The 57671-nt window shown below is 56.0% G+C and carries 50 protein-coding genes and 1 pseudogene (2 of these 51 only partly in view); 46 read left to right on the top strand and 5 right to left on the bottom strand.

Annotated features, from left to right (window positions below; all coding sequences use genetic code 11):
* A protein-coding gene (locus H2515_RS12720) for an outer membrane protein assembly factor BamD (RefSeq protein WP_198660301.1) crosses the window boundary here: on the bottom strand, window positions 1-154 show its 5' portion. Its footprint begins 599 nt before the window's first position; 154 of the gene's 753 nt are visible here — the first part of the coding sequence; it begins with the start codon at window positions 152-154; its stop codon lies beyond the left edge, outside the window.
* 28 nt (window positions 155-182) lie between these two features.
* Here H2515_RS12720 and rluD point away from each other — a divergent pair, with 28 nt between their 5' ends.
* The 26 genes from rluD (at window position 183) to H2515_RS12585 (ending at window position 23707) form a co-directional block, all read left to right on the top strand.
* Window positions 183-1142, top strand: a complete 960-nt coding sequence (rluD, locus tag H2515_RS12715; protein WP_014028105.1) for a 23S rRNA pseudouridine(1911/1915/1917) synthase RluD — start codon at window positions 183-185, stop codon at window positions 1140-1142.
* Window positions 1123-1884 (top strand): peptidoglycan editing factor PgeF, encoded by a 762-nt coding sequence (pgeF, locus tag H2515_RS12710; protein WP_408626789.1) that lies wholly within the window; start codon window positions 1123-1125, stop codon window positions 1882-1884. Before rluD ends, pgeF begins: the two co-directional genes overlap by 20 nt.
* A 1-nt stretch (window position 1885) precedes the next feature.
* On the top strand, window positions 1886-2434 hold the full coding sequence (locus H2515_RS12705; protein WP_065414239.1) for a cupin domain-containing protein: 549 nt from the start codon (window positions 1886-1888) through the stop codon (window positions 2432-2434).
* The gene (locus H2515_RS12700) at window positions 2431-3603 is read left to right on the top strand and encodes a RuBisCO large subunit C-terminal-like domain-containing protein (protein WP_198660300.1); all 1173 of its coding nucleotides are present in this window, start codon (window positions 2431-2433) and stop codon (window positions 3601-3603) included. Before H2515_RS12705 ends, H2515_RS12700 begins: the two co-directional genes overlap by 4 nt.
* Window positions 3603-4256, top strand: a complete 654-nt coding sequence (locus tag H2515_RS12695) for an HAD-IB family phosphatase (RefSeq protein WP_065414240.1) — start codon at window positions 3603-3605, stop codon at window positions 4254-4256. Before H2515_RS12700 ends, H2515_RS12695 begins: the two co-directional genes overlap by 1 nt.
* Window positions 4246-4866, top strand: a complete 621-nt coding sequence (gene mtnB, locus H2515_RS12690) for a methylthioribulose 1-phosphate dehydratase (RefSeq protein ID WP_035191871.1) — start codon at window positions 4246-4248, stop codon at window positions 4864-4866. The genes H2515_RS12695 and mtnB overlap by 11 nt, the downstream gene beginning before the upstream one ends.
* Window position 4867: 1 nt before the next feature.
* Window positions 4868-5389 (top strand): glycine cleavage system protein R, encoded by a 522-nt coding sequence (locus tag H2515_RS12685; RefSeq protein ID WP_014028111.1) that lies wholly within the window; start codon window positions 4868-4870, stop codon window positions 5387-5389.
* The gene (def, locus tag H2515_RS12680) at window positions 5389-5892 is read left to right on the top strand and encodes a peptide deformylase (protein WP_014028112.1); all 504 of its coding nucleotides are present in this window, start codon (window positions 5389-5391) and stop codon (window positions 5890-5892) included. The genes H2515_RS12685 and def overlap by 1 nt, the downstream gene beginning before the upstream one ends.
* Before the next feature lie 474 nt (window positions 5893-6366).
* Window positions 6367-7071 (top strand): MotA/TolQ/ExbB proton channel family protein, encoded by a 705-nt coding sequence (locus H2515_RS12670; RefSeq protein WP_081919300.1) that lies wholly within the window; start codon window positions 6367-6369, stop codon window positions 7069-7071.
* 48 nt (window positions 7072-7119) lie between these two features.
* Window positions 7120-7518 carry an ExbD/TolR family protein gene (locus H2515_RS12665; RefSeq protein WP_065414236.1) on the top strand — a complete coding sequence of 133 codons (399 nt, stop codon included), beginning with the start codon at window positions 7120-7122 and terminating at the stop codon, window positions 7516-7518.
* A gap of 90 nt (window positions 7519-7608) precedes the next feature.
* Window positions 7609-8361, top strand: a complete 753-nt coding sequence (locus H2515_RS12660) for an energy transducer TonB family protein (RefSeq protein WP_198660298.1) — start codon at window positions 7609-7611, stop codon at window positions 8359-8361.
* Between the two features lie 58 nt (window positions 8362-8419).
* Window positions 8420-9823: a cytosine permease gene (locus H2515_RS12655; protein ID WP_198660297.1), complete on the top strand. Its 1404-nt coding sequence runs from the start codon at window positions 8420-8422 to the stop codon at window positions 9821-9823.
* An 11-nt stretch (window positions 9824-9834) separates the two neighbouring features.
* Window positions 9835-11070, top strand: coding sequence for an amidohydrolase family protein (locus H2515_RS12650; protein WP_232821389.1), 1236 nt, complete (start codon window positions 9835-9837; stop codon window positions 11068-11070).
* A 57-nt stretch (window positions 11071-11127) separates the two neighbouring features.
* Entirely contained in the window at window positions 11128-12159 is a 1032-nt protein-coding gene (locus tag H2515_RS12645) for an adenosine deaminase (protein WP_232821388.1), read from the top strand.
* Window positions 12160-12185: 26 nt separating this feature from the next.
* Entirely contained in the window at window positions 12186-13187 is a 1002-nt protein-coding gene (locus tag H2515_RS12640) for a phosphorylase family protein (RefSeq protein WP_198661476.1), read from the top strand.
* Between the two features lie 70 nt (window positions 13188-13257).
* Window positions 13258-15510 carry a xanthine dehydrogenase family protein molybdopterin-binding subunit gene (locus H2515_RS12635; RefSeq protein ID WP_232821631.1) on the top strand — a complete coding sequence of 751 codons (2253 nt, stop codon included), beginning with the start codon at window positions 13258-13260 and terminating at the stop codon, window positions 15508-15510.
* Window positions 15507-15968 (top strand): (2Fe-2S)-binding protein, encoded by a 462-nt coding sequence (locus H2515_RS12630; RefSeq protein ID WP_014028121.1) that lies wholly within the window; start codon window positions 15507-15509, stop codon window positions 15966-15968. Before H2515_RS12635 ends, H2515_RS12630 begins: the two co-directional genes overlap by 4 nt.
* Entirely contained in the window at window positions 15961-16827 is an 867-nt protein-coding gene (locus tag H2515_RS12625) for an FAD binding domain-containing protein (protein ID WP_198660294.1), read from the top strand. The genes H2515_RS12630 and H2515_RS12625 overlap by 8 nt, the downstream gene beginning before the upstream one ends.
* A gap of 3 nt (window positions 16828-16830) precedes the next feature.
* Window positions 16831-17415: an ureidoglycolate lyase gene (locus H2515_RS12620; RefSeq protein ID WP_065412979.1), complete on the top strand. Its 585-nt coding sequence runs from the start codon at window positions 16831-16833 to the stop codon at window positions 17413-17415.
* An 18-nt stretch (window positions 17416-17433) separates the two neighbouring features.
* Complete coding sequence (atzD, locus tag H2515_RS12615; protein WP_035191862.1) at window positions 17434-18525, top strand: cyanuric acid amidohydrolase; 1092 nt, start codon at window positions 17434-17436, stop codon at window positions 18523-18525.
* Window positions 18522-19463: an XdhC family protein gene (locus H2515_RS12610; protein WP_035191861.1), complete on the top strand. Its 942-nt coding sequence runs from the start codon at window positions 18522-18524 to the stop codon at window positions 19461-19463. The genes atzD and H2515_RS12610 overlap by 4 nt, the downstream gene beginning before the upstream one ends.
* Before the next feature lie 61 nt (window positions 19464-19524).
* Window positions 19525-19680, top strand: coding sequence for a DUF4089 domain-containing protein (locus H2515_RS12605; protein ID WP_223306866.1), 156 nt, complete (start codon window positions 19525-19527; stop codon window positions 19678-19680).
* A complete protein-coding gene (locus H2515_RS12600) occupies window positions 19677-21074 on the top strand; it encodes an AtzE family amidohydrolase (protein WP_065412977.1) in 1398 nt (465 codons plus the stop codon). The genes H2515_RS12605 and H2515_RS12600 overlap by 4 nt, the downstream gene beginning before the upstream one ends.
* A gap of 13 nt (window positions 21075-21087) precedes the next feature.
* Window positions 21088-21474: an oxalurate catabolism protein HpxZ gene (gene hpxZ, locus H2515_RS12595; RefSeq protein WP_014028128.1), complete on the top strand. Its 387-nt coding sequence runs from the start codon at window positions 21088-21090 to the stop codon at window positions 21472-21474.
* A gap of 8 nt (window positions 21475-21482) precedes the next feature.
* On the top strand, window positions 21483-22091 hold the full coding sequence (locus H2515_RS12590) for a nucleotidyltransferase family protein (RefSeq protein WP_198660293.1): 609 nt from the start codon (window positions 21483-21485) through the stop codon (window positions 22089-22091).
* On the top strand, window positions 22088-23707 hold the full coding sequence (locus H2515_RS12585) for a gamma-glutamyltransferase family protein (protein WP_198660292.1): 1620 nt from the start codon (window positions 22088-22090) through the stop codon (window positions 23705-23707). The genes H2515_RS12590 and H2515_RS12585 overlap by 4 nt, the downstream gene beginning before the upstream one ends.
* A gap of 33 nt (window positions 23708-23740) precedes the next feature.
* Here H2515_RS12585 and H2515_RS12580 read toward each other — a convergent pair whose 3' ends face one another.
* On the bottom strand, window positions 23741-24661 hold the full coding sequence (locus H2515_RS12580; protein ID WP_035191856.1) for a LysR family transcriptional regulator: 921 nt from the start codon (window positions 24659-24661) through the stop codon (window positions 23741-23743).
* A gap of 273 nt (window positions 24662-24934) precedes the next feature.
* Here H2515_RS12580 and H2515_RS12575 point away from each other — a divergent pair, with 273 nt between their 5' ends.
* Entirely contained in the window at window positions 24935-27268 is a 2334-nt protein-coding gene (locus tag H2515_RS12575) for a TonB-dependent receptor (protein ID WP_065412974.1), read from the top strand.
* A gap of 74 nt (window positions 27269-27342) precedes the next feature.
* On the opposite strand, the gene H2515_RS12570 is transcribed toward H2515_RS12575, so the two are convergent.
* Complete coding sequence (locus H2515_RS12570; RefSeq protein ID WP_035191854.1) at window positions 27343-27900, bottom strand: cupin domain-containing protein; 558 nt, start codon at window positions 27898-27900, stop codon at window positions 27343-27345.
* 92 nt (window positions 27901-27992) lie between these two features.
* The gene (locus tag H2515_RS12565) at window positions 27993-29318 is read right to left on the bottom strand and encodes an aminotransferase class III-fold pyridoxal phosphate-dependent enzyme (protein WP_065412973.1); all 1326 of its coding nucleotides are present in this window, start codon (window positions 29316-29318) and stop codon (window positions 27993-27995) included.
* Between the two features lie 421 nt (window positions 29319-29739).
* On the opposite strand from H2515_RS12565, the gene H2515_RS12560 reads away from it, so the two are divergent.
* The 17 genes from H2515_RS12560 to H2515_RS12480 all read left to right on the top strand — a co-directional run bounded on the left by H2515_RS12560 (window position 29740) and on the right by H2515_RS12480 (window position 53854).
* Window positions 29740-30609: a nitrilase-related carbon-nitrogen hydrolase gene (locus tag H2515_RS12560; protein WP_198660291.1), complete on the top strand. Its 870-nt coding sequence runs from the start codon at window positions 29740-29742 to the stop codon at window positions 30607-30609.
* Between the two features lie 15 nt (window positions 30610-30624).
* Window positions 30625-31950: an FAD-dependent oxidoreductase gene (locus tag H2515_RS12555; protein WP_198660290.1), complete on the top strand. Its 1326-nt coding sequence runs from the start codon at window positions 30625-30627 to the stop codon at window positions 31948-31950.
* Window positions 31940-33262: an NAD-dependent dihydropyrimidine dehydrogenase subunit PreA gene (preA, locus tag H2515_RS12550; RefSeq protein WP_198660289.1), complete on the top strand. Its 1323-nt coding sequence runs from the start codon at window positions 31940-31942 to the stop codon at window positions 33260-33262. Before H2515_RS12555 ends, preA begins: the two co-directional genes overlap by 11 nt.
* Before the next feature lie 3 nt (window positions 33263-33265).
* On the top strand, window positions 33266-34720 hold the full coding sequence (gene hydA / locus H2515_RS12545) for a dihydropyrimidinase (RefSeq protein ID WP_198660288.1): 1455 nt from the start codon (window positions 33266-33268) through the stop codon (window positions 34718-34720).
* 1 nt (window position 34721) lies between these two features.
* Window positions 34722-36275 (top strand): NCS1 family nucleobase:cation symporter-1, encoded by a 1554-nt coding sequence (locus tag H2515_RS12540; protein ID WP_198660287.1) that lies wholly within the window; start codon window positions 34722-34724, stop codon window positions 36273-36275.
* Window positions 36268-37629: a purine-cytosine permease family protein gene (locus H2515_RS12535; RefSeq protein ID WP_065412968.1), complete on the top strand. Its 1362-nt coding sequence runs from the start codon at window positions 36268-36270 to the stop codon at window positions 37627-37629. Before H2515_RS12540 ends, H2515_RS12535 begins: the two co-directional genes overlap by 8 nt.
* Window positions 37626-38072, top strand: coding sequence for a cytidine deaminase (gene cdd, locus H2515_RS12530; protein WP_198660286.1), 447 nt, complete (start codon window positions 37626-37628; stop codon window positions 38070-38072). Before H2515_RS12535 ends, cdd begins: the two co-directional genes overlap by 4 nt.
* The gene (gene deoC, locus H2515_RS12525) at window positions 38069-38809 is read left to right on the top strand and encodes a deoxyribose-phosphate aldolase (protein WP_198660285.1); all 741 of its coding nucleotides are present in this window, start codon (window positions 38069-38071) and stop codon (window positions 38807-38809) included. The genes cdd and deoC overlap by 4 nt, the downstream gene beginning before the upstream one ends.
* The gene (udp, locus tag H2515_RS12520; protein ID WP_065412965.1) at window positions 38806-39600 is read left to right on the top strand and encodes a uridine phosphorylase; all 795 of its coding nucleotides are present in this window, start codon (window positions 38806-38808) and stop codon (window positions 39598-39600) included. The genes deoC and udp overlap by 4 nt, the downstream gene beginning before the upstream one ends.
* Complete coding sequence (locus H2515_RS12515) at window positions 39597-41006, top strand: phosphomannomutase/phosphoglucomutase (RefSeq protein ID WP_198660284.1); 1410 nt, start codon at window positions 39597-39599, stop codon at window positions 41004-41006. The genes udp and H2515_RS12515 overlap by 4 nt, the downstream gene beginning before the upstream one ends.
* 324 nt (window positions 41007-41330) lie before the next feature.
* Window positions 41331-42200: a phosphorylase family protein gene (locus H2515_RS12510; protein ID WP_198660283.1), complete on the top strand. Its 870-nt coding sequence runs from the start codon at window positions 41331-41333 to the stop codon at window positions 42198-42200.
* 234 nt (window positions 42201-42434) lie between these two features.
* Window positions 42435-44933 (top strand): TonB-dependent receptor, encoded by a 2499-nt coding sequence (locus H2515_RS12505; protein ID WP_232821386.1) that lies wholly within the window; start codon window positions 42435-42437, stop codon window positions 44931-44933.
* 20 nt (window positions 44934-44953) lie between these two features.
* On the top strand, window positions 44954-45157 hold the full coding sequence (locus tag H2515_RS12500; protein ID WP_198660282.1) for a hypothetical protein: 204 nt from the start codon (window positions 44954-44956) through the stop codon (window positions 45155-45157).
* Window positions 45154-47949 (top strand): bifunctional YncE family protein/alkaline phosphatase family protein, encoded by a 2796-nt coding sequence (locus H2515_RS12495; RefSeq protein ID WP_232821384.1) that lies wholly within the window; start codon window positions 45154-45156, stop codon window positions 47947-47949. The genes H2515_RS12500 and H2515_RS12495 overlap by 4 nt, the downstream gene beginning before the upstream one ends.
* Window positions 47950-48154: 205 nt before the next feature.
* Window positions 48155-49600 carry a TolC family protein gene (locus tag H2515_RS12490; protein ID WP_232821383.1) on the top strand — a complete coding sequence of 482 codons (1446 nt, stop codon included), beginning with the start codon at window positions 48155-48157 and terminating at the stop codon, window positions 49598-49600.
* On the top strand, window positions 49587-50771 hold the full coding sequence (locus H2515_RS12485) for an efflux RND transporter periplasmic adaptor subunit (RefSeq protein WP_198660280.1): 1185 nt from the start codon (window positions 49587-49589) through the stop codon (window positions 50769-50771). Before H2515_RS12490 ends, H2515_RS12485 begins: the two co-directional genes overlap by 14 nt.
* Window positions 50768-53854, top strand: a complete 3087-nt coding sequence (locus H2515_RS12480; RefSeq protein WP_198660279.1) for an efflux RND transporter permease subunit — start codon at window positions 50768-50770, stop codon at window positions 53852-53854. The genes H2515_RS12485 and H2515_RS12480 overlap by 4 nt, the downstream gene beginning before the upstream one ends.
* A 429-nt stretch (window positions 53855-54283) precedes the next feature.
* Here H2515_RS12480 and H2515_RS12475 read toward each other — a convergent pair.
* Window positions 54284-55255: pseudogene (locus H2515_RS12475) on the bottom strand (IS630 family transposase); the annotation flags it as partial.
* Between the two features lie 606 nt (window positions 55256-55861).
* On the opposite strand from H2515_RS12475, the gene H2515_RS12460 reads away from it, so the two are divergent.
* Window positions 55862-56872 carry a phosphorylase family protein gene (locus tag H2515_RS12460; protein ID WP_198660275.1) on the top strand — a complete coding sequence of 337 codons (1011 nt, stop codon included), beginning with the start codon at window positions 55862-55864 and terminating at the stop codon, window positions 56870-56872.
* Window positions 56873-57031: 159 nt separating this feature from the next.
* A protein-coding gene (locus H2515_RS12455; RefSeq protein ID WP_065413520.1) for a TonB-dependent receptor crosses the window boundary here: on the top strand, window positions 57032-57671 show its start. 1724 nt of this gene lie beyond the right edge of the window; 640 of the gene's 2364 nt are visible here — the first part of the coding sequence; it begins with the start codon at window positions 57032-57034; the stop codon falls past the right edge of the window.

Genomic DNA, 57671 nt, shown 5'->3' with positions numbered 1-57671 from the left:
TGTAGTCGCCGTGCTCCATGGCCTTTTGGGCGGGTTGGAACAGCGTCTCGGCAGACTCGTGGCGATCCGCAGAGCTTTCAGGTTTATTCGGGCTGCTGGCACAACCGGCGATCAGGGCGGTACAGCACAGGGACATCAGTATGCGTTTGCTCATGAAGGACAATAGTCTATAGTGGCGAACCATGAGCGACGATAGTACGGGTATTCCCATGATTTTGCCAGAGGAGCAGGCCGGCCAACGTCTTGATGCGGTGTTGAGCCAGTTGCTGCCGGAAACCAGCCGCAGTCGAATCCAGACCTTGGTGCGGGATGGCCGGGTTCTGGTGGATGGTGTGGTCGAAAAGCCCAGCGCACGGATTCGCGGTGGTGAACAGGTAGAAATCAACTGGCCGGAGATCGAGCCCAGCACCTGGCTGGCCCAGGATCTGCCTCTGCATATTTTGTATGAAGACGCGGAGATTCTCGTTGTGCACAAACCGGCAGGGCAGCTTACTCACCCCGGTGCCGGTCATGCCGACGGCACGCTGGTCAACGGTGTGCTGGCCCATGTGCCGGATAATGCCTACCTGCCCCGCGGCGGCATTGTCCATCGGCTGGACAAGGACACTACCGGCCTGCTGGTGGTGGCAAAAAGCGAGATGGCGCGCCAGTCGCTGATCGAGCAACTCGGTGACCATAGCATGCACCGCGAATATCTCGCGCTGGTGATGGGGGCGATGACTGGTGGTGGTCGGGTGGATGCGCCCATCGGTCGCCATGCCCACGATCGCCTGCGGATGACCGTGCGCGATGACGGCCGACCGGCGCAGACTGAATATCGGCTGGTGGAGCGTTTTCCTCGTCACAGCTACCTGCGCCTGCGCCTGGCGACGGGTCGTACCCATCAGATTCGCGTGCACATGACCCATATCGGCCACCCGCTGGTGGGCGATCCGGTCTATGCGGGGCGAATGATGGTTCCGCAAGGGTTGGATGAGGTCGCGCTGGCCCATTGGCGGCAGTTCCGCCGACAGGCTTTGCATGCCTGGCGTTTACGCCTCTACCATCCAGAAAGCGGGGCGCTGATGACGTGGGAAAGCCCGCTGCCTGAAGACATGACCGAATTGCTGACGCTGCTGCGCCATGCGCGTGATGGCGACTGAAGAGGCTGGTTATTGGGTGCCGGACTGGCCCGTGCCCTACGGGGTACGCAGTGCCATCACCGTGCGTAGCGGTGGTGTTAGTCAGGGGACCTATTCATCGCTCAATCTCGGCAATCACGTGGGCGATGCGCCGGAGGCGGTGGCACGAAATCGGGAACGGCTGCGGTCCGTGCTGAAATTGCCTGGGGAGCCCTGTTGGTTGCGGCAGGTGCATGGCACGGGAGTTGCCGCCCTGATGGCTGCGCCAGCGCGCGCTTTGGAAGCGGATGGTGCAGTCACCGCCATACCGGGCATGGTGCTGGCGGTGCTTACCGCTGATTGCCTGCCAGTACTGGCTTGCGGCGGGGACGGTCGCCATATCGGTGTTTTTCACGCCGGCTGGCGCGGCTTGCTGGCGGGCATCCTGGAACGCGGTGTGGCGGCCATGCCGGTGGCACCAGAGGATATTCTGATATACTTGGGACCCGCCATCGGGCCTGGGCATTTCGAGGTTGGGCCGGAAGTGCGGGCGGCTTTCCTGGCGGAGGATGCCGGGGCGGCAGCCGCCTTCCGCCCCGGACATGGGGACCGCTGGCTCGCGAATATTTATGCACTGGCGCGGCAGCGCTTGCAGCGGGCCGGCGTGCAGGCCATTTTTGGCGGTAATCTGTGTACGGTGGCTGACCCCGCGCGTTACTTTTCTTATCGGCGTGACGGTGTTACCGGGCGTATGGCTTCTCTGCTCTGGAAGGAGGACGTATAGCATGGCGACTTTGCAATATGCAGAATCGGCGCAGCGGGTCACGGATGCGGCGCAGATCGCCGCCATCCTGGCGGCCCTGGGTGTCACTTTGCAGGCGATTCCGTTGACCGGGGTGGGCGCAGCGGCGCTGCTGGCCCAGCCGCAACTGGATGCAGAGGCACAAGTGGCATTGCTGATGGCCCTGGACGATGTCTTCCAGCGTTTGCAGCGGGAAAAGGGTTATCAGGAGCGGGATCTGGTCGTGCTGTATCCCGAGCATCCACAGTTGCCGGAACTCAACGCCCGCTTTCATCGTATACACACCCATGATGATGAAGAGGTGCGCTATATTGTGGACGGGGAAGGGGTTTTTGGCTTCGTTCTGGAAGACGGTGCACAAGTCGAGTTGACCGTGCAGGCGGGGGATTATGTTCACATCCCGGCGGGCGTGGAACACTGGTTCCACTTGAACGATGCGCGGCGGATCAAAGCGGTGCGCTACTTCAGTGCGCGCGGTGGCTGGACCCCGCATTATACGGACCGCGCCCTGCAGCATTTCCCCAATCCATGACGGCTTTTATTGAGGTCGATTACCAGTTCCCCGCCGGGGTAGACGCCCGGCGGCAGGCGCAGGCTATCGCCATCGGCCAGACTGCCGGGAGCTGGGATGCACGCTTTCAGCACCGGGAGGCGCAGTTGCGTGGCCATCTGGGGGAGGTGATCGCCATTGCCGAACTGGCGATTGGGCGGCATCAGGCCACAGTGCGCTTCCCCGCCGCCAATGTGGATGGTCGTCTCGGCAGCCTGCTCACAATGATTTTCGGCAAATACTCCCTGGCGGGTCCCGCCAAGGTGATGGCCATCCGTCTGCCAGAGCGCTTTGGACAGACACCACGCTTCGGGCTGGATGGTATTCGTGAACGACTGGGGGTGCATGAACGACCCTTGGTCATGGCTATCTTCAAACCGGCGCTGGGGTTGACGGCGGCGGACCATGCCGCGATTCTGGCGGAAGTTGCCGTTGCCGGGCTGGATATTATCAAGGATGACGAAATCCTCCCGGACCTGCCGATGGCGGCGACCCTGGCGCGCTGGGAGGCGTGCGCGCCGGTGATCGAGGCACGGCGTGATCAGACGGGTCGTGATTTGCTCTATGCGGTGAATCTCTCGGGGGATGCCCACCAGGTGCAGACGCTGGCGCTGCAACTGGTGGCCGCCGGCGCCAACGCGCTGCTCCTGAATGTGCTGGCGTATGGTTTTCCGGTACTGGAGGCACTGGCCGCCGATCCCGACATCGACGTGCCGATTTTCACTCATCCCGCCCTGGCAGGTGCCTGGTGCGGCGCGCCGGATTACGGTTTTGCCTATGGGGCCTTGCTGGGTACGGTGATGGCCTATGGTGGCGCGGATGCGGTGCTCTATCCGGCCCATTATGGCAGTTTGCCCTTCGCCGCGGCGGACGAATGGGCCATCGTCGCCGCGCTGCGGGCGCGGGGCGTGGCGCCGGTACCTTCGGCGGGCGTGCATCCCGGCATGGTGGGGCGCATCCTCGATGACTATGGAACTGAAGTTATCCTCAATGCGGGGACCGGGATTATGGACCATCCCCAGGGTGCCGCGAGCGGGGTGCTGGCTTTTCACGAAGCCATCGAGCGTTGGCAGAATGCGGCGCCGCGCACTCTGGAAGATTTGCCCGCCGGACCCTTGCGGGCGGCGGTGGAGAAATGGGGGCAGGGCTGATGCAAAGAGCCATTTTTTGTGACTTCGACGGCACCATCACCGAGGCCGAAGTCTTCGTGGCCCTGATGCGCCATTTTGCGCCGGAGGCCGCCGCCCGGGTGTTGCCGGAAATCTATGCGCAGCGTCTGACCCTGCGTGATGGCCTGCCCCAGGTGCTCGGCACCATCCCCTCGCGGCACTGGCCGGAGCTGGAGGATTTTGTACGGGATACGGCACTGCGTCCGGGGCTGGTCGGCTTGCTGGCCCATGCCAAAAAGGCCGGTATCCCCTTTATTGTCGTTACCGGCGGCTTCACGCGCATGGCCGAGATCGTTCTCGCCCCTTATCGTCAGGAAATTTACGCCATCCATGGTCTTGAGGTGGATGGCACGGGCGAATGGCTGCGGGTGTTCTCGCCTTGGCAGGATGACCATGAACTGGTGGCCAAGGCCGCCGTGATCGCGCACTATCACCCCGAGGATGCCGTCTGCATTGGGGATTCCATCACCGATTTGCGAGTGGCCCGGCAGTGTCCCCTGGTCTGCGCACGGGATCGTCTCGCGGAATATCTGCGGGAGGAAGGGCGGACCTTCCTGCCCTTTGATGATCTCAGGGATGTGAGCGCGGCCCTTGCGCAACGTGGCTGGTGGCAGGAAGTGGTCCATGCACAATGATCCGCGCACCCATCTCGCCGCCGCAGCCCGCGATTTTTATGCGCGCGGCTGGATGCTGGGCACTGCGGGCAACCTGTCGGCACGCCGCGATGCGGACACTTTCTGGATTACCGCCAGCGGCCGCCCCAAGGATCAGTTGGGCGTCGGGGATTTTGTCCTGGTGGATCTGCGCGGTCAGGTGGTGCAGGCCCCGCCGGGACGTAAACCCTCTGCCGAAGTTGCCCTCCATGAGGTAGTCTACCGGCATGTGCCGGACGCCCGGGTCATTTTCCACGTCCACTCCATCGAGGCTAATCTCTGCGGGCACTTTGCGCAGCAGGGCCGGTTGCGCCTGCCAACTCTGGAAATGCTCAAAGGCCTGGGCGTGCCCGATGCCGAGCCGCAGGTGGACCTACCGGTCTTCGCCAATCATGTGAATGTCGCCCGGATTGCCGAAGATATGGACAGGGCCTTTGCCCAGGCGCGGCCCCGCGTTCCCGGTGTGCTGATTCATCAGCACGGGGTGACGGCCTGGGGTCCGGATTTCCTGGCGGCCAGGCATCATCTCGAATTGCTGGAATACTGTTTTCGTTATCTCGTACAGGCGAAAGCCCTCGCCATAGGAGTCTAGGATGAGTCAAGCCCTTCTCACCGTCATCGGCGAAGATCGCCCCGGTATCGTCGCCGCCGTCACCCAAGCCCTGTTCACTGCAGACTGCTCCATCGGTGATGCCTCGATGATGCGTCTCGGTGGTTACTTTACCATTATGCAGGTCATCGATTATCCGCGTGATCTGGGCTCCGTGGAAATGGCGCTGGACCCCGCCATCAAGCGCCTCAATCTGCGGGTGCATCTGGACCCTATCTCCAGCGTGGCGCTGACTGCGGACATGCCGAATACCCGGGTCACCGTCTACGGGGCCGATCATCCGGGCATTGTCGCGGGCATCACCGGGGCCCTGGCGGCTATCGGGTTCAATGTGATTGATCTGGAAAGCGAGAGTTCCGGCAGTGCCGAGCGGCCACTCTATGTGATGGTCATTCAGGGCTATGCGCCAGAAGGTGTGGAGAGTGTTCGCAAGGCCGTGCTGCCGTTGCGGGAGAGGGAAGGGGTGGAAATCGGTGTACATCCCATCGAGGCGGCGGTGTTCTGATGGCGGTACTTTCCATTCTGACCTATCCGGACCCCAGACTGCAGCGCAAGGCCGAGCCGGTCAGCGTGTTTGACGACGACCTGCACCATTTTGTCGATGATCTGACGGAGACCATGTATGCCGGTCCGGGGGGCGTGGGTATTGCGGCGCCGCAGGTGGACCGTCCACAGCGTATCGTGATTGTCGATGTGCGTCCTAAACTGGGGGACGACTGCCACGGGCGCATGATATTGATCAATCCCGAACTGGCGGCATGGGAGGGCATGGCGGTGGGTCGGGAAGGCTGCATGTCGGTGCCGGACTTTACCGGCAATGTCATCCGCGCTGAGCGCATACAAGTGCAGGCGCAGGATGTCTCGGGACGAGAGCGGAGTTATGAGTGTGCAGGCTTCGAGGCCCGTGCCGTCCAGCATGAAATGGATCATCTCGACGGTTTTCTTTTCCTGGACCGGCTGGTTTCGCGGAAGATTGATCTCTTCCGGCGGAAAAATTACAAGAAGTAGGCTGGCGTCGCTGACCGGACTACAGGTACCTGCGACACGCAATTTAGTCCGCTCGGACTGACAAATATAAGGCCCGAGAGGCCCACCCCATTTTCAGTTTTCCGACCATGCCCGTGGCTGGAAAATCGCGTCTAAAATATCTTCGCTTTTCCTGCGTGGCCATCGGTAGTTCCCGCAGCACGCCTCCGAAAGTTTCAGACCGTTGCATTTTTTGAATCTATATCACGCAAAAAAAGAACTTTATCGAATCCAATGATGTGTCCATCATGGGATGGAAGAGATTCGCGGGCGGATTCAAGTGGTCGCACTGTTATGGTGCAGAACTGCATTGCCTGCACTGAAAAAGAGATTGTTGGCCGGTTGGTTTTTGGTAACCCAATGATTTCAATGATGGGCACTTCCAACAACTACCAATGGCATATTTTCTGCTCAGTCTATGCTGGATAATTTTAATCATCTTGTGCTGGAGTTTATATGATATCGTTCAGTTATCTTGTACATCTTGCCAACTACTCAGATGGTGTTCTGTACATCTTGATGCTCCTTTTCGTGGTCGAGCTTGCGGTGATTTTCGATCGGAGCTGGTACCTGCGTAACGCTATCAGCAAAGGTAAGAAAATCCTTTGGGGAATATCCGTTCGCGGCAAGTTGCGGCGTCCTGATCTGGAAGAGTTGGTGGCTTTATCGAAGGGGCTTCCCGAAGAAGCTCTGCTGGGTGTGGCGCTCCGGCATTTCAATTTGATTCATCACTACGGCAGCGCTCGTGGCGAAGCCTTTGCGAACCGTTTGGATGAAGCTATTTTCCTGACGACGCCCAGTCTGGACAAACGCCTTTGGATTTTGGACACCATCGTCACCCTGGCGCCCCTTCTGGGTTTGTTCGGAACCATTCTCGGTATGTTCCACGCGTTTTCCATCCTTGCGGTGCCTGGTCATAATCCTACTTCCGTTACTGGCGGTGTTGCGGATGCGCTGATTGCCACCGCGTCTGGACTTTTTATTGCCATGATCGGCTTGCTGAGTTTTAACGCCTTCAACAATGCCATTGAAAAAACCATTTATCAGCTCGAGTCGTTGAAAGTGGTGCTCATGAATCGCTTGGATGGCGCGCCCGTGGTGTTAGAGGATACGGCAGCCAAGGCCCCGTCATCAGTTGCCGCGTCTGAAATGACCGCATGAGGTTTCAGAAGGTTTTTTTACTTTGCCAGGAAAAGTAAGGAGTAGAGAATGTTACCCCAACGCCGGCCCCGCAAAAAGGGGCGTGTCGAAATCATCCCGATGATTGACGTTATGCTGTTCCTGCTGGTCTTTTTCATCATGATTACCTTGCAGATGATTACGGATAAGGGATTAAAACTGGACTTGCCCACTTCCAGCGAAACAAAAGTGCTGCCGCATCCACATTTCGTGCTCAATATCGTGAAGGATGGCGGTGTGGTGGTGAAGGGCAAGAAAATGAGCCTGGATCAACTGCAGAGTTTTCTCGCGGGCGACGGCGATGCAAAACACACGCAGGTAACCATCGCGGCCGATAAAATGGTTCCTTTTAAGGATTTTGTGCAGGTGATGGATGCTTGTCAAAAATCGGGTGTAACCAGTATTGGTATTGCAGCGAAACCCGCGTGAGCATTTGCGTCTTTACTCGGGGTAAGGTGAGCGAATGCCAAACGTCCAGCAGGCGAGTGAGACAGTGTTCGAAAATGGGAATAAATTTATATGACTACCGTGATGCCTAGGACCACCAATTATTCACTCATGCCGGAGCCGAAGGAACGTCATTTCAAGTATGCCGTGGGCGGTGCCGTGATGGTTGAGGTCCTGCTCGTGCTTGGCTTGATCTGGTACGGAGACAATACGCCTCCGGTAAAGGCCAAACCCAAGGAGCACGTCATTGCGGTACAAATGGTGACTTTGCCGCAGCAGCCACCGCCACAAGTGGTACCCAAGCCTCTACCCAAACCGGTTCCTCCCAAGCCGGTGGTGCATCAGGTGACGCCGCCACCACCGCGTCCGCACCCGAAGGTGGTGATTCCGCCGAAACCGGCGCCAACACCACCCGCGCCGCCGGTCAGGACGGTTACTCCACCGATGCCGGTAACCAAACCGACGCCAGCCCCTAAGCCGGTGGTGACTCCACCGCCTGCCCCGCCGCCCATGTCGGCTCAGCAGACGGCGTCATTGATGGGACGTTATGTCGGGATGGTACGGCCGATAATTCAGCAGAGCTTGCGTGTTCCCGCTGAGTTGCGGGCGATGGGACTGAGTGGCAAAGCGACTGTGGAGTTTGAAATTTCTCCTTCGGGTCAATTGCTTTGGGCGAAAATCATCAAGCGGAGTCCTTTAGGTGCGGTAAATCATGCGGCCCTTGCAGCGGTAAAGGATGGCGGCTTCCCACCATTCCTGAAAAAGATGCCTAAGCAGAATACGGTTTTTCAAATCGACGTAGAAGTGGGTGCCGGATCAAGTTAGTGTTCTATGCATGGGCATTTTAGTTCCACCAATTTGGTAACACCGGGGAAGAAAAGTGATGGGTGACAGGCATTCGATTAGTGCCACGACAGAGGCGGAGCGCACGAGCTCAGCGCCGCAGGTCGCTTTAATCTGGCTCGCCGCGACCATGACCGCCTCCAGTCTGCCGGTCGGGGTTCTTATCGCCCAGTTGTTTCCCTTGGCGCCGTTTCTGTGGGTTGTGCTGCTGGCGTCCACGCTATTTGCCGCTGTGGGCATCCTCAGTATCCCGGGATTCGTGTATGGGATTCCGACCATGGCGGTTTCCGCCCGCGTTTTTGGAAAGTCGGTCAATAAGTTGATTTCCCTGAGTAACTGGTTGTCTCAGTTGGGTTGGCAGGCCGTGGTGTTGGTACTTGTGGTATATATCCTCCGCAGTGTTTTTGACAGCTATGGATTGGTACCGGTGAATAGCAGTATTTATTATGCCTTGGTACTGGCTGTTTTTGGCAATTTTGTGGTGCCCGTTATCGGATATAAGGCCATCGTGATGGCGCAGACGGCGGGGGCACTATTTCTTGCTTTGTTTGCGATAGCCATACTGATATATCTGCATGGTGGAGAGGCGCTTCCGATGATGCCTACCGTCGACCACTTTGACGGAATTCAAAGCCTGGGTGGAATTTCATTGGCGCTCATGGGCGGTGCGTTCTCATGGACGATGTTTGCTTCGGATTATTCGCGATATGTGCGGCATGACACGAGCCTGAGCAAAATGGCGCTATGGCCCAGCATCGGCGGATTTGCGGGCGGCAGCCTCATCCTCGCATTAGCCATCACGCTGTATGTGCATGGTGGTATCCAGGTAGGACCTGCCGGGCTTACCATCATGGCGACTGGACTGGGTACTTCGGTACTGTATTTAGGTTTTTGCACGTTTGCGATATTAGGTTTGTTGGCGTCTAATTTTTTGAACTCCTACAGTTCTGCTTTCAGCCTGGCGGTGGTGGTGGGCAAGGATCTGGATCGCAAGAAGTTCACGCTTCTGGATGCGCTGCTGGCAACACTGGTCGGTATCTACATGCTTTTTGTGGCGCCATCATTCTGGGATTCTTTTCAGACTTTTTTGGATTTGCTGATTATCATAGCGGCGCCGTGGACCGGTGTGATGATCACGTATGTTTTGTGGGATGTGCTTCCGGAAGCGCGCGGAAGGTTGAACAGGCTGCCACATAGGCGTGCTAATGTCTGGGTGCTCGCTATAGGGGTCACGGTTACCGTGGTGTTCTCAAATAATCCGATTTGGGAGGGCTATGGAGCGCATCTATTGCATGGTACAGACATATCACCACTGGTGGGTGTCGTGACGACGATTGTGGCATCCATACTCTACCGGGTTTTGTTTTGTCACCAGACGATCCCCGATGGGCAGGGGCGGGTGGGCATGTTATCTAAACCGGTTGTCCGTAAGATTACAGATTAAGGTGCTAACAAATGCAGATGATGGAAAAGATATTTAGGGCGCCGATACTCAACCCGATAGATGCAAATACCTGGAGATTTTACCAGGATGGTGCTTTAGGTGTCGATCAGGGCCTCATTGTGCATATGGGTGATTTTACTGCGATGCTGGGTCAGATCGGCGCTGATATGGAAGTTGAGAATCTGGATGGTGTTATTGTTCCAGGCTTTGTCGATAGCCATTTGCATTGGGTGCAACACCGGGTCAGGGGCCGTTTTTCTGGCGAACTCCTGACCTGGTTGCAAGAACATATCTGGCCGGAAGAGGCGCGCTACGTGGATACTGATCTGGCCCAGGCTGCGGCGACTCAATTCTACGCCGATGTATTGCGCGCGGGGACCGTGATGGGCATGAGCTATTCCAGCCCACATGCCGAGGCCACGCAGATTGCACTGACGGCGATGCGTGGCGATTGGGTCATTGGTAATGTCCTGATGGCGATTCACGCGCCCCACACCTTGACCGACTACAGCCTGCATGATCCCGACGCGTTGCGTGCGTTTATGTGCCAAACGGATAAAACACACTATGCACTGACACCCCGTTTTGCGCCCAATCTGACGGCTGCATCGCTGAAGACACTGGGACAGATTGCCGCCGAGAGTCAATGTTTAATCCAGACGCATCTCGCGGAATCGGTCACGGAGCTGCAATGGGTTAAAGAGCTGTTTCCCGACGCGGCGCACTATACCGAGGTGTATGACCGCGCGGGTCTGCTGACGCCCAGGACGATATTGGGCCACTGTATTGAAATGCGTGACGAGGAATGGCGCTGCCTTCGGGAGCGCGGCTCCTGGGTCGCGCATTGCCCTACGAGTAATGAGGCGCTGGGCAACCGACGCATGCCCTTAGAGCAAGTACGTGCTTACGATATTCCCTTTGCGTTGGCGAGTGATATAGGGGGTGGTCCCAGCCATAGCATGCTGCATGTCATGCAGCGATTTCTGGGAACACATCGGGAAGCGGACGTTGCTGTTGCGCCTCAGGAGGCCTTGTATCGTTCTACCAAGGCGGGTGCTGAATGTATGGGCAGAGGTGCCGTCGGCGGTGATTTGACGGTGGGAAAACGGGCTGATTTTGTGCTTTTGCCGCAGAAGCCCGCAGCATCTTCTGTGGAAGCCTGGTTTGAGGAATGTTTAAGCGGTAAGCCGGCCGATCTGGAACAGCGTCCGCTGGGAACCTGGCTCAGGGGTGAGCGGGCGGCCTAAGCGATGTACATGCATAGTCTTATAAAAACATACGGAGCAACACCTTTTATGGAAAGTATGACAAACATTAAAAGGGGGCTGGCTGACTTTGTGGAGGATCTGCCCAAGGTAGAGCTGCATCTGCATATTGAGGGCACTTTGGAGCCCGAATTACTTATCGCGCTGGCCCGGCGTAACGGCGTGGATATTCCCTATAAGACGATAGCGGCGGCACGGACGGCATATCAATTTGAGGATCTGCAAAGTTTTCTGAAGGTCTATTATCTGGGGGCGTCCGTATTGCGGGAAGAGCAAGACTTTTATGAGCTGACTCTAGCCTATATGGCCCGCTGTAAAGCCCAGCAGATTCGGCATACGGAACTGTTTTTTGATCCACAGACGCATCTTGCCAATGGCGTGCCATTGGCGGCGGTGATGGGTGGCATCAACGCCGCCTTGCGCGACGCCGAGCGCGACTGGCATATATCCAGCGCGCTGATTCTTTGCTTTGAGCGGGATCGCGATCCAGAACCCGCGGTGGCGCTCTTGGAGCGTGCTTGTGCTTTGGGGGGCATTGCCGGCATTGGTCTCGACTCCGCTGAGTTGGGCAATCCGCCGGAAAAGTTTCAGGAGGTGTTTAAGGTGGCCAAGTCCATGGGCTTGCATCGTGTTGCCCATGCCGGGGAGGAGGGGCCGCCCGCCTATATCTGGCAAGCGCTGGATGTGCTGGATGTCGAGCGCATAGATCATGGGGTGCGCTGCCTGGAGGATCCGGCACTGGTGCGGCGTCTGGTGGATGACCGAATCCATCTCACGGTCTGCCCATTCTCCAATGTCGCGCTCAAAGTGTTTAGCCAGTTATCTGAACATAATCTGGGTCGCTTGTTGAAAGCAGGGTTGTCGGTGACGATTAATTCGGATGACCCGGCGTACTTCGGTGGATACCTGAGCGAAAACCTCATGGGGACACTTTCCAGTCTGGATTTGACAGCGCAAGACGCCTTACTTCTTGAACGTAACGCCGTTGCCGCTGCCTTTTGTACGGACCAACGAAAGCAGTCCCTGCTCAGGGATCTGGATCAGTATGGCGTGTCACAGCAGAACCTATGATAAAGAACTCGGCAGGGAGAATCTTCGTGAAAAAAAATACGCTTTGGAAGAATATGATGTTATGTGGTGCCGTCGGCTGTTCATTGATGGCGCCACTGGCCGCCGCACAGACTATACCGGCAGTAGCAAAAATGAGCCCGAAAGTGATCGTGTTGACGGCATTCCCGCCCGAGTGGCAAGCATGGACGGTGCAAAAATCTTTTCATCATAAGATTTTGCATGTGGCAGGTCTCATCAAGCCTCTGCTCTGCGACAGTAAAGGCGTCTGTGTTACAGAAACCGGTGAAGGGGAAATCAATGCCGCAGTCACCGTTACCAGTCTGGTAAAAGACGCGGCTCTGGATGTGAAGAAGACTATCTTTATTCGCAGTGGCATCGCCGGTGGTGTGGACGTAAAAGAGTCTGCACTGGGCAGTGTGTATATCAATAACTGGGTGATCTCCTGGGCTTTCGGGCATCACTATTTGAGTGATCAGAAGCAGTTGGCGTGGTCACCTCCGGGGTGTGCAGATTACGCCGCTCCTGGCCATTGTGGTGAATACGCCCATAATCTATATGAGAACTTGGCTTATAAGGTCAATCCGGAACTCTTGAGCATGGCGGTGAAGGCTGCAGCCAACGTGCAATTGGAAAACTCATCAGAAGCTAAAAAGTTGGATAAAATATTCGCTATTTACGTGGCGCCGAAAGTGATGGTGGGTGCTACTATTACTGGAAATGACTTCTGGATTGGTAAAGAGAATCAGGCTATTGCCGAGAAAATTGTGCATCTATATAGCCATGGAGAGGCACAATATACCAATACCGCCATGGAAGATCTTGGGGACATCACCGCGCTCTCTCGTTTTGGTCTGGCAGATCATTATTTGTCCATACGCGGGATCTCTGATGTGGATGTCCCGCCCCCTGGTAAGACGGAAGAGGAAATCTGGAGAACCGGCGATTTGTATGCCGGTGCGCTCGCCGAGCGTAATGCGGTCATTGTCACCAAGGCCATTATCGCCCACCTGCTAAAGGATTCTGCGTGAGCGTGGATGTCATTAAAGTGTCCGTTGTGAGCGTTCTGGCTCGGGAACAAGGAGTACCACCGTGTCTTTGATGATCATTAACCAGCGACGTGACCAGCAAGTGGTTGGTCCAGCCCGTGTCGATGGATTTGCCAAAATACGGGGGGCGGCGCTTTACGTGGATGACCGGCCCGCTGTCGATGCGCTTCATGGGGCTACCGTACGCACTGCGGGAGCGGGTGGGACTCTACAGGAAATCGTTTTTGATCCTGCTATAAACTGGTCTGAGTTTGTGGTGGTGACTGCCCAAGACATTCCGGGTATTAACGCGATAAAGCTCCTTGAAAATGATCAGCCGGTGTTGGTAGAGCGCGCATTCCGGCACGCTGGGGAGGCCGTGGTATTACTGGCTCATGCAGACCCGGAAAAGCTCAGGATAGCGCTGAAAGGTGTTTCCTTGGTGGAATTACCCAACCCGGATCCGGTTTTTGATATCGATGACGCGTTGCAAGCGCGGCAGGAGATTATACCCGGCAATATTTATGCGGATTATCTTCTGGATCGTGGTGATGTGGCAGCGGGGGTGGCTCTTGCCGATGTCGTGATCGATGAGGGTTTTCTCACCCCGTCGCAAGAGCAACTCTACATTGAACCGCAAGGTATGTTGGCACATTTGCAGGCAGACGGCGGTATTTTGATGGAAGGTTCCATGCAGTGTCCCTACTACGTGCTGGATGCATTGGTTCAGTGTCTGGGGATGGATAAGGATCATCTGCGGGTAGTGCAAAGCACCACCGGGGGGGCCTTTGGCGGCAAGGAGGATTATCCTTCGGTGATTGCCTGTCATGCCGCTTTGCTGGCGCGCAAAGCGGGTGGTCGACCGGTAAAGCTCATTTATGAGCGTGGCGAGGATTTGCGGGTAACGCCGAAGCGTCATCCTTCCCGTACCCTGATTCGTTTGGGAGCCAACAAAGCTGGAGAGTTGCAGTTTATCGATATGGATTTCGCTATTGATGGCGGTGCTTATCGTACCCTCAGTCCGGTCGTGCTCTCCCGGGGTGTCATTCACGCGCCGGGACCCTATAAGTGCCCCCACATCAGGATCAGGGGGCGTGCCGTCGCTACCAATCATCCCCCCTTCGGCGCCTTTCGTGGATTTGGTGCGCCGCAGAGCATTTTTGCCATGGAAGTAGCCATGGATCGGTTGGCGAAAAAGCTGGGTATGGACCCTGTGGAGTTACGCAAAAAGAATTTGCTGTGTACCGGCGATTTGAGCCCCACGGGCGATGTGGTTGGTAAAGACTGTTTTGCTCATGCGGTGCTCGATGCCGCATTGGAACACACGCACTATCAGCAGCGACGGGAGGAATATAATGCCTGGAATGCCGCTGGCCACCCGACCCGCAGAGGTATCGGTTTGGCGACTTTTGCGCATGGCGCCGGATTTACCGGTAATGGTGAATTGCATCTGGCTTCCCGTGTTTCTCTGCAAGCCTTGGCCAATGGGCACGTCGAAATTCTCTGTTCCAACACCGAAATGGGGCAGGGCGCGGCGACTACGCTGGTCCAGATTGCGGCCGCTGCGCTGGGTCTGCCCATGGACAGCGTGCATCTGGCGCAGACGGACACCTCCAGGGTGCCAAATTCCGGACCAACGGTCGCCTCCCGCACCTGTATGGTGGTCGGGGAGCTCATTCAGAAAGCAGCGGGACAGCTATTGCAACGTTTGCGGGAAACGACGGGTTTGGCGCAATCCTATGACGTGCAAGGCTTCGCTGCAGCGTGTGCAGGGCTTTACGCCGCCGCCGGGGATGCGTTGGTGACTGCACACTACCACCCGCCAGCAGACATGCTCTGGGATGAGCAGACTTTTTTGGGGCGGGCCTACGCCAGTTATGCCTGGGCCGCTTATGTTGCCGAAGTAGAGGTGGATATGCTGACGCTGGAGACGCACGTGGTCGATTTTACTGCCGTTCAGGAAGTCGGCAAGGCGGTGCATCCGGTGATTGTGCAAGGCCAGATTGAGGGCGGAGTCGCGCAGGGGATTGGTTATGCCCTCTATGAGGACGTGCTCTGGAATGAACGCGGGGTGATGGCCAATGATCGGCTGACCAATTACATCATTCCGACCAGCGCTGATTTGGGATTTATTCAGGTGGTATTGCTGGAAGGTGGATTAGGGGCCGGGCCTAAAGGAGCGAAGGGCGTTGGTGAGTTGCCGATGGATGGTCCGGCTCCGGCTATTGTCAATGCCATTCAGCAGGCACTCGATATCGATATTCAGCAGATTCCGGTGATGCCTGAAATGCTGCTGAGGCTGACCATGCGCGAAGGAAATTCATGATGCCGACGACTATGCATATCAACGGTAAAATATTTCAGAGTGGTTCAGCACCGAATGCCCGTTTACTGGATGTATTGCGTAATGAATGCGACCTCAAGGGGACCAAAGAAGGCTGCGGCGAAGGAGAGTGTGGCGCCTGCGCGGTGCTGGTGAATGGCCGGCTGGTGAATAGCTGTCTGGTTCCTCTCGGGCAACTGGCGCAGGCGGTGATTACCACGGTAGAGGGCCTGCCCGCAGACAGTGCCCTGGCACGGGCTTTTGTGCAGTGCGGCGCTACCCAGTGCGGGATTTGCACGCCGGGGATGATGCTTGCCGCGACCGCCCTGTTGGCGGAGCATGCGAGCCCGACTCTGGAGGAGATACGCTGGGGCCTGAGCGGTAATCTCTGTCGCTGTACCGGGTATGGGCGCATTTATGCGGCTGTCGCCCAGGCCGCCGGAGGGGCTGCCGATGTCTGAATGGATAAGGCCCCGGCATTTGCCGGAAGCCCTGGAGATATTGGCGGCAACCCCCGGCTCATATCGGGTGATTGCGGGCGGGACCGATCTCATGGTGGAGAGTCATCTCGCCCCGGAGCGGCGCCCGGATGCCTGGCTGGATATCAGCGGCTTGCCTGAGTTGCAGGGGCTGGAGACGACAGAAGACGGCATCCGAATTGCCGCTGGCACTTCGCTGGACGAGATCCGCCGACATGCGGAGGTGGTCGCCCACTGGCCGATGCTGGCCGCTTCGGCGGCGGTGACCGGGGCGCCACCCATTCAAAATCGCGCCACGCTGGGTGGCAACATCTGCAACGCCTCCCCGGCGGCTGATAACGCGCCGGTATTGCTGGCCTATGGCGCGCGTCTGGAGATCGCCCATCAGCACGGCCCGCGCTGGTTGCCTTATGTAGATTTCCATCAGGGGTATCGTAAGACGGCCTTGCAGGCGGGAGAATTACTGAGCGCCATCTGGATTTCCTATCCTCCAAAACACAGTTGCGGTTATTTTCGGAAAGTCGGAACTCGGGCTGCACAGGCTATTGCCAAGGTGAGTATCGCGGCGCTCATCGAAAAAGATAGTGATGGAATTATCCAGAGCGCGCGTTTCGGTATGGCGAGTGTGGCGGCGACTCCTTGTACCTTACCATCCGTGAGCCAATATCTGCTGGGACGTGCGTTGCGTGATATTTCCGAAGCTGATGTGCGCCATGGGGTAAGACAGGATATTGCACCGATTCAGGATATCCGCTCGACGGCAGAATACCGTTTGGAGATAGCCTCCCGGCTGGTACTGGAGGCTATCTCCATGTGCAGAAAATCGCAACAGGAGGATTGAAATATGAGTGTCTATGCAAAGCAGGCAGCGACCGTTTATGTGGATGTACCCGTGCTGGATGCTACGCCGGAAAATCTCGAAGAATATGGGGTGATGATCGGTGAGGCGGTGCACAGGCCCGGACTTTCAATTCCCTTTTATCAGGGGAGTGTGGAAGAGGGGCAAAATCTCGATTTTGAATATACCGGTCGCGCGGTGATTCGGACGGCGCGGATATCCCACCGCAGCCCGGAAATCACCTGGCTGGAACGGCATTTGAATATGACACAGATTTTTGTCGGTCTGGGCAGCACGCCCTTCGCCATGGTGCTCGGGAAGCCCAATCAGGGTAGCGGGGGAAATATCCCCCAGCTGGAAGATGTCCGTGCTTTTCGCATTCCAGCGGGGCAGGGGGTGATGATTCATGCGGGTACCTGGCACGATTTCCCCATGTCTATGGGCGATCCGGTGACGGTCATGACCATGAATTCTGACGAGGTGGTCACTGCTTTGGCGAACGCTCAGGCAGCAGATGAGATGGACGACGGGGACGTGTACAAGATCGACATCCAACGTCGTACCGGGCGGGTGCTCCGGGTTCCCTTTTAATCGCAGAGGGCGAAGACCATGCGTACCTCAGTCTACCGGTTTTTTACGACAGACCCTGCCGACGTTTCCGGACTGGTCCGGGCGATTGCCGAGGGGATGATAAATCCCCAGAGCATCGTCGCGATTATTGGCAAAACCGAGGGTAATGGTGGCATAAACGACTTTACCCGGACTTTGGCGATGATGGCTTTGAGCCAGGTGCTGGCAACGCATTTGGATTGCCGTCCAGAGTTGGTGGAAGAGCGTGTGGTGTTGTCCTTTTCGGGCGGTAGTGAAGGGGTTGCGGCGCCGCATATTCTGGTGTTTGCGGTATCAGGCCGGGCGGCGGAGCAAGCGTATCCGATAAAACGTCTGGCGCTTGCATCTGCCCATACCCGCCCTTTTAGCGCGCAGGAAGTGGGGCGGATGGCGATGGTGCGGGAGACCGCCCGCGCGCTCACCTGGCTCATGCATACCTTGCAGGTTGAACCTGCGGATGTGCATCTGGTGCAGATCAAAGGGGCGATGCCAGCGCTGGACTCTGCTACGACTGAAAACGTCCGTGCCGAGCACCTGCGCTGTGACATGGCCTGGTCACGCGGCGCTTCTGCCCTGGGGGTGGCCCTCGCTTTGGGTGAGGTGACCGAATCCGAACTGTCGGATGACGCCATCAACCGGGACTGGTCTTTGTACTCCAGTCGGGCCAGCGTTTCCGCCAAACCCTTATTGCGGCGCTCCGAAATGGTGCTGTTCGCCAATTCGTGTTGGTGGGACGGTGATTTGGTCATCGCCCACGGGGTGATGCAGGACATCATCGATGTGCCGGCGATCCATGCCGTGCTGAATCAATTGGGACTGCAGCCCGTCAACGGGCAGTTAGCGACTGCCGATGCGGAGAAGGTGCTGGCGGTCTTCGCCAAATCCGACGCCGACCCGCGCGGCCATATCCGCCATCGTCGTCATACCATGTGGACAGACGCGGATATCTCCGATATGCGTTATTCCCGCTGTGTAGTTTCAGCCTTGTTGGCTGGGGTCACGGGGGAAACCGGCATTTATGTTTCGACGCGCGCGGAGCATCAGGGTCCCCAAGGGGGCGGGCCGGTGGCCGTGATCGGGTACGCCTCATGAATGCCCTCGCCAGTCGTCAGCGGCCCTTGCTTCCGGTCCGGGAAGCGGTTGTGACCCGGGTGCGGGGGTCTGCGCCCACGGCGGTCGGGGCCAGTATGCGTCTGTTGGAAGATGGCTCCCTGCTGGGCACGGTAGGTGGTGGTCGTATGGAATATCAGATCTGTCAGGCGTTGCGCACACCCCGTTCTGACGCATCCCCGGCATTGCTGAGTTTTACCCTGGGCACGGCGGATGATCAGTGCTGCGGTGGGCAGGTGGAAATCTGTGTGCTGGATGTGCCCCTATTTTTTTCCGAGCTGTACCAGTCTGGCGCCTCCCGTCTCTATCAAAGGGATTCAGCCGGCCGGTTGCAGCTTGTGGCCGGGATTACCCGTCTGGGACGGCAAATCGGTTCATTGGATGCCTTGACTGTGCTTTTGCGCGCCGATGCTCCGGGTATGGATGTCAAGGAACGGCACTTCGCGCTGCCCGCTCCCCACCATCAACCACTATGGATTTTTGGTGCGGGGCATGTAGGGCGGGCGATCGCCAGCATGGCTCGTGAATTGGATTTCGCATCGTCCGTATTCGATCCGCGCCCTGAGTGGGCCGATCCTGCCGCCTTCCCGCCAGAAGTCACCCTGGTGGACACTTGGTCCTGGGTGGATCTGCAGACCCCGGCAGCCGATGTCATGGTGCTGATCATGACCTACAGTCATGCCATGGATTATGCGTTACTGGAGCATTTTATCGGGAAACCGCTGGCTTATCTCGGGGTGATTGCCAGTCGGTCCAAAGCGGCGCGTTTTAGTCACGCTCTGTCCCGTGCCGGACATGATATTCCGGACTATTTGCACATGCCCATGGGTTTGCCCGGACTGGGTAAAAAGCCCCCGGAGATCGCGATCAGCGTGTTGGCAGAGTTGCTGCAATTACGGCACCAAAAAGCTGATTTCTAACAGAAGGAAAAACCGGATGAATCCGCCTAGAACAGATGCTGAAACGCCCGTGGATACGTATATGAACTATCTTTTCGATGCTTTGGGGCTCAGTGTACGCGAAGAATGGCGTGCGGACGTGAAGAATTATTTCATGCTGAGTGCGCGGATGGCCGAGGTGTTGGAAGCACATCCGCTGGACATGACGGAAGATTTGGCTCCGGTATTCCGCCCATGAAGACAGAGAACGACCCATTTCCGCAAGCGCAGGAAATTGCGCAGCGGGTCCGTAGCGGCGAGTGGCGCGCAGCGGAGGTGGTCCAGGAAACGCTCCGTCATATCCATGCCAGTAACGGCGAGATCAATGCCTTCACAGGTATCACGGAAACGCGTGCCTTGCGGGAAGCGGCGGCAGTGGACCGGAAGGTGGCGCGGGGCGAAGACCCCGGCCCTTTGGCGGGTGTGCCCTTTGCCGTTAAAAATCTTTTTGATTTGCAGGGCGAGATTACCCTCGCCGGGTCAAAAATCAATCAGCAAGATGCCCCCGCTGCCACCGACGCGACTGCCGTGCGGCGCATGACCGAGGCTGGCGCCATTATGCTGGGCGCCCTTAACATGGGCGAGTACGCCTACGATTTCACAGGGGAAAACATTCATTATGGGCCGTCCCGTAATCCCCATGATCGGTCGCGAATGACCGGAGGGTCCAGTGGCGGCAGCGCTGCCGCCGTAGCGGGGGGCATGGTGCCCATCGCCCTGGGTTCTGACACCAATGGTTCTATTCGGGTGCCGTCTTCCCTCTGCGGTATTTTTGGACTAAAGCCGACCTACGGCCGCTTGTCTCGGGCCGGAGCCTTTCCTTTCTGTCCCAGTCTCGATCATGTTGGTCCGCTGGCACGTAGCGTGGCGGATCTCGCACTGGCCTATGACGCGATGCAAGGGACGGATGCAGCGGACCCTGTTTGCGCGAACAGGCCGAATGAGCTGGTCAGTGGACTGCTGGCAGAAGGGATTGGTGACCTGAACATCGCGGTGGTGGGCGGATATTTTGCGCAACAGGCAACGCCTGCCGCAGAACAGGCCTTGGCTAGGGTTGCCGCTGCACTGCAGGTAAGCGAGCAGATCGAAATTCCCGGAACCGCGCAGGCGCGCGCCGCCGCCTATCTCATCACCAATGCCGAAAGCAGTAATCTGCATCTGAACCGTCTGCGTCATCATGCCGCCGACTATGACCCGGACGTGCGGGATCGCATGCTGGCCGGTACTTTGCTGCCGGCTTCCTGGAGTATTCAAGCCCAGCGTTTCCGGCATTGGTACCAGGCGGAAGTGCTCAAGGTTTTTGCGCGTTACGATCTGTTGCTGGCACCTGCCACGCCCATGTCGGCGCCCGCCATCGGCCAGCGCACTATGGAGCTGGATGGTGAGCAGATGTTAGTCCGGCCCCATCTGGGTTTATACACCCAGCCCCTCTCCTTCATTGGCCTCCCAGTAGTAGTGGTACCGGTGGCCAGTACGGGGGCGATGCCTATTGGTGTTCAGATTGTTGCGGCACCCTGGCAGGAAGCAAAGGCACTTAAAGTCGCCAGACAACTTGAGTTGCACGGATTTACCAGTCCAATCCCCACCCGCTAAGAGGAAAAATCCCATGGTTCACGCCGAAATCAACGCGCCCGAAGTCTTACAAGAAGTGCAGGCCGCTTTTTTCCGCTATGAAAAAGCATTGGTTGAAAACGACGTTCATGTATTGGACGAGTTATTTTGGAATAGCGTACACACGTTGCGCTACGGAGTGGCAGAAAATCTCTACGGCTACGCAGCCATTGCCGAGTTTCGGGCATCCCGTCCAGCCCCGGCGCTGAATCGGGAGTTGGTCAATACGACGATCACCACCTATGGACAGGGCTTTGCGACCGCCAACACGGAGTTCCGGCGCGAACAGGTGCATGGCCGACAAAGTCAGACCTGGATACGCACGCCAGAGGGTTGGCGTGTCGTCGCGGCGCATGTGAGCTTGATGCCGAAGGCGACTTAAGCGGCAGCATGGATGCCGCCATCATTCTGGCGGGCGGCCAGTCCCGGCGCTCCGGGCGACAGCATAAAGCGTGCAGGCGTCTGCACGGCGATGGCTGGAGCTGGATTGACCGGCAGGTGGATATCCTGCGGCAGGCGGGGTTTGCCCCGGTGTATCTGGTGACGGGGTATCGGCCACGGCGAGTTTTGGCTTGCCTGCATCGGCGTGTCATGCGACGGCATAACTTCCGGGCAAGGCGTGGGCCTTTCTCGACGCTGCAGTTGGGGTTGCATAATCCATCTGGCCCGGCGCTGGTGGTGCCAGTAGATGCGATTTTGCCACCCGCGCCGTGGCTCAGGCGGTTGCGGCGCAGCGCACATGCTCGGAATATTGCGGCAGCAAGTCCGATAGATCGTTGGGGTGGCGGCGGGCATCCGCTGATGCTGTCGCAGTGTTGGTCACAGTCACTCTGCGCAGTACCTGTGGATGCAGCCGACGCAAGGTTAGATCGGCAACTGGGTTATTTGTCGGCGGCAGAGCATATTCGTTTGCCGTGGAACCACTTTTTTCGTTGTCCCCGGTTGAACACCCGCCGGGAATGGCGTTCAGCGCGTCATAAACTGAGGGCCATTCTGTGAAACCCGTTCAAATCTCTTTGTCGGCGAGCTCTGCGGGCGGTGCCGTGAGTGCTCCGCACGCGCTGGCGGCCGATGCCGGGGCAGCCATTTTGCGCAGCGGTGGTAATGCCATAGAGGCGGGCATCGCGGTGGCATCGACCCTCGCCGTGGTCTATCCCCACATGAACGGGCTGGGGGGTGATGCATTCTGGCTGATCTCGGACGGCGATGCGCACACGGTGCGCGGACTGGCCGCCGCTGGTCCAGCCGGGCGATACTATTCGGCGGCGCTGTTTCGTGACCGAGGGCTGCGCGAAATTCCGTTCCGTGGTGGCTTGTCCGCCATGACGGTGCCGGGTGCGGTGGGTGGTTGGGGGGCGGCGTTCGAGTTCTCCAGAGATTGCTGGCAGGGCCGTAAATCCTGGTCGGCCGTGCTGGAGAGCGCCTATTGCCACGCCGCTACCGGTTTTCCGCTCAGCCCTAACCAGAGCCATACCCTCACCAGATTTGGCAACGCGCTCCGTCAGCAGCCGGGTTTTGCCGCGCAATACATGCCGGGGGGGGAGGTAATGTCAACCGGGCGACTGTGGAGTCAACGGGCGCTGGCACAAACGCTCGGGACTCTGGCGGAGAATGGTGCAGAGGCTTTTTATCACGGTCCGCTCGCCTGGCAAATGGCGAAGGGTCTCAAAGCCGCTGGCAGTCTGTTGACAGAAGCCGATTTGTGGGCTTTCAAGCCCCGCTGGGTGGAACCGTTGCGCACCGCTTTTGGTGTCGGCGAGGCTATCAATATGCCGCCACCCACCCAAGGAGTAGCCTCACTCATGATCCTCGCCCTGCTCAATCGCGTTGGACTCAACAGCGGCGACCATCTGGGCGCGGAACTGATTCATAATACGGTAGAAATCACCAAACTGGCCTTTCAGTACCGGGATCAGCTAGTAGCCGATCCCGGCTTTGGCGAGGTGGATATTGCGGCATTGCTGAACCCGGATTTTCTGGATGACTGCGCCAGAGAGGTACATCCCCTTATCGCGATGCCGCTGCCGTCCATTGGACTCGCCAAAGGCGATACGGTCTGGTTCGGGGTGGTGGATGGGCAAGGGCGGATGGTGAGTGTGATTCAGAGTCTTTACCACGAGTTTGGCACCGGCGTGGTGGCAGGCAATACCGGGGTGCTGTGGAATAACCGCGGCTGTGCCTTTTCTCTGGCGCCGGGGCACGTCAATGTACTGGAGCCTGGAAAACGCCCCTTTCATACCCTTAATCCAGCGCTCTATGCCGAGCAGGGGCGGGTGCAACTCGCCTACGGCAGTATGGGGGGGGATGGCCAGCCCCAGACCCAGGCGGCGCTGCTCATGCGCGCCAAGCACTATGGGCTTTCCCTCGCCGAGTCGGTAATCAGTCCGCGCTGGCTGTATGGGCGTACCTGGGGGGAAGCCTCGGCGGGTCTGCGTCTGGAGCGGCGCTATTCCGACGCCGTTTTTGGGGATTTGTGCCGCTGGGGGCACCAGGTGTCGTGGGTGCCAGATTACAGTGATTTTATGGGCCACGCGGGTATGGTTGCGCGTGATCCGCAGGGCGGATTTTCGGGTGCTGCTGATCCGCGCAGTGATGGTGGCGTGGCGGTGCCGTAAGATGGCCTTTTTAAATGAACCCCTATTCCATGTCTAAGCTGTATGGTGTTCGCCTAGGCTCATATTATTTAGTTCCTCTGCTATGCAATTGGAAAAACGAGCGGCAGAGACCGAAATTCCTCGGTTTTTCAGTTGCGCACAGACTAATGGCACGGGGCGTATGTCCACGGCCGAAATCGGCCGATAAACTATATTTTCGTTGACGCGATTTTTAGGCATTCCCGTTGAAATAACAAAGCCAATGTTTTGGGTGCCGTACAACAGGCCGCGCATCACCTCATAGGAGTTGGTCTCGGCGGCGATATGGGCTTCTGATCGCCGACTACGGAGCGCAGACTCCAGCATTTCGCGCGAGGTAAGCCCCGGTGCCGGCAATACCAGCGGATACTGGATGCAATCGTTCAAGCGAAGCGTACCTTGACCGGCAAGAGGGTGCGTGCGGTCCATAGCCGCCACCAAAGGCTGCTCGGATATGGCAAGGTCGATGACGTCTGGGTGTCTGGGTGGTGCCACGATGACCACCAGATCTGCTTCAAATGCCAGTAGCGCACGAATCGCATCGCTGTGTTTCGCTACCGTCACCGAGAAGGAAACTCCCGGATACTGCACTCTGAATGTGTTAATGATTCTCGGGATAAAATCGGCCGCCAATGCGGGGCTGACTGCGAGGGAAATATGGCCGCGGCGAAGTCCGTTGAGGCTGTCTATTTCTGAGCGTAAGCGCTGCATGTCGGAAAGGTGGCGGCGCACATAACCCAGGAAAACTTCTCCCGCAGCCGAGAGGCGCATCCCGCGTGGATGCCGTTCGAAAATGCTGGTGCCCAGTTCCTCTTCCAGATCCTGAACGCGGCGATCCAGTGCCGATGCCGTGATATGCAGCTTTTCGGCCGCGCGGCGGACCGAGCCTTCTCTGACGATTGTGTCAATGTAGTTAAACAGGCGCAGGTGTTTCATGACCAATCCTTCAAAGCGTTGCGTTTTAGGTAACACATTCGCAAAAAAATAACACTTTAATCGTAGATTGTATATGGCCAATATATCCATGCAGGCAATTGGCACCCGATCAATAAGATGATAACCGGCGCCTCGTTTTGGGGCAGAAAATTTCGTTCTGCCCCATTATGGGGCAGACATAGAAGGATCACACGTCTTGCGTAAACATATTGGTCGGTCGGCATGGCATATATGCTGCTTCTCGCTATGGCGATATAACTACAGGAGTTTATAATGAACAAGACCACTAAACGTCTTTTAAGACAGGGCTTATTGGTGGCAACGGGATTTCTGGGTAGCTCACTTCTACCGGTGTATGCAGAAACGACCACCGCCACGCCGCCTCCAGCCAAAAAGATATATAAGATCAAATCAGTCTCCAAGAATTTATTGCGAACCGTAGAGAAGGCTGCGCTCACCCAAATAAAGCCGGTGTTTGGCGCTGAAACCGCGCTGATTCCCAAAAAATTCCTGGAAGGTCAGGAGTCAACGCAAAATGCCTCAACCATTCTGAGTTTTGTGCCTGGGGTGAATGCCACCAGCACGAACCCCATTGGCGTCAAGACCCATATTTCGGTGCGTGGCTTCTCCCAGACACAAGTAGGCTATACCTTTGATAATTTGCCCATTGCGGATTTGTTCAATGGAGGTTTATCCGGCGGAAATAACAATTATGCAGATTTGACGAATCTCATCCCGGTCACGCTGGGTGAAACTTCGGGCATCCGCGTGACCTACGGCACTCCCTCGCCAGATATCAACGCCATCGGGGCAATCGGCGGAAATATTGATTATCTGCCGAAGATTCCATCGGTAAAACGTTACGAGTCGGTATTTGCTGGTTTTGGTTCTTTTAATACGCGCAGCTATGGTGCTGAGATAAACACTGGAGTAAGTCCTGGCTATGGTAACCTCCTGCTGAGATTCTCTTCGCGCCAGACCGCAGGCTACCTGGACCACAGTCCTGATCGCGAATACTCCTACTATGCGGCCTATGATTTGCCGCAAATTTCGCCGACCTCAAAATGGTCAGTCATATTTTTGCTGAATAAAAACCAAGGTGCCACCGCCGCGCGAATGCCGACCGCGCTGTTGCAGCAGTATGGACCTTATTATCAGTGGCCACTGTCTTTCACCTACGCAAATAGCACGGCGGAACACATGATGGCTATTGTGCAGAATAAAACGCTTATATCTTCTCACGCTGTTTTTGGTGTAAAGGGATTTTATGCCTACACCAACTCCAATCGTTTGGAATATGTGAATCCCAGTGCCAATTCGCCTTACAACAGTTTTGTCACTTTTTATCTGAACCCGGCGCAAACCGTCTGCCAGTATTCGGGAAATGATTTTGCCGGTAACAATTCTGCAGCATGTCAGGCGCAAACAATTAACGGGGATAATTATCACAGTTATAGCTATACCACAAATACTTTCGGGTTTAATCCTTCTGTCGAGTGGCTCAGTCATTATGTGGACTTGAAAGCCGGAGGACTGGGCGCGGTCTCTCTGTATCATTCGCGGGACTATGTTTACGGAAGCCCGAATGTCCCCGAAGTGGCTGGTTACAATAACCTCTGGAATGAGCACGCATGGCGTCTGTACGGTAAGCTCTATGCGCAGGCCAAAATCAAGCTGACGCGCTCTTTGGCGATTACCCCTGGTCTGAAATATGAGACGGTAAGCACGCATATCAATGATGTACCGGGGTACTACTACACCGTAGGTGCCAGCAGTGGCCGCTCTTACAGTGAGGTGAGTCCATACGCTGGTATCCAGTATAAGCCGATAAAAGCGGTAACGCTGTATGCCAACTATGCGGTTGGGTACAAGTATCCGAACATCACCGCATTCTATGCGGCTGACAGCAATGCCACATCGACATCGCCATCGACGCCGGTGACGATAAAACCGGAGCAAGTCAACACGTACCAGTTTGGGGCGGCTTACAAGCATGATGGCCTTGACGCGAGTATTTCTTTCTATCGCTCAGACTTCGCACATACGTTCAGTTCCTACTATGATACAACAACAGGGCTGACTTATGAGTACAATATCGGTTCTTCATCGTATCAGGGCATTAACATTGCTACTGCTTACGCGCTAGATAGTTATATATCGCTTTATGGGAACTACTCGCTTCAGGCGGCGCATTACACCTCAAATTCGTCAAGTGCCTATGGAGTTGCCACCAGCATTGGAGAGCCGCGGGCCAATACCCCGACTTACCTTGCGGGCATGGGGATAGAAGGGCATTACATGGGTACGCGCGCCCGGTTGTACGGTAATCTGGTCGGCCCGCAATATATTGAGGCCAGTACGGGTGCACCAACTTCCATCAGTATGCCCGCCTATGCGACCATGAACTTCAATCTTGCGCATACCTTTCAGATACATCAGTACGGGGTAAAAAATATGACGTTTAGTCTGAGCGGGGTAAATCTCCTGAACTCCGAAGCCTCGGTGCTGGAAAAGCAGTTCCCTTATATCAATCAGCCCGGCAACTATCTCGTAGCAGAGCCGATGATGCCGCGCTCCTTCTTCGGAACTGTAAAAATGGTGTTTTAGGGTAAAAGCTCAGCGTGGTGCCGCAGGTTATCGGGGCATCACTCAAGTTTTTTACACGCTGGGATTGACGGTGGTCAGAAGCTGGGGGGTGAGTTGGCACTGACTATTTCACAGATTTCATGCCCTGCATTGACGAAGCGATGTGGTAGCTGGCTGTCGAAGTAGTATCCGTCACCGGGAGAAAGACTTTGTACTTTGTCACCAATGGTTAGTTGAATTGTGCCCCGGACGATGATGCCACCCTCTTCACCGTTATGGCGCAGCATGGCTTCACCAGTGTCGGCACCCGGCTCATAATATTCGTGCATGATCTGCATGGCTCGGCCTTTGGATCGGCGCCCTAAAAGTTTCATGATGATTTTGGGGTCCATGGCGATATCGGGCAGTTCGTCGGCACGGAAAAAAACTTCATCGGAAGGTACTAGGTCCAAGGTAAAGAACTCGGCAATGGACATGGGAATGCCATCAAGAATTTTTTTGAGCGAGCTGATAGAAGGGCTGACCCGATTTTGTTCAATCAGGGATATGGCGCCGTTAGTAACGCCGGCGCGACGGGATAACTCGCGCTGGGTCAGGCCATAAATTTTGCGCACCAATAGAAGCCGGTGGCCAATGTCATCGCTATTGCTCATAGGTTTAAGAATCCAAAGGGATAGGGTTTTCACATTATAGATTATCCGGGAAATGATGCAAAAAAATCGGTGAATTCTGGAGCGCGTTGTCCTTAGCGTAAGTTGCCGATGACGTTGTGGAGTATGTCGGCTATTTCGTCGATCATGTCCCTTTGAATGATCAGGGGAGGAGACAAGGCTATGGTGTCACCTGTCGTGCGAATCAGCAGACCCTTGTCGAATGCACTTTGCAGGGCCGCCATGCCACGTGCGCCAAAGGCGTCGGGAAGGCTTTCCAGCTCAATGGCAGCCATCATGCCGATGTTGCGGATATCGATAACTTTGGGTAATTCATGCAGGCTGTGAATGGCTTTTTCAAAGTAGGGTGCCAGTTCTGCGCCGCGGGTCAGAAGCCCCTCTTGTTCGTAAATGTCCAGGGCGGCCAGACCCGCCGCACAGGCCAGTGGATGACCCGAATACGTATAGCCGTGAAAGAGTTCGATGCCACGATCGCTGCCCTGCATAAAGGACTGATAAATGGCGTCACTGACGAAGACGGCCCCCATGGGAACGGCGGCATTGGTCAGCCCCTTGGCGGTGGTCAGAAGATCGGGAGTGACGCTGAAATAATCCGTGGCGAAAGGGGTCCCCAAACGGCCGAAGCCAGTAATGACTTCGTCAAAAATCAGCAAGAGACCATGTGTATCACAGGCTTCACGCAGTTGCCGCAGATAATCTCGGTGAGGAAGGATGACTCCAGCTGACCCCGCAACCGGTTCGACAATGACTGCCGCGATGCGCTCGGCACCGTGGCGCCGGACAATTTCGCCCAGAGCAAGGGCAGGGTCTTCTCCCCATTCTGGCAGCCCCTGACCGAAGCGATTGCGGCTTTGGTCCAGGGTGTGGGGTAAAAAATCCGCTTCCAGCAGCGGTCCGAAAGCTTCCTTGTTGCGCGGCAGGCCACCGACACTGAGCCCGCCGAAACCGACACCGTGATAAGCCTTCTCGCGGCCAATAAAGAGCGTGCGCTCTGGTTCGCCCCGGTTGAAGTGGTAGGCACGCGCGATTTTTAAGGCCGTATCCGCAGATTCGGATCCGGAGTTGGTGAAAAAAACATGATTCAGGGCAGGGGGCATCCACTGGATCAGACGTTTCGCCAGAGTGAAGACCAGAGGGTGGCCTATCTGAAAAGTGGGTGCGAAATCCATTTCCGCGGCTTGTTGGGCAATGGCTGCGCTGATTTCCGGACGGCAGTGTCCGGCGTTGACACACCAGAGGCCGGCAGTACCGTCTAAAATGGGACGTTCATCTGGTGTCCAGTAATACATGCCTCGTGCGCGACTCAGGAGCCGGGGTTGTTGGAGAAAAGCACGATTTGCCGTGAAAGGCAGCCAGCAGGCGGGGTTAGCAAGTGGTGCGGTTTTAGTCAGTTCGTCCATGGTCTATCCAGGTGAGGTGGAGCGGCTTAGGGTGTTGATGATATTAGGCAAAACTCATGCCTTAATAGAGATCGATGCAAGCATCTATTGCAGCACTGCACGTCTGGCGACCATGTATTGTTGATTATAATATTCCGCATCATGTTGGTGCAACAAGGGGTGCGGTTGCTTTTTGTTGGTGCATCACGGCACCTGGTTGATGAATAAAATATTCACGGTATGCCTATAGGCTTTTTGCCAGGTGAGTATCCGCCAAGGTCTTCATGTAATATTTAACCATTGAAAACAGTGCAATATACATGATTTATTGATCGTCTCTGTAGCTTTTCCAACCTTGGCATGCGCATTGCTTGATTATTTTAGAAAGCTATTGGCCGTTATTTACACCAGGAATCGTCTTAGCCTCTCAGGAAGGTCAGCCATGAGTCAAATTGTTCGTACCGCCCTCATTCAAGCCGCGCAAACGGCGGAGGCCGAATCACTGTCACCGGCACAAATCAAGGAAGAAATGATTGCACGCCACCTGCAACACATTGCGGCGGCGGCGGCGCAAGGGACACAAATCTTATGTATGCAGGAACTGTTTTATGGACCGTATTTTTGTCCAAGTCAGGATATCCGCTGGTATGCCTTGACCGAGGAAGTCCCCAATGGCCCGACGATTCGTTTGATGCAGGAGCTTGCCAAGAAGCACCAGATGGTGATCGTCGTGCCGGTTTATGAGCGGGAGATGTCTGGAGTTTATTACAATACGGCGGCAGTTATCGATGCCGATGGCGGCTATCTCGGTAAGTACCGCAAGACCCATATTCCCCAGGTGCAGGGTTTCTGGGAGAAGTTTTTTTTTCGGCCCGGAAATCTCGGATATCCGGTTTTCCAGACGGTGTACGCGAAAGTTGGTGTGTACATCTGTTATGACCGTCATTTTCCGGAGGGCGCCCGGGCTTTGGGTCTGAATGGGGCGGAAATCGTGCTGAATCCTTCGGCGACAGTGGCCGGTTTGTCCGAATATCTCTGGACGCTGGAGCAACCGGCACATGCCGCTGCCAATGGGTACTTTGTCGGCGCGATCAATCGCATCGGTACCGAAGCGCCGTGGAACATCGGCGAGTTTTACGGGCAGAGCTATTTCGCCAATCCGCGCGGACAGATTATCGCCAAGGCGAGCCGCGATCAGGAAGAGGTGCTGGTCAGTGACCTTGATCTCGGGCAGATCGCGGAAGTGCGGGACCTCTGGCAGTTTTATCGGGATCGGCGGCCGGATGTGTACGGCGATCTTTGTCGGCCATAGGCAGGGGAAGCGAGGTTGTTATCTACCGTAATACTCAGCCCGGAGTTGCTGGAAGCGCGCTTCCGTCCGCTGGAGGAGGTGCTTCCGGCGAGTGAAGCGCCAATGGAGGCGGAGCGTTGTTACTACTGCCATGACGCCCCTTGCGTAACCGCTTGTCCGACGGATATCGACATTCCCGGCTTTATCCGGGCGATCGCCGCGGGGCAGCCCGCCCGGGCGGCAGAACGTATCCTGCAGGCCAATCCGCTGGGAGGGTCCTGCGCGCGGGTTTGCCCCGTGGAAACCCTCTGCGAACAGTCCTGTGTGCGCCAGGGCGAGGAGGGGGGTCCGGTGCGTATTGGGCTTCTACAGCGTTTGTCTATGGCGCAGACGACACCTGACCTCTTTCCCGCAGCCAGGACAGCGATGCGAGTGCAAAAAATCGCAGTAGTGGGTGCGGGTCCGGCCGGGCTTGCCGGTGCCCATTTGCTTGCCCGCGAGGGTTTTGCGGTGGATCTCTTCGAGGCGCAAGCGCAGGCCGGCGGCCTTAATGAAAGTGGCATTGCCGCCTACAAGATGCTGGATGCGGCAGCGCAGCGCGAAGTCGCTCACCTGCTGGCGGGGGATCGCATTCAGTTGCGTTGTGGTGTGGCTTTGGGCCGGGATATTGCCCTCGGCCAATTGCGCAGCGACTATGATGCCGTCTTTCTGGCCCTCGGATTACAGGGGCAGCATCGCCTTCAGATTCCTGGTGAAGATCTAGCCGGAGTGCTGCCTGCGGTGCCTTTTATCGCCCGGATGCGCCAGGGTGAACCTGTGCCGGTCGGACAAAAGGTTGCGGTGATCGGCGGGGGTATGACCGCCATTGATATTGCTGTGCAAATTCGCTTGTTGGGGGCCGAGGAGGTGCATCTGTGCTATCGCCGTGGTCCCGAGGCGATGGGCGCCAGCGCCAGAGAGCAGCGCCTGGCCCGGGATCAGGGGGTCTTCATTCATTATTACCGGCGGCCATTGCGGATTGAAGGAGAAGGCGGTGACTGTGTGGCGATCTGGCTGCAACCCACCATAGCGCAGGGGGAGCGCTGCGTCGATCAGGGACAACCCCTGCGTTGGGCTGTAGATCAGGTATTTACGGCGATCGGCCAGCGTCTCAATCCGGAAGTCTGGGGTGAGGATGGCGCCTCTCTGCAACTGGATGCGCACGGAAAAATTGCCGTAGATGCGAACTTTCGCACCAGTCTGCCGGGTGTTTGGGCGGGCGGTGATTGCGTGGGGCGCAGTGCGGATCTCATCGTGCACGCCGTCGCTGATGCCCAACGCGCGGTGCTCTCGATGCTTGGAGACTTGCGTCATGAAGCCTGATTTAAGCACCGAGTTTGTCGGTATCCGTTCGCCCAACCCCTTCTGGTTGGCCTCGGCGCCGCCGACTGACCGCGCGGTGAATGTGCAGCGTGCCTTCAAAGCGGGCTGGGGCGGCGTTGTCTGGAAGACGCTGGGCATCGATCCGCCGGTGGTGAACGTCAACGGCCCCCGCTATGGCTTTTGGCAGGGCGACAATCGCCGAGTGCAGGGTTTCAGCAATATTGAGTTGATCAGCGATCGCTCCATCCTGAGCAATCTGCGCGAGATTGCGGAAATCAAGGCGCAGTGGCCGGATCGGGCGGTGGTGGTATCGGTGATGTTCCCGCTGGAGGAGTCGGTATGGGCGGAATGGCTGCCGCGTGTCGAGGCCACGGGCGCCGACGGGATTGAGCTCAATCTGGGTTGTCCCCATGGGATGTCGGAGCGTGGTATGGGCTCCGCCATGGGGCAGGCGCCCGAACTGGTCGAAATGGTAACGCGCATGGCCAAGGCGCACACGGGACTACCGGTGATCGTCAAACTGACGCCCAACGTGACCGATATCACCTGGGGTGCGGTGGCGGCACAGGCGGGAGGTGCCGATGCGGTATCGCTGATCAACACCATCAACTCTATCGTCAGTGTCGATCTGGAGCGAATGGCCCCCATGCCGACCGTGGATGGCATGGGGACCCATGGGGGCTACTGCGGACCGGCGGTCAAACCCATCGCCCTGAATATGGTGGCGGAAATTGCCCGGCATCCTACCCTTGTTGATCTTCCCATCTCGGGCATCGGGGGTGTCGGTACCTGGCGCGACACGGCAGAATTCATGGCGTTGGGTGCAAGCAATGTTCAGGTGTGTACGGCGGCGATGCTCTATGGGTTTCGCATTATCGATGATCTGGTGGGTGGCCTGCAGACCTGGATGACTGAGCAGGGTCATACCCGCCTGGAAGATTTTATCGGGCGGGCGGTCCCCAATGTCAGCGACTGGAGCCAGCTCAATCTCAATTTTGTCACGAAAGCTAAAATTGACGTCGATCGCTGCATTGGTTGTGGTCGCTGTTATATCGCCTGTGAGGATACTTCCCATCAGGCTATTGGTCGCATCGCGGATAGCGGGTGTTACCAGGTGCGTGCCGAAGACTGTGTCGGTTGTAATCTTTGTGTCGCGGTCTGCCCGGTCAGCGATTGCATCAGCATGGAAGCCATGAAAAGCGGTGTCGATCCACGGACGGGTGTTCCCATCACCGCGCAGCCCATGAACTGGACACAACATCCCAACAATCCGATGGCACCGTGCCTGCGTGGCGAAGGCCAGGGAGACTAGCCGATGTCACTACTGATCAGAAACGGGACCGTGGTCAATGCCGACCGGAGTTTTGCCGCCGATGTGTATTGCGAGGCGGGAAAGATCGTCGCCGTCGAACAGGGGCTCAGTGCGCCGCCAGGTGTGGAGATCGTGGATGCGGCAGGGTGCCTGGTCATGCCCGGCGGCATCGATCCCCACACCCACATGCAGTTGCCCTTTATGGGCACGGTCGCCAGCGAGGATTTTTTCAGCGGCACGGCGGCGGCACTCGCGGGCGGCACCACCATGATCATCGATTTCGTCATTCCCAATCCCGGCGAACGCCTTCTGGATGCCTACCATAAGTGGCGCGCGTGGGCGGAAAAGAGCTGTGCCGACTACTCCTTCCACGTTGCCATCACCTGGTGGGACGAATCGGTGTATGAAGACATGGGTACTTTGGTGCGTGACTGGGGGGTCAACAGCTTCAAGCATTTCATGGCCTATAAAGGGGCCATCATGGCCGACGATGGCGTGCTCACCCAGAGTTTCCCGCGTGCACTGGCACTGGGTGCGTTGCCGACGGTGCATGCCGAAAATGGCGAATTAGTTGACTATCTGCAAAAACTCTTGCTGAAAAAGGGCATTATCGGTCCGGAGGGGCATCCCCAATCGCGTCCCCCCAAAGTTGAAGGAGAGGCTGCACAACGGGTTATTCAAATTGCGGGTATTCTCGGCGTGCCTATCTATTTGGTCCACAATTCGTCCATCGAATCCGTGGACGCCATTGCGCGCGCGCGCCGTCAGGGGCAGCGGGTCTTCGGCGAATGCCTGACCCAGCATTTACTGATTGACGAATCGGTGTATTACGACAAGGACTGGAAGCGCGCCGCGGCACACGTCATGAGCCCGCCTTTCCGCCCACGTCCGCATCAGGAAGCCCTGTGGGAGGCACTGAGCGGCGGTATTTTGCAGACCACCGCGACTGATCACTGTTGTTTCTGCGGGGACCAGAAGGCCATGGGTCAGGAGAATTTTGCGCGGATTCCCAACGGTACCGCCGGTGTCGAGGACCGGATGGCGGTGCTCTGGCACCATGGCGTGAATATGGGGCGCCTGACGGCCAACGATTTTGTGGCACTGACTTCCAGCAACACCGCCCGGATTTTTAATGTTTATCCGCGCAAGGGAGTGATTCAGGCGGACGGCGATGCGGATATCGTCGTCTGGGACCCGCAGTTGCGCCGGACGATCGCCGCGGAAACCCAGCATCAGCAGGTCGATTTCAACGTGTTTGAGGGTATGGAAGTCAGCGGTGGCCCCGTATACACCATAAGTCAGGGAAAAGTGGTGTTTGCGCACGGTCGCCTGCAGGTGGAGCCCGGCATGGGTCATTATGTTTCGCGTCCGGCTTTTGCCCCCTTCATGCGCGCCCAGCAACAGCACAATGACCGCCATCCGGCCCGGGTCGTGAACCGTGGTCGGCCGGATCATTGAAATGACCGCGTCGCGCGATACCCGGCAGACCGCTTGGTCGGCAATTGACGTCCCGGAAGGGGCAGCGCTGACCAGCCTGAAGGCGGAGGTGGCAGGTTCTCCTCTCTACAATCCGGATCTCGCCCCCGTGGGTGCCGCAGAACGGACCTGGAACACCTGGAATATCACGGCGCTCTGGATCAGCATGTCCGCCGTTCTTACTACCTATACCCTGGCGTCCGGATTGATGATGGCGGGGATGACCTGGTGGCAGGCATTGTGCACCGTAACGCTTGGCAACCTGCTGGTGCTGATTCCCATGTTGCTCAATGCTTATGTGGGTGTGCGCTATGGCATTCCTTTCCCGGTTTTTGTCCGCGCATCGTTCGGAACCACGGGTGCCAAGGCAGCGGCCATGGCGCGCGGTCTGGTGGGTTGTGGCTGGTTCGGTATTCAGACCTGGCTGGGCGGACTGGCGCTGTCAGCGCTCATGACTCATTTCTGGAGTTCGTGGGCGCAGATCAGTGGTCATCAGTTTATCGCCTTTGGCCTGTTCTGGATGCTGCAAATGGCCATCGTCCTGCGTGGAATGCGTGCGATTAAGCGCTTTGAAACCATGGCCGCGCCGGTACTGATCGTACTGCTTTTACTGCTCTTCCTCTGGGCGCTGATTGCCGGACAGGGTTTTACGGCGGTGTTACGTAACTCGGAGCTACTGGCAAAACCCTCTACGCACACCTTCTGGGAAATATTCTGGCCCGGTCTCGCCGCGAATGTGGGCTATTGGGCGACCCTGAGTCTGAATATCCCGGACTTCACCCGCTTCGCCCGCTCACAGAAGGCGCAGATACTGGGACAGTCCATCGGTTTGCCGCTGGGGATGGTGGGCACCAGCTTTGCCGGCATTTTTGTGACGGCCGCGGCCATGGGTATTTTTCATGAAACCCTGTGGAATCCCATCACCCTGATCCCAGCCATCAGCCAGAACGGCTGGATTCTGGTGGTCGCCATGGGGGCTATTTTGCTGGCGCAAACCAGCATCAATATGGGCGCCAATGTGGTCTCTCCTTCTAATGATTTTTCCAATCTGGCACCTCAGGCGATCAGCTTTCGGGTGGGCGGCATCATTACCGGGGTGGTGGGGGTTTTGATGTGCCCCTGGTTGCTCATGGAGAATGCCTCTGCTTATATTTTCACCTGGCTCGCGGGCTACGGTAGTCTGCTTGGCGCTATCGCCGGGATCATGATCACCGACTACTGGTGGGTGCGCCGACGGCAGTTGTCGTTGCGCGATCTTTATCTTCAGGATGGTGTCTATCCACGCTGGAACGGCTGGGCTTTCGTCGCCATGGCCATCGCTATTCTGCCTATCATACCGGGTTTCGTGGCGGCAGCGCAGGCCCCCGGCGGAATCGTCGCGCACCCCGGCTTTTTCGATCAACTCTATGTCTACGGCTGGTTCTGGACCTTTTCAGTGGCTAGCTTCAGTTATGGGGGGCTGCGGTATTTTCTGGGCAATGCCGGTATTCGCAGCGGCAAGTCGGAACCAATACGTGAGGGTGTAGCGCATGACTGAACCGGCGAATTTGGAGACCCATCATGTGGAAACCTTGGGCGTGGCACCGGTGCCGGATCAGGACCGTACCATGCGCCCCGGCATGTTATTCCTGATCTGGGCGCTCGCCTCCGCCTCGGCAACGACGCCGGTGATTGGTTTACTGCTCCATGGTATCGGACTGTGGAATTTCGTCTTGATCGTATTACTTGCCACCGGTATCGGGCTGATACCGGCGATGCTGTTATCGCATATGGGTCGTCAGGCCCCCATCATCTCCATGGTGATGGCGCGACGTACTTTTGGTATTGGGGGCGCCACCCTGCTGGCTATTTTATATACCATCGTCGGTGCCGGCTGGTTCGGTCTGAATACGGACGTCGGCGGGAATATTCTCGACACCTTGTTTCCAGGCTTTGGCATGCTCTGGTATATCGTTTTGGGCGTACTACAAATTGTCCTGGTATTTTTTGGCATGGAGATGCTGGAAAAGTTTTATAGGTACACGGCGTTGCTTTTTCTGCTCTGCTATGCGGTGCTGGTCTATTATCTGTTTACTCAACATACCTTTGTTCTTCCGGTGGCGACTGAAGGTGTGGATTGGGGCAGGGATATCGATTTGGTGCTGAGTTTTAGTCTGTTGGCCTGGGCCTATGACTTTCCCACAGTTACCCGCTTTTGTGTTCCACTTAGTGCACAGGAAAACTTATCAGACCGGACGCTTTATTTGCTTTCCCCCGCCATTGGCGTGATGTCTGCGGTACTTTTCATGGGCCTCTTAGGTCTGGTATCGCTGCAGATGACGGGGGACTGGAATATCGCTTTGCTCGGTAAAAACCTCCCATTCTGGGGGGAAATATCTGCTATAGGGGTGATTCTCGCCATCGCTCATACCAACGCTATGAACTTGTATCCAGCGGTGACCAAGCTGCTTGCCGTCATTAACATCGCCGGTAAACCACATCGGTTTATGCAGCCTGCCATCGTCATTTTGCTCGGCGTTTTTGCCACTCTGCTGGCAATCGCAGGGATTCTGAACCTTGTTGAGGGGTTTCTTTCCATGCTGGGATCTTTACTTTTTCCTTTTAGCTTCATTCTGGTGATCGATTGGTTTCATGGCCAGCACTACAACGATGCAATTTCCTTGTTTTATCAACGGGCACATACCTGGACGGATTATTTTCTGTGGCCAGCACCCTGGGCACTCGGCGTGTTGATCTTCGGGATTGTTCTGGCACAGCTGGGCTTTTTGATTGCTCCAGTACTCATTCATATATTGCCCTGGAAAGTGTGCTCCGCCCTGATGACGGCGGTGATTTATTACGGTGGCCTCCGCTTTATGGAACAACGTGTGCAACGGAGAAAAATGGCATGAACTGTCCCCTGATAGCTGCAGAGATTTCAGAAGCAACTCTCGCCCAATTACGTAAGGCAGCGGAAGCGATGTTGAAGCACGCCTATGCGCCTTACTCCCATTTTCCAGTGGGTGCGGCCCTGCTTACCGGGTCCGGGCGCATTTTCCAAGGCTGCAATATTGAAAATGCGGCGTATCCCTCTGGACTTTGTGCGGAGGCAGTAGCGCTCGGTCAAATGATCGCCACCCTCGGTCCAATGCCTATTCGAGCGGCCTATATTGCCTGCAAGGGACATTCCCCAGCCTGGCCTTGCGGCAGTTGTCGGCAGCGGCTCAACGAATTTGCGTCGCCTACGATGTGGGTCTATACAGCGACGCTGGCGGGTAGTCCGCAGCGTATGGCCTTTAGCGATTTGTTGCCCAATAGTTTTGGGGCGGCGGATCTACAGGGGTGCGGTCAGTGAGCCTCTCTACCGCCCAACGCATCGGTCTGCTTGATCTGACCCGACTAGAGGCCGTAGCAGGTGACGAGGCGGCCATCGAAGCGCTCTGTGCCAGAGCGCAGACGCCATTGGGTGCGGTGGCTGCCGTTTGTGTTCATCCGGCTTATGTGGCCCTGGCTCAGGGGTTGTTGCAAGGCAGTTCCGTTGCCATTGCAACCGTGGTGAATTTCCCAGGCGGCGAGCAAAGTATCCGGGAAACCCAAAAGGAAGTGGAAAATGTTCTGGCCGATGGTGCGGAAGAAATAGATGTGGTGGTTCCTTACAAGGCCTGGCTGGCGGGAGACCACCGTGCAATTTTCACGCTCCTGGAGGCGATGCAACACTGGGTCAATGGCCGGGCACGCATTAAAGCCATTCTGGAAACGGGCGCTATTCCTTTGGCCACGCAGCGGATCCAACTGGCGCAGGAAACGGCGGCTACGGGAGTAACCTTTTTGAAGACCTCAACCGGCAAGAGCGCAGTTGGAGCCACCCTGGAGGCGGTGAAAGACCTTATGCAGGTGGTGCATGAATACCGCGAAAGTGGGCGAGCCCTGGGTATTAAGGTGGCTGGCGGTGTCCGTAGCTCCGCCCAACTGAAGCAGTATTTACAGATCATCGAAACGCATATGGGTAGCACCTTTCTGGCGCCGGATAAGGTGCGCATAGGTGCCAGCGCGTTACTGGATAATCTTTTACAGGAAGGGGATGGAGAATGACTGGTGTAGTCTGTGATTCAACAGCCGTTCAGTACCACATCGGCCTATCCCGAGCGATGCTGCGTGGTGCCCGATATGTTTTATTGCCGGGCGACCCTGACCGGGTAGAGCCGATTGCCAGATGCCTGGACCGCGCTATTGAACTGGCCAGGCATCGCGAATATCGTTCGGCCCTGGGTTATGTGGACGATACGCCAGTTCTGGTGATGTCTACCGGAATTGGTTCTCCTTCTACAGGCATTGCTGTTGAGGAACTGGCGCGCCTTGGGGTTACCCATTTTCTGCGTCTGGGGACCACCGGTGCCATTCAGCCTCACATCGCTTTGGGTGATTTGATTATCAGTGAAGGCGCGGTGCGGTTGGAGGGTACGTCGGGCCACTATGCGCCGGTGGAATATCCGGCGGTGGCCTCCCTGTCTCTGACTCAGAAACTGGTCGAAGCGGCGGTACACCACAACTTTTCGTATCAGACCGGGATTTGCTGTTCCTCCGACAGTTTCTGGCCGGGGCAGGAGCGCTATGACTCGTTCTCAGGTTACGTTCAGCGGCGCTTCCAGGGCAGTCTTGATGAATGGCAGCAATTGGGCGTCCTGAATTTCGAGATGGAGACTTCGGCGCTATTTACCATCGTTCGCACCTTCGGGTTGCATGCAGCTTCACTCTGTGGGGTCATCGCCCTGCGGACCCAGAGCGAGTCGGTACAGGAGGGGGTTTATGCCCAGGTCAAAGAGCGTTTGGCACTGGTTGCACGTGAAACCGTGAAGCGTCACGCAGCAGCGGATGCCCGATGAATATTCCCGCCGATATTTTTCGGGCGTATGACATTCGCGGCGTGGTTGACCGTGATTTGACGCCGGAACTGGTTGAAAATCTCGGGCGCGCCATCGGCAGTGAACTCCTCGCCCGCGGTGGGCGGGTTATCGCGGTGGGGCGCGATGGACGTTTGTCTGGTCTGGCCTTTCACCATGCCCTGGCGATGGGACTGTGCTCGGTCGGTTGTGATGTTCTGGATGTCGGCATGGTACCAACGCCAGTCCTTTCCTTTGCCGTGCAGCACCTGCGTGCCGATGGTGGAGTCATGGTGACCGGCAGTCACAATCCACCGGATTACAATGGATTCAAGACGGTGTTGATGGGACAGACCCTGCATGAGGAGCATGTCCAGGATATTTATCGTCGCTTGTGTGAGCAGGATTTCGCATCCGGAAAAGTGCATGGACAGCTGTCGCAGCGTGGGGTGCTGGATGCCTACATTCAGCGTATTGTGTCGGACGTGCATTTAGCGCAACCGCTGCATATCGGTATGGATTGTGGTAATGGCGTTGCCGGGATTGTCGCCCCCGAATTATTCCGCAAACTAGGATGTGTCGTGCATGGTTTGTACGTGGAAGTGGATGGACGCTTCCCCAACCATCCTGCAGATCCCACGGATGAAAAAAATCTGCAGGACTTGATTGCCTTGATTCACCGGAACAAGCTGGATCTCGGGCTGGCTTTTGATGGTGACGGCGATCGTCTGGTGGTGGTCAGTGCTCATGGTGAAGTGATTCTGGCAGATCGTTTACTCATGCTTTTTGCCCGAGATATTTTGCCTGACTATCCCGGTGCGCCAGTGATCTATGACGTGAAATCCACCTCCTTACTGCCAGATATCATTCGTACCGCCGGGGGGAAGCCGGTCATGTGGAAAACAGGTTATTCTCTGGTCAAGACAAAGATGGAAGAACTGGATGCTCCTGTCGGTGCCGAACTCGCTGGGCATTTCTTTTTTCGGGACCGCTGGCCGGGTTTTGACGACGGGATGTACGCCGCGGCGCGACTGTTGGAAATCCTTACCAAAGCGGTGAAAGAGGGGCTCACGGCCAGCAATATTCTGGAAACCCTGCCCAAGCTACCCAGCACGCCAGAACAACGGATGGCGATGGCCGAAGGTGAAGCGCAAAAGGTGATGTCTGTGCTGATGCGCGAAGCGAGAACGCTATTCCCAGAGGCGCGGATTATCACCCTGGATGGCTTACGCCTGGAGTTTGCGGACGGCTGGGCACTGATCCGGGCATCCAATACGCAGCCGGTTTTGGTGACACGGGTCGAGGCCGCGAGTGTGGCGTCGTTAGAGCGTATAGCGCTGTGTGTGAGGGAGGTCATCCTTGGTGTTGTTGGTGCAATGCCGAACGCACTAAAACGGCGCGCTGAATAAAAGGGGCGCTGCCTGGGTTATGACAGCAAGGGCATAGACGGGCGCTAGGATCCTCATTGTGCCAAGCCGCTGCGCGGGCAGTGGAAATATAAGAACGGATAATATGACACGTGTTGCAAGGCTGGGAGGAAATTTTCTAATGAGGCAAAAAATGAATTTAAAGCTCATGAAATTCTGGCGACATATTGTTTATGCCATATCAACAGCTAGTTTCCTGTTTTTTTTGTGGGTGGTGCGCAAGCTGGTCTACGGATCTCCGATAGGAATAGTAATGCCTATATAGGGCTACTAATTCCTGTTGGGCCTGCCCACTATGCGGTCATAATGAAAAAATTTAAAAAAACAAAGTCAGTACGGATAGGTCAATTTGAATATCAAATTGGAAGTATTTATAAGATCCCCGTAGTTATTTGTAATCAGCCATTTGGTGGAGAGTATACACGCGCACTTACTGCTCAAGTTATGGTGGATCACTTTAAGATAAAGGCTTTGCTCTACCCGGGGACATCGGGTGCTCATATTCCACCAGGAAAGATGCATGTGGGAGACATTGTTATAGGAACGAAACAGGTAAATTTTACTAATTTTTATATGTCACCAACAGGTAAAATAACACCTGACGAATTCTCTGGAAAGTCAAGTCTTCGGGGTTATCAATATTTTTACCTAAACAAGAAGTTGGAAAAATACACCGCTTGTGCGGCGCGGTATGTGTCAGATAGAGAAGCATTGCCATCTTGGATCAATGGTAAATACAAAATACAAAAACCAGCAGTATACTATTATGGAATACAAGGAACGTCTACCATGTGGCTTGCTGATAAATCATTTATCAAGAAAACCGACGACGTTTTCCATGAGGTCGATGAAGACGGTGATTGGTTTTCCGCTACGGTCGCAAAACTAGCTAAGATCCCTTTTATCGAGGTCAGTACGATATCGGACAGTGTGTTTGAGTTCAGTGGAAGCGGTGTCCCTCCTCGGGGCGAACATCGCAAGACTGCGTCGCAAATTGCACAGGATATCAGTGATAAAATAATACTTAGAGTGATTAAAACATACGGTTATAATCTTTTAAACAAAAAATATAGTTACCCGTTACGGAATCCATATCCGGTTTCCTTTTATAGAACGCCAATGGATCCGCGTGGATTGATCGACGCTTGCCAAGCGAGACAGCGCACCACCTCCTGATGACAAATGCGCGCTCCAGGGCTGTATGATCTCCTTTATCCCAACAAGCCCCGCGCGCAAGTCTTTACTTGCTGTTGTTCAGTGGGTTGCTCCATAGCTCAATAGTTCTACAACTATTTTTATCTGTTTTCTCTTGATGATGTCTTCCGAGTTTCCAAAATGCACCACGATGATCATTATTATAAACAGTCCGCACCGTTTTGGTGCGATGTCACGGGACGATGATCATGAAAGGTGTTTGGCATTAACAATAAAAACATGCGGTTACGTTTGTTGTTCAAATGGCGCGAGTTTTGCTTAGTTATTGTCGCATCATCAACGAGCAAAGGAGATGTGGGGCGGTTGCCAGTTGATCAAGATAATTGTCGCCCTGCAACGCAGGTTAGCTCTGGTACTGAGTTTGCATACCCTTTATTACCATGGAGGATTATACTAATGCAGCATCTGCATCGTCACATATTGCTTTTGGCCTTGGGTAGTGCCGGAATAAGTGTCATGACGCCCATGGCCTATGCCCAAAGTACAACTAAAACCCCGGTTCAGGTGGGGCAAGTTTCGAAAAAAGCAAAGGTGTCAGCCAAAAAGAAAGTGCCATTGAAGGCCACCTATTCAGAACATGTGATCACCGCCAAAGTGGTGCGGCGTGCCTCGCCGATGCAGAACGCCCAAACCATCCTGGCCCGCAAGCCCTCCATCAACGCTTTTAGTACAGGACCTAACGGGATGCGTAGTACTATCACCTTCCGCGCCTTTACAAGCGGTCAGTTCTCTGAAACTTTTGATGGCGTTTCCCTCAATGGCCTTTTCAACGGTGGTTCACAGCAGGCGTCTCAGCGCAACGCCGTACCTTTAACTCTCAATGATATCTCCGGAATCAATATTTACAACGGCATCAACAACCCTTCGGTCAACTCGTACAACTCTCTGGGTGGCACCATTAACTATCAGCCACGGCAACCGAGCAAGACCATGGGTGGGTCGGTAGGTATGGGTTACGGCAGCTTCGGCACTTTTCAATGGAACGCCTTGTTCAACACTGGCTCCATTGACGGCTTCCGCTCGCTGTTTGCCTACAATCGGCAGACCAGCAATGGCTGGTTGCAGAATTCCGGCAACCAGAATACCAACTACTATTACGCTGGCATCCTGCCCTATGACCATGGCTTGTCAAAAATGTCGGCCCATGTGATTGTCAATCATAACGTAGGGTATACCCCGCACAGCGTTCCACAGGCGCTGATTCAGCAATACGGGTACAACTACAACTGGCCGTTGAATTATTCAACATCATCGAATAAGGATACTGAACTTACCGCCATCCTGGGTGACAAGAGTACCATAAATCGTCATGTTATTGTTGGTGGAAAGGTATACGTGCGGAATAAGATTTACCAACGCACCGCCTATACAAATCCGGCGTTTGATCAAAGCGCCACGCAGCCTTACTATCTTCCGAATCAGAGTACCGGATACCCATTTTGGCTTTCCTATCCGGTGCCACCCACCTATGATCCCAGTGCCATTTTTGGATCGACGCATTATGGCACAGATTATAATCTATACGAGGAAATAAGCACAGCCGTGGGGTTTCAGCCCAAGGCGCAATTCATTCTGCCGCACAATTTGGTGACCCTCGGCGGCAATGTTAGTTACGGCATGTTGCACAGCGCGGAATACTGGTATGGCTCTGCTCCTGTACCACAAGTTTCACAGTATAATAATGCCTGGGATGAACATGATGAGCGCCTGCTTGCTTCGGTATATGTTCAGGACAACATCAGCTTGTTGGGCGGCAAGGTACACATTACCCCAGGCATCAAGTATCTGTATGCTTATACCGTAAGCTCAGACAATATCGGTTTTTATTATCCGATTGGCGGAAGTGTGGCCAACAGTCAGGCATTTACTTCCCCAACCATTGGTATCAGTTATGCCCCCCTCCATGGCCTGAGTTTCTACGGTTCCTGGGGCCGGAACATCAAGTTCCCGAATATTGGCGCTTATTACAGTAACATCGCCGAACAAAATAATGCCGGCCAGTATATTGTGGCGCCGGTAACCGTTACACCAGAATATGTAACTGATTACGAGCTGGGCACGCGGTATCGTCATCATGGATTTATGGGGAGCGTTAATGCCTATCTGGAGCAATTTACAAATACCTTTTTAACCAACACGAATTCCTCTGGAATAAGCAATACTTACAATGGAGGCAGCTCACGCTATGAGGGGGTAGAACTGGCCTTGGAGCAGCGTCTCGGACACTTCCTCCTGGGTCATTGGGCGGCCATTGCCAATTATTCCTATAATCAGGCGGTGTTCACCTCGTCTTTTCATTCCTCCTATGCGGGGACCGTGCAGGCAGGACAGCCATTAGCGGATGTGCCCAGAAACATGTTCAATGTGGGCTTGGACTGGGGCTATCACCATGTGCATGCCCATATCGACGGAAAATATGTCTCCTCCGAGTATGTCAGCCAGCAGTTCGCCGGCACACCGACCAGCCAGACCATACCGTCTTACTTCCTGCTGAACCTGGGCGTAGAGGATACGATTCCGATTCACACTGATCATGTGAAGAGCGTGAAGCTGGCACTGAATATCGACAATCTGCTCAATCGCCATTACTTTCCACAGGGGTACAGCAACACCGATTATTCAGGCAACACCTACCTGTCGGTCCTGGAAGGGATGCCACGCTTCGTGTTCGGTAGTGTGACGCTGAAATTCTAGTGTCGGGGCGTGGTGATCATATGGAAGCCCTTGATCCGGGGCGGCATCGGTTCCATTTCGCCATCACCATTGCCGACCGGGAAGATGCGGTATTCCCAAGCCTGGGGTGGGGGCTGTTGACCACCCACCCTTTACCAAAAGATGCACAAACATCCCATGATGTTCGATGGGTCGGTGCATCTCTCCGGCCACTCTGGATAAATGATCAGGATATAAAGCCGTGAAAAAATGGAATTCCATCGTAGCATGTGCTGTTGGTTCTGCTTTGATATTTTCGATGCCGGCTTTTGCCTATGTGGGGGCTTCAAACACGCGCAACATCAACGCCCCGATTCATATCAATTCGGCGAACCAGGACTGGGTGACCCATGTGTTGCCGACGGGGCGGATCGTCAGCCCCGTCGGTCTGGTCAATGGTGCCCCCAATTTTGTGACCGCGGTCGTGCCCCTGGGCGACCGCATCGCGGCTATAGCGAACGGGGCCAGCCGGGCACAGACCATCACCCTCTACGATCAGCACACTCTGCATCGGGTAGCGGAAATTGCCGCTTATAAAAAAAGTGCCAAGAAAGCCGCGCCGATGCCCACGGACGCCACCGATCTGCACGGGGAGGCCCTAGGGCACCAGAGTTTTTTCCAGGGTATGGCGGTGGGACCTGACCATGTGCTTTACGCCGCTGGCGGCGACAGCAGCGATGTGGCGGCGTTTACCCTGCAGATGGGCAAACCGACCCTGTTGCGCCGCTATCATCTGGCCTGGCAGTCTTTCCCTAAAGATCAGTATCCCTATGCATACCAGGGACACCATATCGGCAAGCCGCGACTCTTTTATCCGGACGCCATCGCCGTGGGACCACGGAAGCGGCATCTGTACGTAACCGGCCTGCTGTCCAACAGCCTCGCGCGCATCAATATCCAGACTGGACACACCCGTTATTGCGACGTGGGTCCCTATCCCTTTGCGGTCACCTTGGCCGATGAGGGGAAAAAACTGGTGGTCAGCCTCTGGGGCGGCAATGCCGTTGCGGTGGTGGATCCGGCCACCATGCGGGTGCTCGGCACGGTGCGGGTTGGTCCCCCCACCGGCCCTCACCATACGGCCGCGGGTGTGCACCCCACAGCGCTGGCGGCGGTACCCCATTCGCCCGATGTGTTCGCGGCGCTGGCCAACATCGATCGGGTGGCCGAGATCGATAGCGCCGATCTGCGGGTAAAGGGTTTCATCAACGACAGCCCCTATCCCGACGCGCCGCCGGGCAGCTATCCGGATGGTCTGACCATCACCGATGGCAAACTTTTTGTGGCCAATGCCGGCAACAACGACGTCGCCGTCTACAACGACCAGACGGGTAAGGGCCTGGGCCTGATCCCTACGGGCTGGTATCCCACCGCCATCACGCACGCGCATCATGCGCTGTACATCGCCGCCGCCAAGGGGCTTGGTTCCGGTCCCAATGTGGAGCATCAATGGGTAGGCAACATGATGGATGGTCTGGTCCAGAAGGTGAATCTCCGGGACATGGCTTTTCATCTTCCAGCCTGGACGCAGGAGAGCCTGGACCATGACGGATTCACGCCAGCACAGCGAGCCGCCCGTCATTCCGAAGACGTCAAAACCACCGTATTCCTGCGCAAGCATATCCACTACGTCGTCTTTATCCTGCGTGAGAACAAAACCTTCGATGAGGATTTTGGCGATGACCAAGCGGCAGGCGCCTGGGCCGACCCGCATCTGGATCTCTATGGACCCAAAGAACTGCCGAACCTCTATCACCTCGCCCATCGTAACACGCTCTTCGTGAATTTCATGGCCGACGGCGAAGTGACCGCCCAAGGCCATCAGTGGACCACATCGGCATCGGACTCGGACTTTGTGCAGCGGACTTGGCCGGAGTACTACTCCGGTCGCGGGCTCGTGGCCAATCCCGGCTGGACGCAATCCCTGATACCGGGGGGAGCAACCGGCACAGGAGGGGTCCCCCAGGGGGTCGACAATCCCTATGCCATCTATGAGAACCTTTCTGTTCTCGGCAAGTGGTCCAATCCCTGGATCAGCTATCCAGCCCGTCTCTTTCTCTTCAACGACCTGCTGAGCCACCAGGTGTCGTTCGAGGACTTCGGGGAGTTTGTTTCCCGCTCCCAGGCCGGTAACATCTCCAAGGCCATGGATCAGCATCTTGCGACGGGCTTTCCCGGCTGGGATCGCATGATCCTCGATACCTACCGCGAGAAAATGGCCGTCAACTGGTTGAAAGCCCATCCGGGGGCTAAATTCCCCCACTTTGTCTACATCTGGTTGCCGGATGACCACACGGCCGGACGCAAATCCTGCTATTACACGCCGGATTACTATGTGGCCAATAATGACTATGCCACGGCAAAGTTCATTCATTATCTTTCCACCACTCCGGAGTGGAAGCATATGGTGGTTTTTCTGACGGAGGATGACGCCCAATCCGGCGCCGATCACATCAATGCCCACCGAACCTTCGCTTTAGCCATGGGACCCTGGGTGAAAAAAGGTTATCTCGAAACCAATCTCTATTCCCAGGTGAACATCCTGAAAACGACAGAGGCCACTTTCGGGCTACCACCGATGTCCCAGTGGGACCAGAACGCCAGCGTCCTCTCGGGCATCTGGACCAAGCACCCGGACTATGCTCAGACCACAGTGTTACCCATGCAGGTGCCGGTCACCTTCAATGCGGGCACCTGCAATCACTACACCCTGCTGCGCCGCGAGACGGGGGCCACCGGGCATTATCTGATCGCCAATGAGATGGCCTGGTACAAAAGGCATCAGACCAAAAACGGCGCGGGTCTTCCCGCCCCGGGTAAGGTCGATAGCTATACACCGACCACGCTGCTCAAGGTGCCCGGTCCCGAGCAGATGAAACAGGAATGGATCGCCAGTAAAGGGGGCAAATCCTACGCGCAGGTCATGGCTTATCTCAAGACCTATTCCGCGCAAAAAGGCGCACCAGTAAAAGCCTATCAGGCGGGTGAGAAAGAATGAGGCTATTAAAAAGCGCACGCCGCCCGCAAGGCGCGTAATCACGGGATGTCTCGGCCTGAAACAGGGGGTTCATATCCCTTAACATTTTATTGCTTGCGGATCGCGACTAATTTTCGGGAAACTTATCCCAATGATGAGCACACTATATCCCCGAAGCCAGAGAAGGCGGCGAACCATCTTGCGAGCGTTTACATGCATAGGCTGCATGGCGTGCCTCAGCGGCTTTGCCGGGAGCAAGGGCCTGGGAATGCCCGCAGCACAAGCCGGGATTATTCAAGGCCTGTTTAGCGATCCACTGGGGACCCGCTACTGGAATGCAGCGGCAGTCGGCGCGCCCTGGATTTATCACGTGCGGCATCTGCCTCGGGCGCCCCAAACGCCTTCGGTCCAATTTTCGCACCCCATGGGTCTTGCTGCCCTGACTGCCTTCGCCCTGTCCCATAATCCGGCGTCTCGAGTGGCTTTTGAAAATCTGCAGGCAGCGGCAGCGGGGCTGGGTGTGGCTGATTCAGGTTATTTGCCGTCGTTGATTCTGCAGAGCAATGCCGTGCGATCCGAATCCAACACCTCGGCGGGTTTTTCCATACCGGTGTTGAACAGCGACAGCACCAACCTCTCCCTCAGCTATGTCCTCCTGGATTTCGGCGCCCGTGCTGCCCAGCGCGACGGGGCACTAGCCGATATCTACATCAACGGCTTCGATAACAATAGCGCCCTGCAGGGCGTGGCCCTGTCGGTGACCCAGGATTATTACCTGCTTCTCGGCGAACAGGCTCTGGTACGCGCCTATCAGAAAACCGTCGCGGAGGACGTTGCGAGCCTCGATGCCGCCGCTATCAAGCAGCATTCGGGTCTGGCCACGGTTGCCGATGTACTGCAGGCCAAGGCCGCCCTCGCCCAGGCCAGAGCCAATCTGATCTCTGCCGCAGCGCAGGTGCGCAGCGATGAAGGGGCATTGGCGGAATCCTGCGGTTTGTCGGCCCATAAGACGATACCCGTAGTGCCCCTCGACACGCATGTTTTGCCACCCTTGGTGACACCGGCCCTACGCGCTCTGGTGTATCGCGCCCGGGTGGACAATCCCGCCATTCAATCCGCGGCCGCGCAGATCCTCGCCGATCGCGCCACGGTGCGCGCCGATCAGGCGGCGGGTATGCCGACCCTGAGTTTCGGAGTGAGTGGCGGCAAACGCTTCCAGAATGGACTTTTCCCTTCGCAAAACTGGTCCATCGGCTTTACCTTGCGTGTTCCGCTCTTTACGGGGTTTAAGAACAGCTATCAGATCGCCGAAGCCCGCGCCAATACGCGCAGCGCACAAGCCGCTCTGAACGAGGAAACCCAGAAGATTGAGAGCACCGTGTTTCAGGACTATCAAACCATTGTCGGCGCACGCAGCGCGGCCCAGGCCGCCCAACTCGCCGTACGGAGTGCTCAGGCGTCTCTGCAGGCGATCCGCGCCCAGTATCGGGTGGGGCTCTCCACCATGCTGAATCTGCTTACCGCCGAAGCGACGCTGACTACCGCCGAGCAGACCGAAATTCAGGACATCACGACCTCTTACACGCAACTGGCCAATCTCGCGGATGCCCTGGGCTACATTGGATTACCGCATACCCTACAGGATACCGAGGCTACCCATGCGCACCCGTAGACTGTTTTTGCGTCCTTTCCAACGCGCTGTGCGGTTTTTGCCCCTGCTGTTTTTATCGTTGGTGCTCACCGGTTGCCAACAGGCACAGCATCTGCGCCCACCGTCCCCCGTATCCGTGACTACCGCGCAAGTTCAGACGGGTCCGCTAGCTCTGACGGTACCGACCTTGGGGCAGGCTATTGCCATACATTCGGTGTCCATTGAACCACAAATTTCGGGGCTGCTGGAAAAAGTGATGATTCATTCGGGGGAGCGGGTTCACAAAGGCCAACCGCTCTTCGTGATCGACCCGGCTCCGCAACTGGCGGCGCTGCACCAGGATATGGCCAATCTGCGCGGCGCCCAGGCGCAACTGGCTTATGACCAAACTCAGGTCAAAGCCTACCAGCCCTTGATTGCCAAGGATTATGTCACGGCCCAAACCTACCAGCAGGCCGAGGCGTCCGCGGCGACGGAGGCTGCCACCGTCGCCGCGGATCGCGCCGCTGTACAGACCACCGAGCTCGATCTCTCTTACACCCATATCCACGCGCCCATCGCCGGTCGTATCGGATTGCTCGGCATCAGGAGTGGTAATCTGGTGACGACCAACAGCACTTTGCTGTGTACGCTCACGCAAATTCGTCCCATCCAGATCGAATTCAGTCTCCCGGAGAAGGACCTGGCCGCCCTGCGCCGTGCGGAGAGGAACCCTGCGCCCACCGTAGGTGTGTGGAGCAATGGTCGCCGACACTTTCTGGGCAAAGGCCGGGTGATCGCCGTCGACAACAGCATTGATACCGCCTCCGGCACAATCACCGCGCGTGCCGTTCTGCCCAACACCCAAGGCACTCTCTGGCCAGGTGCCTTCGTTCAGGTGCGCTTTACCCGCAAAATCCTCGCACAGGCTTTGTTGATTCCCCAAAGTGCGTTGCAGGAAGGCGTCAAAGGTTCCTTTGTGTACGTGATTCGCGGCGGACGGGCACAGATGCAACCGGTGACCTATATCGGTCAGGATCGGGGGCTGGATGCCGTGCGCGGCGTGCACGCCGGCGAAACCGTTATCGTCGGCGCTCCCGCCCATCTGCATCCCGGCGCTCCAGTGCAGTCTGATCATCGGAAGTCATCGGAGGATCAGCATCCTGTAGCCGCTACTCCGGCTGCCACGCACGTCCGGGGGAGATTATCATGAATCTGTCCGCACCCTTCATCCGCCGCCCGGTCGCCACGACCGTGCTGGCCATGGCCATTGTGCTGCTCGGTATCGTGGGCTATTTTGAGCTCCCCATGGCACTCCTGCCCAACGTCAGTTTCCCGACGGTTCTAGTCACCGGAAGCCTGCCGGGCGCCAGTCCCGAAACCATGGCGAGTTCGGTGGCAACGCCTTTGGAGCGCCAGTTCACCAGCATCCCTGGCCTTTCCTCTATGAGTGCGGTGAGCCAGAACGGATCGACCCGCATCACCCTGCAATTCAACCTGGGCACTTCCGCGATTGCGGCGACGCAGGAGGTGTCCGATGCGGTGGCCCAGGCGCAGCATTTTCTGCCCCCGGATTTGCCGCAACCCCCGCTGGTGAAAAATCTCAACCCCTCCGCACGACCGATTATGTTCATTGGCCTGACGGCGCCCAACATGCCGCTTTACCAGTTGAACCGCTATGCCGAAACGCGGGTAGCCACCACCCTTTCCACGGTGCCGGGAGTGGCCGATGTTCAGGTTTTCGGGGCCAAGACCTACGCGGTACGGATCTATGTCAATCCCTTCGCACTCTCCGCACGTGGTCTGAGCCTGCAGGCCGTTGAAAGCGCGATCGGTTCCGCTAATGTCGATTTGCCGCAGGGGACCATCGAGGGCAGCCACTCCGACCTGCAAGCCGAAGTGCATGGCCAATTGCACACCGCGGCCGCTTACAATCATCTGGTCCTCACCTACGCCAATGGGCGCCCGGTGCCTTTGAGTGCGGTGGGAAGGGCCATCAACAGCACCGAGTACAATCAGCAGGAGACCTGGCTCAACAAAAAACCGGGTATCGTTCTGGCGGTGGTCCGTCAACCCGGTAGTAATACGGTCGCCATCTCCAAAGCTATCCATCGCTTGCTTCCGCAACTCGCTGCCACGGCGCCCGGTGGTGCAACCCTGAAAGTCGTTTTCAATGAGGCCGATTACATTAGTGCCGCCGTCCAGCAAGTACTTTTTACGCTGGCGCTCGCCAGCGTGCTGGTGGCCGGCGTCATGTGGATCTTTCTGCGCCGATTCGCCGCGACGCTCATCGGCGCGCTGGCGATCCCTTTTTCGCTCCTTGGGACATTTCTGGTCATGTGGCTACTGGGGTATAGTCTCAATACACTGACCCTTCTGGCGCTTACGCTCGCAGTCGGTTTTGTGGTGGACGATGCCGTCGTCATGCTGGAAAACATCAACCGACATCTCGACCGGGGCGAGGACGGATTTACTGCGGCCCTGACCGGTGGTCGGGAGATCGGTTTTACCGTCCTGTCGATGACCTTGTCACTCGCGATCATCTTCCTGCCTTTGCTGTTCCTGGGTGGATTCGTCGGGCACCTCTTCGCGGCGTTCGGAGTGACCATTTCCGTGGTGATTCTGATGTCCGGTCTGGTGGCCCTGACCGTCACGCCGACGCTCTCCGCGCGTTTTCTCAATCGCACCGATCAGGCGGATCGTGGACGATTTCAGCGAAATTTTGAGCGTAGCAGGACGCTCTACCTGCGCTCTCTGGACATCGCCCTCCGGCACAAAGGGGGGATGCTGGGACTGGCGGGCCTCACCTTGATCGGTTGCGTGGCGCTGACGGGCCTGGTGCAAAAGGGCTTTTTGCCCAATCAGCAGGCAGGGCTGTTGAACGTGAATATCATCTATCCCCCAGGGCTCAGTTTCGGTCAGATCGCCCGTGAGCAAAAAGCCATTTCGCAGACGATGCAAAAAAATCCGGCCGTGCTATCGGTAGTTTCTTCTGCGGGGCAGGGTCCCGGTGCATTCAGTGGCACCACCAAGGGCCACTGTTTCGTGCGTCTGAAACCCGCCTATGCTCAGCAAACGGCGTCGGTGATTCAGTCCCTGCGCCAGGCTGTGGCCCCATATCACAATGCGGTCATCGTGTTTACGGGGCAGGCTGGGGCTCAGGGCGGGACAGCGTCGGCTAACGGCGCATATGTCTATGAGCTCCTCGGTACCCGTTGGTCGACGGTGAATCAGGCCACCCAGACCCTCACCGAGGCACTGCGGCGTCTTCCCCAATTGCAGTCCGTCAATAGCAGTCTGGAAAACAATAATCCTCAGGTGGCGATTCACATCCGCCGATCCGCGGCGACTGCCCTGGGTGTCACGCCGCAAGCCATTGAACAAACGCTCAATCTCGCCTTCGGGGGGCGCAAGGTGGGCACCATCTATGGTTCGGCCGATCAATACGAGGTCCTGCTCGAAATCAATCCACGATACCAGAACAGTATTCAGGCGCTCGATACCTTGAGTGTGCCGAGTAGCAGCGGGAACCTGGTGCCGCTATCGGCGGTGGTAGGCTTTCATTATGATGCGGGTCCCTTGTCCCTCCATCAGCACGAGGGACTCCCCTCGACGACCATATCCTTCAACGTGGCTCCCGGCACCGCCATCGGACAAGTCATCCCGCTTGTGCAGCACATGGCCACAAAGGTGCTGCCGGCTGGGGTGAATGGTCGCTTTGGGGGGAACGCCGCACTTTTCCAGTCCTCCTTCCAGGCGCTGCCGATTCTGCTGTTTGCGACCATCTTGCTGATCTACGTGGTGCTGGCGGTGCTCTATGAACATTTCCTACATCCATTAACGATTCTGACCGCGCTGCCCCTTGCGGCCTTTGGGGCATTGCTGTCGCTCTATCTATTCGGCCTGCCCCTCGACCTGTACAGCTTCATCGGTATCATCATGTTGCTGGGTCTGGTGAAGAAAAACGGCATCATCCTCGTGGACTTCGCCATTAGCCGCCAACGGGAGGGCGCCAGTCCGGAAGAGGCGATTCGGGAGGCTTGTGCGGTACGCTATCGTCCCATCATGATGACCACTTTTGCCGCCATCCTCGGGGTACTGCCCATCGCCATTGGTTTTGGCGCGGGGAGCAGCAGCCGGGTGCCCCTGGGCGTGGCCGTGGTCGGGGGCTTACTGTTCTCGCAATTCCTCACGCTCTACATCACGCCCGCTTTCTACCTGTGGATGGAGGTATTGATTGAGCGCCTGCGGCGCAGGAAGGGCTTCCGGGAGCCCTCAGCCGTTATCCACGAATAGGAGGAACAAGGACGACAATCAAGAGGACTGGAGCGGAGTATGCTCTGCCCTGTCTGGAAGAATGAGAGGATGCAAAGAACAGCGCTGAGGAAGACCATCTCGCTACGCGCCGCATGGGCGCACATTATCGGCGCTTATGTGCGTCCCCCCCCTCTATAACCATGGTCAAAATTAGACGCTTGCTGTCACCTGGACATTTTTAAGCACGGTTTGACACTCACATCCATGCTCATCTCTGCAGGGTAAGAGTCTAAGCAACCCACCCTTGCGGATGGCATCGTCGTCATCTTCGGACTTGGATTTGTTTGGACCCTTACCCTTGACCCGGCAGGAATTGGTGACTGACATCGGCCGCGAAGTGGTCAGCCTGATTCTAGTGTAGTGTTGCATTCTGTTTGCTGCTTAAATGGCCGTTAGCGCGGATACCTTGTAACCATCAATAGCCTGGATGAGTTCTGGCACACTGGTGAATACGCCACGGCGTAGCCGCTGGGCAGTGATGTCACGGAAGAATCGCTCGACCATATTGAGCCAGGATGCCGAAGTGGGTGTGAAGTGCATGTGAATACGGGGGTGCTTGGTCAGCCACTCCTGTACGACCGGGTGCTTGTGCGTAGCATAGTTATCGGCGATCAGATGCAATTCCTTATCTTTGGGCGTCTGCCGGTCAATTTTTTTCAGGAGCTTCAGCCATTCAGCGTGGGTATGGCGCTGTTGGCATTGCCCGATGACTTGACCATCCAGTACGTTGAGTGCAGCGAGTAGCGTCGTCGTGCCATTGCGCTTGTAGTCGTGGGTCATGGTTTCTGCCCGCCCCCTTTTTAACGGTAATCCCGGTTGGGTGCGGTCCAGTGCCTGTACCTGGCTTTTCTCATCCACGCAGAGCACCAGAGCGTGCTCCGGTGGGGACATATACAAACCCACGATATCTTCCAGCTTCTCGATAAACCGGGGATCACGCGACACCTTGAAACCCCGCACCAGGTGGGGCTTGAGGCCGTTCTTGCGCCAATGCCGCGAAACGCTGGCCGCACTGACACCCAGTTCTGCCGCCATGCTGCGCGTGCTCCAGTGGGTGATGGCCTCCGGCTTATTTTGCGTAGTCCAATTCCACCAGACGCGCGACATCGACCATCACGGGTGGTGCACCACGCGGTAGGTCACGTTCAATACCGGCCAACCGGTGCTCCAGATAACGCTGGCGCCAACGCGCGACTTGCATGCGATCTACCCCTAAGCGATCCGCAATCTATTTGTTTTGCAGACCATCTGCCGCCAGTAGCACCATCTTGAGCTTTGAGCACGCTGCGACAATCTGACGCTGCTTAATCGGGAAGCCACTATCTTTGCCAGTGCAGACTGCTCTTCGCTGGTTAAAGTCACTTTGGGTGCCACTCGCAATGTTCGACTCCATCGGATTCTTCAGCATGGAGCCTATTTTACCATACCAACCATTAAACGGCATCAAGAATGCAACACTACACTAGGTGGTGCCTTTACGCCGACCCGGAGCCTGACGCCATATTGCCGACTCGTATCCCGGCCTTTGCGGCATTGCTGTCGCTCTATCTATTCGGCCTACCTCTCGATCGGTACAGCTTCATCGGCATCATCCGTGTGCACTTTGCCATTAGCCGCCAACGCAGGGCACCATCATGATAACCACTTTTGCCACCATCCACGGGTCTACCCCTCCCATCGACCTCGGGTTTGGCGTGGGGAGAGCAGTACGGGCCACTTGGGCGTGGCTATCTGGTGTTGCATTTTTTGATGCATTCTCATGAGAAAATAGCACTTTAATAGTGCGCAACATATCGCGATTATAGTCCAACTCTGAAATTTTTGAGATACACCGCCCAGGTGATGGTATCGAAGGTTCAGCCTGCTCCAGCGCGTGCCAACTGGTGCCCGGCCCTTCGCGTGCAGTGAAAAGAAAAATGGCTCAGTTTAGGTATATATTTCAAGAATGATTCACGAGTTTTTTATAAAATAGGAGCGATTAAGTTCATGAAACTTGCACGACATATTATCTGTATTTTATCGGCTGTTAGTTTCCTCTGGTTTTCTGTTGGCGGCGCGCGGGCTAGTCAACAAGCTGCAGGTTTAAGTGATAATGAGTATTTAGGGCTGCTTATTCCTGTTGGGCCTGCCCATTATTCTGTCATCCTTAAAAAATTTAAAAAAATAAAATCTGTGCAGATAGGTAAATTTGATTATCAAATTGGAAGTATTTATAAGATTCCTGTAGTTATTTGTATTCAGCCATTTGGTGGAGAGTATACACGCGCACTTACTGCTCAAGTTATGGTGGATCACTTTAAGATAAAGGCTTTGCTCTACCCGGGGACATCGGGTGCTCATATTCCACCAGGAAAGATGCATGTGGGAGACATTGTTATAGGAACGAAACAGGTAAATTTTACTAATTTTTATATGTCACCAACAGGTAAAATAACGCCGGATGAGTTTTCTGGAAAGTCAAGTCTTCAGGATTATCAATATTTTTTCCTAAACAAGAAGTTGGAAAAATATACCGCTTGTGCGGCGCAATACGTATCTGGCAGAGAAAAATTACCATCCTGGATTAATGGCAAATTCAAAATACAAAAGCCAGAAATATATTATTATGGAATACAGGGTACATCTACAATGTGGCTAGCCGATAAATCATTTATCAAGAAAACCGATGATGTTTTCCATGAAGTTGATGAAGATGGTGATTGGTTTTCTGCTACGGTTGCAAAACTGGCAAATATTCCTTTCATCGAGGTCAGCACCATATCAGATAGTGTGTTTGAATTTAACGGAAATGGCGTGCCTCAGCAAGGTGCACATCGCAAAACTGCATCGCAAATAACGCAGGATATCAGTGATAAAATAATACTAAGAGTGATTAAAGTTTACGGTAACAAATTGCTTAAAAATGAATATAGTTATCCGTCACGGGATCCATATCAGAATTATTTTTATAAAACACCAACTGATCCCCGTGGGTTGGTTGACAGTTGTAAGGCATAGCACTGGAATTAATTGTTTTGTATGGAATTTGTTGGTAGCTTTTATGTGTTGTGGGGTGGTTTTTTACATATAATAAAAATAGCATTGTATGGGTTGTGAAAATGGTATGTATTTATCTAATGTTTTATTGTGTCACCAACTATAGAGGGAGAAACTTGGATGAAAATTAGACAGGGTAATAAAATCTTTATCAGCAGACGGGCGGAGGCTGTTGTTTCGACGATGGCACCGGCGATACTTTATGCGGCAGTAGTCGCGGCAGTCAGTGTATCTGCTACCACATTCTCTTATGCCGACGGTGCCGGTGTCGTCGCCTCTACCGAAAGTCAAAACCCTTCCGGGGCCGTGACAGAGGTTGGTTCCGTGAAAAAGGTTGCGCCTCCGGAAAAAGCGGTGACTTCGGTAAGTAAGAAGACCGTGACTCATGCATCACCGGCGCAGAACTTTCAATCGGTATTAAAGCACGTGCCTGGAATGAATGTTATTTCACAAGGGCCGGGTAACCTGTCTGCCACCGATAACGAGTTCACCTACCAAGGCTTTACGAGCGCGCAGATGGCGTCGAACTTTGATGGGGTGCCAATTATTAATACCTTTCGCGGTGGTGCCGGTGGTACGGGTGATAATCACGCTTTTACTCCGCTTACGATGGGTCAGATTTCTACGGTGAAGGTATATAGCGGCGCTAATCAACCCTCGCAAAATGGTATAAACTCGCTTGGTGGCACGATTTCTTACGAGCCTGCATTGCCCACATCAAAGTATTATCTGGATGTCGATGCCTCTGGTGGAAAGTATG

It is taken from the genome of Acidithiobacillus ferrivorans (assembly GCF_016250455.1).
Classification (GTDB): domain Bacteria; phylum Pseudomonadota; class Gammaproteobacteria; order Acidithiobacillales; family Acidithiobacillaceae; genus Acidithiobacillus; species Acidithiobacillus ferrivorans.
This window is presented reverse-complemented; position numbering and strand designations above follow the sequence as displayed.

What these genes read in the sequence shown, in the direction of transcription:
- rluD (WP_014028105.1), top strand. Translation starts at nt 183, where the DNA reads ATGAGCGACGATAGTACGGGTATTCCCATGATTTTGCCAGAGGAGCAG.
- pgeF (WP_408626789.1), top strand. Translation starts at nt 1,123, where the DNA reads ATGCGCGTGATGGCGACTGAAGAGGCTGGTTATTGGGTGCCGGACTGG.
- H2515_RS12705 (WP_065414239.1), top strand. Translation starts at nt 1,886, where the DNA reads ATGGCGACTTTGCAATATGCAGAATCGGCGCAGCGGGTCACGGATGCG.
- H2515_RS12700 (WP_198660300.1), top strand. Translation starts at nt 2,431, where the DNA reads ATGACGGCTTTTATTGAGGTCGATTACCAGTTCCCCGCCGGGGTAGAC.
- H2515_RS12695 (WP_065414240.1), top strand. Translation starts at nt 3,603, where the DNA reads ATGCAAAGAGCCATTTTTTGTGACTTCGACGGCACCATCACCGAGGCC.
- mtnB (WP_035191871.1), top strand. Translation starts at nt 4,246, where the DNA reads ATGCACAATGATCCGCGCACCCATCTCGCCGCCGCAGCCCGCGATTTT.
- H2515_RS12685 (WP_014028111.1), top strand. Translation starts at nt 4,868, where the DNA reads ATGAGTCAAGCCCTTCTCACCGTCATCGGCGAAGATCGCCCCGGTATC.
- def (WP_014028112.1), top strand. Translation starts at nt 5,389, where the DNA reads ATGGCGGTACTTTCCATTCTGACCTATCCGGACCCCAGACTGCAGCGC.
- H2515_RS12670 (WP_081919300.1), top strand. Translation starts at nt 6,367, where the DNA reads ATGATATCGTTCAGTTATCTTGTACATCTTGCCAACTACTCAGATGGT.
- H2515_RS12665 (WP_065414236.1), top strand. Translation starts at nt 7,120, where the DNA reads ATGTTACCCCAACGCCGGCCCCGCAAAAAGGGGCGTGTCGAAATCATC.
- H2515_RS12660 (WP_198660298.1), top strand. Translation starts at nt 7,609, where the DNA reads ATGACTACCGTGATGCCTAGGACCACCAATTATTCACTCATGCCGGAG.
- H2515_RS12655 (WP_198660297.1), top strand. Translation starts at nt 8,420, where the DNA reads ATGGGTGACAGGCATTCGATTAGTGCCACGACAGAGGCGGAGCGCACG.
- H2515_RS12650 (WP_232821389.1), top strand. Translation starts at nt 9,835, where the DNA reads ATGCAGATGATGGAAAAGATATTTAGGGCGCCGATACTCAACCCGATA.
- H2515_RS12645 (WP_232821388.1), top strand. Translation starts at nt 11,128, where the DNA reads ATGACAAACATTAAAAGGGGGCTGGCTGACTTTGTGGAGGATCTGCCC.
- H2515_RS12635 (WP_232821631.1), top strand. Translation starts at nt 13,258, where the DNA reads ATGATCATTAACCAGCGACGTGACCAGCAAGTGGTTGGTCCAGCCCGT.
- H2515_RS12630 (WP_014028121.1), top strand. Translation starts at nt 15,507, where the DNA reads ATGATGCCGACGACTATGCATATCAACGGTAAAATATTTCAGAGTGGT.
- H2515_RS12625 (WP_198660294.1), top strand. Translation starts at nt 15,961, where the DNA reads ATGTCTGAATGGATAAGGCCCCGGCATTTGCCGGAAGCCCTGGAGATA.
- H2515_RS12620 (WP_065412979.1), top strand. Translation starts at nt 16,831, where the DNA reads ATGAGTGTCTATGCAAAGCAGGCAGCGACCGTTTATGTGGATGTACCC.
- atzD (WP_035191862.1), top strand. Translation starts at nt 17,434, where the DNA reads ATGCGTACCTCAGTCTACCGGTTTTTTACGACAGACCCTGCCGACGTT.
- H2515_RS12610 (WP_035191861.1), top strand. Translation starts at nt 18,522, where the DNA reads ATGAATGCCCTCGCCAGTCGTCAGCGGCCCTTGCTTCCGGTCCGGGAA.
- H2515_RS12605 (WP_223306866.1), top strand. Translation starts at nt 19,525, where the DNA reads ATGAACTATCTTTTCGATGCTTTGGGGCTCAGTGTACGCGAAGAATGG.
- H2515_RS12600 (WP_065412977.1), top strand. Translation starts at nt 19,677, where the DNA reads ATGAAGACAGAGAACGACCCATTTCCGCAAGCGCAGGAAATTGCGCAG.
- hpxZ (WP_014028128.1), top strand. Translation starts at nt 21,088, where the DNA reads ATGGTTCACGCCGAAATCAACGCGCCCGAAGTCTTACAAGAAGTGCAG.
- H2515_RS12590 (WP_198660293.1), top strand. Translation starts at nt 21,483, where the DNA reads ATGGATGCCGCCATCATTCTGGCGGGCGGCCAGTCCCGGCGCTCCGGG.
- H2515_RS12580 (WP_035191856.1), bottom strand. Translation starts at nt 24,661, where the DNA reads ATGAAACACCTGCGCCTGTTTAACTACATTGACACAATCGTCAGAGAA.
- H2515_RS12575 (WP_065412974.1), top strand. Translation starts at nt 24,935, where the DNA reads ATGAACAAGACCACTAAACGTCTTTTAAGACAGGGCTTATTGGTGGCA.
- H2515_RS12570 (WP_035191854.1), bottom strand. Translation starts at nt 27,900, where the DNA reads ATGAGCAATAGCGATGACATTGGCCACCGGCTTCTATTGGTGCGCAAA.
- H2515_RS12565 (WP_065412973.1), bottom strand. Translation starts at nt 29,318, where the DNA reads ATGGACGAACTGACTAAAACCGCACCACTTGCTAACCCCGCCTGCTGG.
- H2515_RS12560 (WP_198660291.1), top strand. Translation starts at nt 29,740, where the DNA reads ATGAGTCAAATTGTTCGTACCGCCCTCATTCAAGCCGCGCAAACGGCG.
- preA (WP_198660289.1), top strand. Translation starts at nt 31,940, where the DNA reads ATGAAGCCTGATTTAAGCACCGAGTTTGTCGGTATCCGTTCGCCCAAC.
- hydA (WP_198660288.1), top strand. Translation starts at nt 33,266, where the DNA reads ATGTCACTACTGATCAGAAACGGGACCGTGGTCAATGCCGACCGGAGT.
- H2515_RS12540 (WP_198660287.1), top strand. Translation starts at nt 34,722, where the DNA reads ATGACCGCGTCGCGCGATACCCGGCAGACCGCTTGGTCGGCAATTGAC.
- H2515_RS12535 (WP_065412968.1), top strand. Translation starts at nt 36,268, where the DNA reads ATGACTGAACCGGCGAATTTGGAGACCCATCATGTGGAAACCTTGGGC.
- cdd (WP_198660286.1), top strand. Translation starts at nt 37,626, where the DNA reads ATGAACTGTCCCCTGATAGCTGCAGAGATTTCAGAAGCAACTCTCGCC.
- udp (WP_065412965.1), top strand. Translation starts at nt 38,806, where the DNA reads ATGACTGGTGTAGTCTGTGATTCAACAGCCGTTCAGTACCACATCGGC.
- H2515_RS12515 (WP_198660284.1), top strand. Translation starts at nt 39,597, where the DNA reads ATGAATATTCCCGCCGATATTTTTCGGGCGTATGACATTCGCGGCGTG.
- H2515_RS12510 (WP_198660283.1), top strand. Translation starts at nt 41,331, where the DNA reads ATGAAAAAATTTAAAAAAACAAAGTCAGTACGGATAGGTCAATTTGAA.
- H2515_RS12500 (WP_198660282.1), top strand. Translation starts at nt 44,954, where the DNA reads ATGGAAGCCCTTGATCCGGGGCGGCATCGGTTCCATTTCGCCATCACC.
- H2515_RS12490 (WP_232821383.1), top strand. Translation starts at nt 48,155, where the DNA reads ATGGCGTGCCTCAGCGGCTTTGCCGGGAGCAAGGGCCTGGGAATGCCC.
- H2515_RS12485 (WP_198660280.1), top strand. Translation starts at nt 49,587, where the DNA reads ATGCGCACCCGTAGACTGTTTTTGCGTCCTTTCCAACGCGCTGTGCGG.
- H2515_RS12480 (WP_198660279.1), top strand. Translation starts at nt 50,768, where the DNA reads ATGAATCTGTCCGCACCCTTCATCCGCCGCCCGGTCGCCACGACCGTG.
- H2515_RS12460 (WP_198660275.1), top strand. Translation starts at nt 55,862, where the DNA reads ATGAAACTTGCACGACATATTATCTGTATTTTATCGGCTGTTAGTTTC.